Origin of the sequence: Citricoccus sp. CH26A (assembly GCF_000224415.1) — a bacterium.
In the GTDB taxonomy this organism is placed as follows: Bacteria; Actinomycetota; Actinomycetes; order Actinomycetales; family Micrococcaceae; genus Citricoccus.
In genome coordinates this window covers 172,588-228,446 of record NZ_AFXQ01000002.1, presented here as the reverse complement: position 1 = coordinate 228,446, position 55,859 = coordinate 172,588, and the positions used below count along the sequence as shown (strand labels likewise).

At 73.4% G+C, this 55,859-nt stretch carries 51 protein-coding genes and 1 tRNA gene (2 of these 52 only partly in view); 30 read left to right on the top strand and 22 right to left on the bottom strand.

Features of this window, described 5'->3' with window-relative positions:
• From CITRI_RS0102290 to CITRI_RS15965, 3 genes are all read right to left on the bottom strand, one after another.
• Window positions 1–34, bottom strand: the start of a protein-coding gene (locus CITRI_RS0102290) for a GPP34 family phosphoprotein (protein ID WP_010142952.1). 620 nt of this gene lie to the left of the window's left edge; the window shows 34 of its 654 coding nt (coding positions 1–34); it begins with the start codon at window positions 32–34; its stop codon lies beyond the left edge, outside the window.
• A gap of 119 nt (window positions 35–153) precedes the next feature.
• A complete protein-coding gene (greA, locus tag CITRI_RS0102285) occupies window positions 154–645 on the bottom strand; it encodes a transcription elongation factor GreA (RefSeq protein ID WP_010142951.1) in 492 nt (163 codons plus the stop codon).
• Between the two features lie 285 nt (window positions 646–930).
• Window positions 931–1,395: a DUF4307 domain-containing protein gene (locus CITRI_RS15965; protein WP_010142950.1), complete on the bottom strand. Its 465-nt coding sequence runs from the start codon at window positions 1,393–1,395 to the stop codon at window positions 931–933.
• 126 nt (window positions 1,396–1,521) lie between these two features.
• On the opposite strand from CITRI_RS15965, the gene mca reads away from it, so the two are divergent.
• From mca to CITRI_RS0102265, 3 genes are all read left to right on the top strand, one after another.
• On the top strand, window positions 1,522–2,598 hold the full coding sequence (gene mca, locus CITRI_RS0102275) for a mycothiol conjugate amidase Mca (protein ID WP_010142949.1): 1,077 nt from the start codon (window positions 1,522–1,524) through the stop codon (window positions 2,596–2,598).
• Window positions 2,599–2,652: 54 nt separating this feature from the next.
• Window positions 2,653–3,087 carry a hypothetical protein gene (locus CITRI_RS0102270; RefSeq protein WP_010142948.1) on the top strand — a complete coding sequence of 145 codons (435 nt, stop codon included), beginning with the start codon at window positions 2,653–2,655 and terminating at the stop codon, window positions 3,085–3,087.
• 61 nt (window positions 3,088–3,148) lie between these two features.
• The gene (locus CITRI_RS0102265; RefSeq protein WP_010142947.1) at window positions 3,149–5,437 is read left to right on the top strand and encodes a thioredoxin domain-containing protein; all 2,289 of its coding nucleotides are present in this window, start codon (window positions 3,149–3,151) and stop codon (window positions 5,435–5,437) included.
• A gap of 45 nt (window positions 5,438–5,482) precedes the next feature.
• Here the strand turns inward: CITRI_RS0102265 and CITRI_RS0102260 are convergent, their stop codons facing one another.
• Window positions 5,483–6,223, bottom strand: coding sequence for a hemolysin III family protein (locus CITRI_RS0102260; RefSeq protein ID WP_010142946.1), 741 nt, complete (start codon window positions 6,221–6,223; stop codon window positions 5,483–5,485).
• Window positions 6,224–6,340: 117 nt separating this feature from the next.
• Here CITRI_RS0102260 and CITRI_RS0102255 point away from each other — a divergent pair, with 117 nt between their 5' ends.
• Window positions 6,341–7,114 (top strand): isoprenyl transferase, encoded by a 774-nt coding sequence (locus CITRI_RS0102255; RefSeq protein ID WP_010142945.1) that lies wholly within the window; start codon window positions 6,341–6,343, stop codon window positions 7,112–7,114.
• Between the two features lie 357 nt (window positions 7,115–7,471).
• On the top strand, window positions 7,472–8,770 hold the full coding sequence (locus tag CITRI_RS0102250; RefSeq protein ID WP_083843231.1) for a PhoH family protein: 1,299 nt from the start codon (window positions 7,472–7,474) through the stop codon (window positions 8,768–8,770).
• A gap of 311 nt (window positions 8,771–9,081) precedes the next feature.
• On the opposite strand, the gene CITRI_RS0102245 is transcribed toward CITRI_RS0102250, so the two are convergent.
• On the bottom strand, window positions 9,082–9,726 hold the full coding sequence (locus CITRI_RS0102245) for a rhomboid family intramembrane serine protease (RefSeq protein ID WP_010142942.1): 645 nt from the start codon (window positions 9,724–9,726) through the stop codon (window positions 9,082–9,084).
• Between the two features lie 100 nt (window positions 9,727–9,826).
• On the opposite strand from CITRI_RS0102245, the gene CITRI_RS0102240 reads away from it, so the two are divergent.
• Both CITRI_RS0102240 and CITRI_RS0102235 read left to right on the top strand, forming a co-directional pair.
• Window positions 9,827–10,333 carry an A24 family peptidase gene (locus tag CITRI_RS0102240; protein WP_040385340.1) on the top strand — a complete coding sequence of 169 codons (507 nt, stop codon included), beginning with the start codon at window positions 9,827–9,829 and terminating at the stop codon, window positions 10,331–10,333.
• Between the two features lie 38 nt (window positions 10,334–10,371).
• Window positions 10,372–10,884: an NUDIX domain-containing protein gene (locus tag CITRI_RS0102235; RefSeq protein WP_010142940.1), complete on the top strand. Its 513-nt coding sequence runs from the start codon at window positions 10,372–10,374 to the stop codon at window positions 10,882–10,884.
• 37 nt (window positions 10,885–10,921) lie between these two features.
• Here CITRI_RS0102235 and CITRI_RS0102230 read toward each other — a convergent pair whose 3' ends face one another.
• Window positions 10,922–12,355, bottom strand: coding sequence for a class II fumarate hydratase (locus CITRI_RS0102230; protein ID WP_010142939.1), 1,434 nt, complete (start codon window positions 12,353–12,355; stop codon window positions 10,922–10,924).
• Between the two features lie 11 nt (window positions 12,356–12,366).
• On the bottom strand, window positions 12,367–12,504 hold the full coding sequence (locus CITRI_RS19550; protein ID WP_010142938.1) for a hypothetical protein: 138 nt from the start codon (window positions 12,502–12,504) through the stop codon (window positions 12,367–12,369).
• Window positions 12,505–12,521: 17 nt separating this feature from the next.
• Here CITRI_RS19550 and CITRI_RS18770 point away from each other — a divergent pair, with 17 nt between their 5' ends.
• Complete coding sequence (locus CITRI_RS18770; RefSeq protein WP_010142937.1) at window positions 12,522–12,680, top strand: LuxR C-terminal-related transcriptional regulator; 159 nt, start codon at window positions 12,522–12,524, stop codon at window positions 12,678–12,680.
• A 28-nt stretch (window positions 12,681–12,708) separates the two neighbouring features.
• Here the strand turns inward: CITRI_RS18770 and CITRI_RS0102215 are convergent, their stop codons facing one another.
• Both CITRI_RS0102215 and CITRI_RS15960 read right to left on the bottom strand, forming a co-directional pair.
• Entirely contained in the window at window positions 12,709–13,341 is a 633-nt protein-coding gene (locus CITRI_RS0102215; protein ID WP_010142936.1) for a carbonic anhydrase, read from the bottom strand.
• Complete coding sequence (locus tag CITRI_RS15960; protein WP_010142935.1) at window positions 13,338–13,931, bottom strand: DUF4245 domain-containing protein; 594 nt, start codon at window positions 13,929–13,931, stop codon at window positions 13,338–13,340. The genes CITRI_RS0102215 and CITRI_RS15960 overlap by 4 nt, the downstream gene beginning before the upstream one ends.
• 158 nt (window positions 13,932–14,089) lie before the next feature.
• Here CITRI_RS15960 and glpX point away from each other — a divergent pair, with 158 nt between their 5' ends.
• Complete coding sequence (gene glpX / locus CITRI_RS0102205; protein WP_029138971.1) at window positions 14,090–15,112, top strand: class II fructose-bisphosphatase; 1,023 nt, start codon at window positions 14,090–14,092, stop codon at window positions 15,110–15,112.
• A 132-nt stretch (window positions 15,113–15,244) separates the two neighbouring features.
• Here glpX and manA read toward each other — a convergent pair whose 3' ends face one another.
• The gene (gene manA / locus CITRI_RS0102200) at window positions 15,245–16,528 is read right to left on the bottom strand and encodes a mannose-6-phosphate isomerase, class I (protein ID WP_010142932.1); all 1,284 of its coding nucleotides are present in this window, start codon (window positions 16,526–16,528) and stop codon (window positions 15,245–15,247) included.
• A gap of 74 nt (window positions 16,529–16,602) precedes the next feature.
• Here manA and lhgO point away from each other — a divergent pair, with 74 nt between their 5' ends.
• A complete protein-coding gene (gene lhgO, locus CITRI_RS0102195; protein ID WP_010142931.1) occupies window positions 16,603–17,817 on the top strand; it encodes an L-2-hydroxyglutarate oxidase in 1,215 nt (404 codons plus the stop codon).
• A 24-nt stretch (window positions 17,818–17,841) separates the two neighbouring features.
• Here the strand turns inward: lhgO and CITRI_RS0102190 are convergent, their stop codons facing one another.
• From CITRI_RS0102190 to CITRI_RS15955, 3 genes are read right to left on the bottom strand one after another with little or no spacing between them, the layout of a single operon-like run.
• A complete protein-coding gene (locus CITRI_RS0102190; RefSeq protein WP_010142930.1) occupies window positions 17,842–19,476 on the bottom strand; it encodes an LCP family protein in 1,635 nt (544 codons plus the stop codon).
• A 52-nt stretch (window positions 19,477–19,528) separates the two neighbouring features.
• Window positions 19,529–20,104, bottom strand: a complete 576-nt coding sequence (gene purE / locus CITRI_RS0102185; RefSeq protein WP_010142929.1) for a 5-(carboxyamino)imidazole ribonucleotide mutase — start codon at window positions 20,102–20,104, stop codon at window positions 19,529–19,531.
• Entirely contained in the window at window positions 20,101–21,309 is a 1,209-nt protein-coding gene (locus CITRI_RS15955; RefSeq protein ID WP_050813551.1) for a 5-(carboxyamino)imidazole ribonucleotide synthase, read from the bottom strand. Before CITRI_RS15955 ends, purE begins: the two co-directional genes overlap by 4 nt.
• A gap of 201 nt (window positions 21,310–21,510) precedes the next feature.
• Between CITRI_RS15955 and CITRI_RS15950 the strand changes: the two genes are divergently transcribed.
• On the top strand, window positions 21,511–22,158 hold the full coding sequence (locus CITRI_RS15950) for a GtrA family protein (RefSeq protein ID WP_010142927.1): 648 nt from the start codon (window positions 21,511–21,513) through the stop codon (window positions 22,156–22,158).
• Window positions 22,159–22,205: 47 nt separating this feature from the next.
• Here the strand turns inward: CITRI_RS15950 and CITRI_RS18260 are convergent, their stop codons facing one another.
• Window positions 22,206–22,994: a TIGR03089 family protein gene (locus tag CITRI_RS18260; protein ID WP_010142926.1), complete on the bottom strand. Its 789-nt coding sequence runs from the start codon at window positions 22,992–22,994 to the stop codon at window positions 22,206–22,208.
• A 408-nt stretch (window positions 22,995–23,402) separates the two neighbouring features.
• Between CITRI_RS18260 and CITRI_RS20050 the strand changes: the two genes are divergently transcribed.
• Genes CITRI_RS20050 through CITRI_RS15935 form a run of 3 tightly spaced genes read left to right on the top strand, consistent with a single transcriptional unit; the run spans window position 23,403 to window position 29,172 of the window.
• Entirely contained in the window at window positions 23,403–23,978 is a 576-nt protein-coding gene (locus tag CITRI_RS20050; RefSeq protein WP_010142925.1) for a WhiB family transcriptional regulator, read from the top strand.
• Window positions 23,882–27,433 (top strand): glycosyltransferase, encoded by a 3,552-nt coding sequence (locus CITRI_RS15940; RefSeq protein WP_255347876.1) that lies wholly within the window; start codon window positions 23,882–23,884, stop codon window positions 27,431–27,433. The genes CITRI_RS20050 and CITRI_RS15940 overlap by 97 nt, the downstream gene beginning before the upstream one ends.
• Complete coding sequence (locus CITRI_RS15935; RefSeq protein ID WP_010142922.1) at window positions 27,430–29,172, top strand: DUF5719 family protein; 1,743 nt, start codon at window positions 27,430–27,432, stop codon at window positions 29,170–29,172. Before CITRI_RS15940 ends, CITRI_RS15935 begins: the two co-directional genes overlap by 4 nt.
• A 22-nt stretch (window positions 29,173–29,194) precedes the next feature.
• Here CITRI_RS15935 and CITRI_RS15930 read toward each other — a convergent pair whose 3' ends face one another.
• Window positions 29,195–29,692 (bottom strand): metallopeptidase family protein, encoded by a 498-nt coding sequence (locus CITRI_RS15930; RefSeq protein ID WP_141565900.1) that lies wholly within the window; start codon window positions 29,690–29,692, stop codon window positions 29,195–29,197.
• 133 nt (window positions 29,693–29,825) lie between these two features.
• On the opposite strand from CITRI_RS15930, the gene CITRI_RS15925 reads away from it, so the two are divergent.
• Both CITRI_RS15925 and ahcY read left to right on the top strand, forming a co-directional pair.
• Window positions 29,826–30,197: a DUF3499 family protein gene (locus CITRI_RS15925; protein WP_010142920.1), complete on the top strand. Its 372-nt coding sequence runs from the start codon at window positions 29,826–29,828 to the stop codon at window positions 30,195–30,197.
• Window positions 30,198–30,235: 38 nt separating this feature from the next.
• Window positions 30,236–31,789 carry an adenosylhomocysteinase gene (ahcY, locus tag CITRI_RS0102140; protein WP_010142919.1) on the top strand — a complete coding sequence of 518 codons (1,554 nt, stop codon included), beginning with the start codon at window positions 30,236–30,238 and terminating at the stop codon, window positions 31,787–31,789.
• Between the two features lie 155 nt (window positions 31,790–31,944).
• On the opposite strand, the gene CITRI_RS0102135 is transcribed toward ahcY, so the two are convergent.
• Window positions 31,945–32,748: an RDD family protein gene (locus CITRI_RS0102135; RefSeq protein ID WP_010142918.1), complete on the bottom strand. Its 804-nt coding sequence runs from the start codon at window positions 32,746–32,748 to the stop codon at window positions 31,945–31,947.
• Between the two features lie 68 nt (window positions 32,749–32,816).
• On the opposite strand from CITRI_RS0102135, the gene CITRI_RS0102130 reads away from it, so the two are divergent.
• Entirely contained in the window at window positions 32,817–33,809 is a 993-nt protein-coding gene (locus tag CITRI_RS0102130; RefSeq protein WP_010142917.1) for a stage II sporulation protein M, read from the top strand.
• Window positions 33,810–33,939: 130 nt separating this feature from the next.
• Window positions 33,940–35,451 (top strand): TIGR01906 family membrane protein, encoded by a 1,512-nt coding sequence (locus CITRI_RS20045; protein WP_010142916.1) that lies wholly within the window; start codon window positions 33,940–33,942, stop codon window positions 35,449–35,451.
• A 79-nt stretch (window positions 35,452–35,530) separates the two neighbouring features.
• Here the strand turns inward: CITRI_RS20045 and CITRI_RS0102120 are convergent, their stop codons facing one another.
• A complete protein-coding gene (locus CITRI_RS0102120; RefSeq protein WP_010142915.1) occupies window positions 35,531–37,348 on the bottom strand; it encodes a long-chain fatty acid--CoA ligase in 1,818 nt (605 codons plus the stop codon).
• Window positions 37,349–37,365: 17 nt separating this feature from the next.
• Window positions 37,366–39,045: a dolichyl-phosphate-mannose--protein mannosyltransferase gene (locus tag CITRI_RS0102115; RefSeq protein ID WP_010142914.1), complete on the bottom strand. Its 1,680-nt coding sequence runs from the start codon at window positions 39,043–39,045 to the stop codon at window positions 37,366–37,368.
• A gap of 54 nt (window positions 39,046–39,099) precedes the next feature.
• Between CITRI_RS0102115 and rsmI the strand changes: the two genes are divergently transcribed.
• Both rsmI and CITRI_RS0102105 read left to right on the top strand, forming a co-directional pair.
• Window positions 39,100–39,954, top strand: coding sequence for a 16S rRNA (cytidine(1402)-2'-O)-methyltransferase (gene rsmI / locus CITRI_RS0102110; protein ID WP_010142913.1), 855 nt, complete (start codon window positions 39,100–39,102; stop codon window positions 39,952–39,954).
• A 162-nt stretch (window positions 39,955–40,116) separates the two neighbouring features.
• Complete coding sequence (locus tag CITRI_RS0102105) at window positions 40,117–41,601, top strand: NAD-dependent succinate-semialdehyde dehydrogenase (RefSeq protein ID WP_010142912.1); 1,485 nt, start codon at window positions 40,117–40,119, stop codon at window positions 41,599–41,601.
• Window positions 41,602–41,691: 90 nt separating this feature from the next.
• Here CITRI_RS0102105 and CITRI_RS0102100 read toward each other — a convergent pair whose 3' ends face one another.
• From CITRI_RS0102100 to CITRI_RS15915, 3 genes are read right to left on the bottom strand one after another with little or no spacing between them, the layout of a single operon-like run.
• On the bottom strand, window positions 41,692–44,226 hold the full coding sequence (locus tag CITRI_RS0102100; protein ID WP_010142911.1) for a transglutaminase domain-containing protein: 2,535 nt from the start codon (window positions 44,224–44,226) through the stop codon (window positions 41,692–41,694).
• On the bottom strand, window positions 44,223–45,338 hold the full coding sequence (locus CITRI_RS0102095; RefSeq protein WP_010142910.1) for a DUF58 domain-containing protein: 1,116 nt from the start codon (window positions 45,336–45,338) through the stop codon (window positions 44,223–44,225). The genes CITRI_RS0102100 and CITRI_RS0102095 overlap by 4 nt, the downstream gene beginning before the upstream one ends.
• A gap of 14 nt (window positions 45,339–45,352) precedes the next feature.
• Entirely contained in the window at window positions 45,353–46,339 is a 987-nt protein-coding gene (locus CITRI_RS15915; protein WP_010142909.1) for a MoxR family ATPase, read from the bottom strand.
• Between the two features lie 264 nt (window positions 46,340–46,603).
• Here CITRI_RS15915 and CITRI_RS0102085 point away from each other — a divergent pair, with 264 nt between their 5' ends.
• Window positions 46,604–47,215 carry a 50S ribosomal protein L25/general stress protein Ctc gene (locus tag CITRI_RS0102085; RefSeq protein WP_010142907.1) on the top strand — a complete coding sequence of 204 codons (612 nt, stop codon included), beginning with the start codon at window positions 46,604–46,606 and terminating at the stop codon, window positions 47,213–47,215.
• Between the two features lie 8 nt (window positions 47,216–47,223).
• Entirely contained in the window at window positions 47,224–47,847 is a 624-nt protein-coding gene (gene pth / locus CITRI_RS0102080; protein WP_010142906.1) for an aminoacyl-tRNA hydrolase, read from the top strand.
• 49 nt (window positions 47,848–47,896) lie between these two features.
• Here the strand turns inward: pth and CITRI_RS0102075 are convergent, their stop codons facing one another.
• Window positions 47,897–48,511, bottom strand: a complete 615-nt coding sequence (locus CITRI_RS0102075; protein WP_010142905.1) for a hypothetical protein — start codon at window positions 48,509–48,511, stop codon at window positions 47,897–47,899.
• Window positions 48,512–48,599: 88 nt separating this feature from the next.
• Here CITRI_RS0102075 and CITRI_RS20545 point away from each other — a divergent pair, with 88 nt between their 5' ends.
• From CITRI_RS20545 to CITRI_RS0102040, 8 genes are all read left to right on the top strand, one after another.
• Window positions 48,600–48,863, top strand: a complete 264-nt coding sequence (locus CITRI_RS20545) for a hypothetical protein (protein ID WP_369732031.1) — start codon at window positions 48,600–48,602, stop codon at window positions 48,861–48,863.
• Complete coding sequence (locus tag CITRI_RS0102070) at window positions 48,832–49,617, top strand: TatD family hydrolase (protein ID WP_369732029.1); 786 nt, start codon at window positions 48,832–48,834, stop codon at window positions 49,615–49,617. Before CITRI_RS20545 ends, CITRI_RS0102070 begins: the two co-directional genes overlap by 32 nt.
• Before the next feature lie 173 nt (window positions 49,618–49,790).
• Window positions 49,791–50,825 (top strand): resuscitation-promoting factor, encoded by a 1,035-nt coding sequence (locus CITRI_RS20460; RefSeq protein WP_157998892.1) that lies wholly within the window; start codon window positions 49,791–49,793, stop codon window positions 50,823–50,825.
• Between the two features lie 88 nt (window positions 50,826–50,913).
• Entirely contained in the window at window positions 50,914–51,822 is a 909-nt protein-coding gene (rsmA, locus tag CITRI_RS0102060; protein ID WP_040385339.1) for a 16S rRNA (adenine(1518)-N(6)/adenine(1519)-N(6))-dimethyltransferase RsmA, read from the top strand.
• Window positions 51,819–52,793 carry a 4-(cytidine 5'-diphospho)-2-C-methyl-D-erythritol kinase gene (locus CITRI_RS0102055; RefSeq protein ID WP_010142901.1) on the top strand — a complete coding sequence of 325 codons (975 nt, stop codon included), beginning with the start codon at window positions 51,819–51,821 and terminating at the stop codon, window positions 52,791–52,793. The genes rsmA and CITRI_RS0102055 overlap by 4 nt, the downstream gene beginning before the upstream one ends.
• Before the next feature lie 72 nt (window positions 52,794–52,865).
• Window positions 52,866–54,749 carry an ABC-F family ATP-binding cassette domain-containing protein gene (locus CITRI_RS0102050; protein WP_010142900.1) on the top strand — a complete coding sequence of 628 codons (1,884 nt, stop codon included), beginning with the start codon at window positions 52,866–52,868 and terminating at the stop codon, window positions 54,747–54,749.
• 104 nt (window positions 54,750–54,853) lie between these two features.
• Window positions 54,854–54,928: transfer RNA gene (locus tag CITRI_RS0102045), tRNA-Gln, on the top strand.
• 393 nt (window positions 54,929–55,321) lie between these two features.
• On the top strand, window positions 55,322–55,859 hold the start of the coding sequence (locus tag CITRI_RS0102040) for a LuxR C-terminal-related transcriptional regulator (protein WP_141565899.1). 2,069 nt of this gene lie beyond the right edge of the window; 538 of the gene's 2,607 nt are visible here — the first part of the coding sequence; it begins with the start codon at window positions 55,322–55,324; its stop codon lies beyond the right edge, outside the window.

Genomic DNA, 55,859 nt, shown 5'->3' with positions numbered 1-55,859 from the left:
TCAGCAGCAAGAAGGTCTCTTCGACGATGAGCATGACCCCAACCTAGCAACAACGACGGCGGCGCACCGGTGCGAAACCGGTGCGCCGCCGTCGTGGTCCGTCCGTGCCCCGGGCGCCGGGCAGCGCCCGGCCGGGGCCGTCTCGGGGGTGGCTCAGCCCTGGTAGGGCTTCGCGGAGACGATCTCCACGGTGATGTCCTTGCCGTTCGGGGCCGAGTAGGAGAGCGTGTCGCCCACCTTGGCGCCCTGGATGGCCTCGCCGAGCGGGGAACGCTCGGAGTAGACGGTGATCGAGTCCTTGTCATCGGCGATCTCGCGGTTGCCGAACAGGAAGGTCTCCGCATCGCCGGCGATCTTCGCCTCGACGACCATGCCGGGCTCCACCACGCCGTTGTCGGCCGGGGCGGCGCCGATCACCGCGGTCTCGAGGAGGTATTTGAGCTCCTGGATGCGGCCCTCGTTCTTGGACTGCTCCTCGCGGGCGGCGTGGTAGCCCCCGTTCTCCTTGAGGTCACCCTCCTCGCGGGCCTGCTCGATGCGGTCGATGATCTCCTGGCGGCCGGGACCGGAGATATGGTCCAGCTCCTGCTTCAGGCGGTCGTAGGCCTCCTGGGTCAGCCAGGGAGCGCTGTCGGTGTTGCTCATGGACGCGTCTTCTCCTTCGGGTCGGTCGACTGGGCGGAGGAACCGGGACGACCGGGACCGCACAGTGCTTCCGGTGCATGGCGCTGTGCTGCGAGTGCAGCCCGGGTGGCATCCATGCAAGAACCCCGCCGGAGGAGCCTTCACGGACCGGAATCCGTACGGGCCCCGTCGGGCGGGGTCGAGAACCAATGGGGTCCACTCTAACGGATCTGCTTCACATCCGTCACGTCCGTCGTGATCAGCGTCTCAGTTCGTCACGGACGCCGGTCGCTCCGGACGGCCGGCTCAGGGCTCGCGGATCCAGCATGAGTTGACCCCGCCGTTGACGCCGAGCTCGTCGGTGCGCAGTGTGACGTCGTAGTACCGGGTCCGGTCCGAGGGCAGGCCGCTGCCGGTCTCGTCCTCGGGCCCGATCACCACGGTGCGCCATCCCACCACCGCGTACTGCTCCGACAGGACCTGGACGGCGCACTCCACGGTGTCCTCGGGATCCTTGGTGAGCTGGAAGGTCACCGAGGCCCGGGTGGGGGAGGAGATCTCGAACCCCACGTCCTTCCAGTCCAGGGTCCGGTCGGTGGCCGAGGCGGTGAGCCAGGCCACCACACCGACCGCGAGGACCAGGGCCGCCGCCGCGACCCAACGGCCCCAGCGGGTCCAGAAGGTCGGGCCGGTGCGCTGGGAGCGCCCATACCGGTTCGCTAGGCTGTCCCTCGGCGCTTGGTCCGCCGAGGCCTGGGGTGAGGAATCCATATCGCTCCATGGTATCCCGGCGACCCGAGGCTCCATCGACGTCCACCGGACCGTGCAGGTCCCCGATCATGCCGCCTCAGCACGCCCGCCGGGCGTGGGACGGGGCGGGAAAGCAGCCGAGGCCACGTGAGCAGTTCTTCCCTGATCGACCCGGACGGTACCGGCGCGCCGGAGTTCGGCGTCCCGGTGGGCCAGGCCGACTACGGAACGGTCGAGGCCGAGGCCTCGCACGCCGGTCCCGAGGCCCGCGGCGTCCCGGCCTCCCACGGCCTGCGCCTGATGGCGGTCCACGCCCACCCGGACGACGAGTCCTCGAAGGGGGCCGCGATGATGGCCGCCTACGAGGAGGCCGGGGCGGAGGTCATGGTGGTGACCTGCACCGGCGGCGAGCGCGGCGACCTGCTGAACCCCGCCTACGGGGACACCGTGCGACTGGACCGCGACATCACCGGGGTGCGCCGTGCCGAGATGGACGAGGCCGGTGCGGCCCTGGGGATCGAGCACCGGTGGCTCGGGTTCATGGACTCCGGGCTGCCCGAGGGGGACCCGCTGCCGCCGTTGCCCTTCGGCTGTTTCGCCACCGTCCCCCTGGACCGGGCCACGGCGCCGCTGGTGCGCGTGATCCGGGAGTTCCGGCCGCACGTGCTGATCAGCTACGACGAGATCGGCGGCTACCCGCACCCGGACCACATCAAGTCCCACGAGATCACGGTGGAGGCCTACAGGGCCGCGGGCGACCCGGAGCGGTTCCCCGGGCTGGGCGAGCCGTGGACCCCGTCCAAGCTCTACTACGACCGCGCGTTCAACCCGGACAAGTACCGCGCCCTGCACGAGGCCTACCTGGCCGCGGGCGAGGAGTCCCCGTTCACGGAGCGGATGGCGTGGTACGAGAAGCTGCTGGCGGAGGAGCGGGACGAGCGTGAGGCGGCCGCCGAAGCCGAGGAGCAGGAGGCACAGTCAGGTCCGGCCCGGTTCCGCATCACCGACCACCGGGTCACCACCCAGATCGACGTGGCCGACTACCTCGAGCGGCGCGATGCCGCCCTGCGGGCGCACCGGACCCAGGTGGACCCGACCGGGCACTTCTTCGCCGCCCCCAATTCGCTGCTGCGCCGGACCTGGCCCTGGGAGGACTACGTCCTGATCGACTCCCGGGTGGAGACCACCCTGCCGGAGACCGACCTGTTCACGGGCCTGCGCTGAGGCCGGCCCCCGCCGTCGGCCGGGGGCGGGCGGCCACCGGTAGAATGGTCGATCGTGATCGCCTTCCCGCCCCTTCTCCTGTCCGCCTCCGCCGTCCCGGGTGACGGTGATACGGCCGTCGGACAGCCGATGCCGGGCGTGCCCGAACCGACCCTGAAGCCGGGGCTGGACCAGACCGAGGTCACCCCGGGCATCGAGGGTTTCCTGTTCACCGCGTTGATGGTGGCCATGGCCATCGTGGTCATCCGGCTCATGGTCCGCTCCATCCGCCGGGTGCAGTACCGTTCCGGCCAGGCCGAGGACATGCTCGTGAACCGCTACCAGGGTTACCTCCCGGAGGACGTGCGCCACCCGGAGGAGGACCTCGACGTCGACCGGCGCTCCGGTTCCGACATCGACATCCAGCGGGCCCGGCTGCAGAAGAAGTACCCCGGATACCTCGACGGCCCGGCGCCGGAGCCGAAGGCACCGGACTCCGGCCGCGACTGAGCGGCCACGGAGCGTCGGGACAGGCTGGAGGGACCGGGAGCGCCGGCCCTACCGTGGGGCCATGGCCAACCAGCTCGCCGACGCGACCAGCCCCTACCTGCTCCAGCACGCCGGCAACCCGGTCGACTGGTGGCCCTGGGGGCCCGCGGCCTTCGCCGAGGCCGCCCGCCGGGACGTCCCGGTCTTCGTCTCCGTCGGTTACGCCGCCTGCCACTGGTGCCACGTCATGGCGCACGAGTCCTTCGAGGACGAGGACACCGCCCGTGAGCTGAACGCCCGCTTCGTGGCGGTCAAGGTGGACCGGGAGGAACACCCGGACGTGGACGAGGCGTACATGACCGCGACCCAGCTGCTGACCGGTCAGGGCGGCTGGCCGATGAGCGTGTTCACCACCCCGGACGGACGCCCCTTCCACGCGGGCACCTACTATCCGCCCACGCCCGGCCACCACGGCGGGGGAGGGCGCACGCCGTCCTTCCGCCAGGTCCTGGACGCGGTGCACGCCGCCTGGACGGACCGCCGGGGCGAGGTCGAGCAGGCGGCGGTCGCCCTGGCCGCCGGGGTGGGCCGGCAGTCCACGGCGCTGGCCGCCGTCGTGCTCGGGGCGGAGCAGGCCCAACCGGAGACCGCCGCCGGCCCGGATCCGTTCTCCGGTGCCGTCAGCGAGGCGATCGCGCAGCTGGCACGCCTGGAGGACGCCGGGCACGGCGGTTTCGGCGCCGGGGCGCCCAAGTTCCCGCCCAGCCCCGCCCTGGGCTTCCTGCTGCAGGCGGCGGCCACGGGACCCCGACCCGCCCGGGCGCAGGCGTGGGCCCTGGCCGCACGCACCCTGGCCGTGATGGGGACCTCGTCCCTGGCGGACCCGGTCTCCGGGGGATTCGCCCGTTACGCCACGGACCGGGCCTGGGCGCTGCCCCACTTCGAGAAGATGCTCTACGACAACGCCCAGCTGCTGCGCTGGTACGCCCGCTGGGCGGTGCTCGGAGACCACCTGGACCACCTGGCGCCGCTGGACCCACGCCATCCGGCCCTCGCCCGGCGCCTCGCCCTGGGAACGGCGGCCTGGCTCGCGGAGCAGATGACCACCGCCTCCGGGGCGTTCGCCGCCAGCCTGGACGCGGACACCGTGGTGGACGGCCGCCCCGTGGAGGGGGCGACCTACACGTGGACGCCCGCAGAGTTGCGTGAGGCCCTGGCCGCGGAGGCACCCGAGGCCGGTCCCGTCGAGGCGGGGCACCTGGCGGAGGCCCTGGCTGGGGTGCCCGTGGAACCCGGCACCGCACCGCTGACCCTGCACGCCGGCCGGATGCTCACGGAGACCGAACAGGACCTGTGGGACCGGGCCCTGCCCGGGCTGCGGCGGCGGGTGGCCTCCCGGCCGCAACCGGCACGGGACGGCAAGGAGGTGGCGGCCTGGAACGGGATGACCGTCACCGCCCTGGCCGAGGCGTGGGCGCTGCTCGGCGAGGACCGATTGCTGGACCAGGCGCTCGCCGCCGGGGAGGCGCTCTGGCGGGTGCACTGCCGGCCGCTGGCCGTCGCGGCGGCGGGGGCGGGCGGCGAGTCACCGCGGGGAGCCGGCGGCTCCCCGCCCGGTCCCGCCCGTGTGCTCCGCTCGGCACTCGACGGCCGGCCCGGTCCGGCCGCCGGGACGCTCGCCGACCACGCCCAGGCGGCGGGGGCCTTCATCGCGCTCTACCGCTCCACCGGCCGCCAGCACTGGAGGGCGCGGGCAGGGGCGGTGGTGGACGCCGTCGTCGGGACCCTGGTGGTCCGGACCGACCACGGTCCGGCCCTGCTGGCGGCCCCGGCCGGGGACGCCGTCCTGGCCGCGGCGCAGGGCGGCCCCTCCTTCGCCTCCCCGCTGGACGGCGCCGAGCCGTCCGCCCTCGGGGCCTGGGCCGAGGTGCTGCTGCAGTGGCACGTGCTGGCCCCGGTCCATGCCGGGACCCTGCCGGCCGGGGGAGCCCGGGCGTGGGCGGAGCGGCTGCTCGGACACCTGGCCCGGCTGGGGGCGCAGGCCCCGCTGGAGACCGCCACGGTCCTGCGGCTGGCGGCCCGGCACGGTGCGGTCGAGGACCTCCTGGTGGCCACCGGGGGCACCGCGGAGGACCGGCGGCGGGCCCTGGCCTGGGCGATCGTCCGCGGCGTGGTCGGTATCCAGGCGTCCGCCGAGCCGGCCGCCGGTCCCGATGCGGCGTCGGACCCGGACGACGTCACCGCCGGGCGGAGCCCTCGCGACGGCGGGACGACCCTCTACCTGTGCCACGGGACGTTGTGCCATGCTCCCGTGGGCGGTACCGACGCCCTGGACCGGTTGGCCGGCCGTGGGCCGGCCCCGGACGCGTGAGGCCCGGACCCGAGCGGTCCGGTGGCGGGCGGACCGGCGGGGAGATCAGGCCTGCAGCACCGCGAACATGATGGCGACGTAGTGACAGGCGAAGCCGCCGATGGTGAAGGCGTGGAACAGCTCGTGGAAGCCGAACCACTCGCGGTGGAGGTTCGGCCGCTTGAGGGCGTAGAACACGGCGCCGATGATGTAGCAGGCCCCGCCGGCGCAGACCAGGACGGCGGCCACCGCGTCGGCGGCGAAGAAGTCCGCGATGAACAGCAGGGCCGCCAGTCCGAGCAGGACGTAGACCGGGGTGTAGAGCCAGCGCGGCGCCGCGGTCCAGAACACCCGGAACGCCACGCCCGCCACGGCCCCGACCCAGACACAGGACAGCAGCAGCGTGGCCTTGCCCGGGGGCAGCAGGGCGATGGACAGGGGCGTGTAGGTGCCGGCGATGACCAGCATGATGTTCGTGTGGTCCAGCCGTTTGAGCACCAGGGCCACCCTCGGTGTCCACTGCACCAGGTGGTAGGTCGCCGAGACCGCGAACAGCATCAGCCCGGTGAGGGCGTACACCGCGCTGGCCCAGGTCAGGCCGGGCGTGGGCGCCAGGACGACCAGGACGATGCCGGCCGCCAGGGCCGGGGGAACCATCGCGGCGTGCAGGTGGCCCCGCATCCGCGGCTTGAAGTCGGGGTGGTCGGGATCCGTCACGCGGTCCATGCGCCAGTGACTGCGTGGTGAGGACTGCTCGGCCAGGTCCGGCGTACCGGCCGAGGGGTCGGTGACGGGGTGCTGCATCATTACCCCAGAGTAGTCCGGCCGTCTGGAAAGGAGCTGGGTCGCACCCGGGATTCGCTACCGTAGACCCCAGCAGGAGCGCCGGCACGGGGCGCACCGCGGCCGGAAGGTGGGGGGACCATGGTGGGACCGAACGTGGTCTACAGCATCTATGAGCGGGTCATCGCCTCGAGCCTGGACCCGGAGCGGCTGCCGCGGCACATCGGCGTGGTCCTGGACGGCAACCGCCGCTGGGCCAAGGCCTCGGGGGCCACCACGGCGGACGGCCATCAGGCCGGCGCGGAGAAGATCCACGAGTTCCTCGGCTGGTGCGACGAGCTGGGCATCAAGGTCGTCACGCTGTACATGCTCTCCACGGACAACATGAACCGCCCCCCGGACGAGCTGGAACAGCTGGTCGGCATCATCGGCAACACCCTGGCCCGGCTGGCCGACGGCCTGGAGAACGGCCACCGGGTCCGCGTGCAGGCCGTCGGCGCGCCCGACCTGCTCCCCGAGGGCCTGGCGGAGACGCTGGAGGACCTGCAGGCCCGCACGGCGGACGCCGAGGGGGTGCACGTGAACGTCGCGGTGGGCTACGGCGGCCGCCGGGAGATCGTGGACGCGGTCAAGGAGCTGCTGCTGGAGGCCGACGCCGCCGGCCGCAGTGCCGCGGACGTGGCCGCGGAACTCACGGACGAGCAGATCTCCGACCGCCTCTACACCCGCGGCCAGCCGGACCCGGACCTGGTGATCCGCACCTCGGGGGAGCAGCGCCTCTCCGGGTTCCTGATGTGGCAGTCCGCCTACTCGGAGTTCTACTTCTGCGAGGCCCTGTGGCCGGACTTCCGCCGGGTGGACTTCATCCGCGCCCTGCGGGACTTCGCCTCCCGGCAGCGCCGCTTCGGGTCCTGACCACGCCGGCCCCGACACGGGGCCGTGACCCGTTGGCGATACCTTCACCGAAAGTTAATCACGTCACCTGGCGCTTTCTCCTCCCGCACCCCGGTGCGCGGTCCTACGGTGGGGGTATCAGTCGCCGACGGGCACGGATCGAGGTCGATCCGCACCCGGCGGATTGATCGGAAAGGCCAGGCCGTATGCCGTCACTCCCGACAGCACGCAGCGGGGGGCCGTTCCGGCCCCCGGCCGGTCCGCCCCACCCCGCCCCTCGATCATCGGGGCGCGTGCCCCGGTCTGGAGTCCGACGTGGATAACCTGTCTACCGCCCTGGCCGCCACCACCCCGGAGGCCACCCAGCCCGCACCACGGATGAGCGTGGGGGAGCGGTCCTACCTGCTCGACACCTCCGTGCTCCTGTCCGATCCGCGGGCGATCCTGCGCTTCGCCGAGCACGAGGTGATCCTGCCGATCGTGGTGATCTCCGAACTGGAGAAGAAGCGGGACGACCCGGACCTGGGATACTTCGCGCGCAAGGCGCTGCGGCTGCTGGATGAGCTGCGGATCGAGCACGGATCGCTGAACCGCCCGGTGCCCCTGGGCACGGAGGGCGGATCGCTGCGGGTGGAGCTGAACCACATCTCCGTGGACGTGCTGCCCCACGGGTTCCGGTCCACCGAGAACGACGCCCGCATCCTGGCGGTGGCCAAGAACTTCGCCGACGAGGGGCGTGACGTCACGGTGGTCTCCAAGGACCTGCCGATGCGCGTCAAGGCCTCGGCCATGGGACTCCAGGCCGACGAGTACCGCAACGAGCTCGTCCGCGACTCCGGCTGGACCGGCACGGCCGAGGTCAGGGCAACCGAGGAGGAGGTCAACGCCCTCTACGCGGGTGATCCGGTGGCGGTGGCCGAGGCGGCCGAGCTGCCGGTGAACACCGGACTGGTGATCACCTCGCCACGCGGCTCCGCCCTGGGCCGGGTGGACCAGCACCGCAACACGCAGGTGGTCCGTGGGGACCGGGACGTGTTCGGCCTGCACGGCCGCTCCGCGGAGCAGCGCCTGGCCATCGACCTGCTGCTCGACCCCACCGTCGGCATCGTGTCCCTGGGCGGCCGGGCCGGTACCGGCAAGTCGGCGCTGGCACTCTGCGCCGGACTCGAGGCGGTGATGGAACGCCGCGAGCACCGCAAGGTGGTGGTCTTCCGCCCGCTCTACGCCGTCGGGGGCCAGGAACTGGGATACCTGCCCGGTTCGGAGTCCGAGAAGATGAACCCCTGGGCCCAGGCCGTGTTCGACACCCTGGGAGCCCTGGTCTCCACCGAGGTCCTGGACGAGGTGGTCGACCGGGGGATGCTGGAGGTCCTGCCGCTCACCCACATCCGCGGCCGGTCCCTGCACGATTCCTGGGTGATCGTGGACGAGGCGCAGTCCCTGGAGAAGAACGTGCTGCTGACCGTGATGAGCCGCATGGGACAGAACTCCAAGATCGTGCTCACCCACGACGTCGCACAACGGGACAACCTGCGGGTGGGCCGGCATGACGGCATCGCGGCCGTCGTCGAGACCCTCAAGGGGCACCCGCTGTTCGGCCACGTCACGCTGAACCGATCAGAGCGCTCGCCGATTGCCGCCCTCGTGACCGAACTGCTGGAGGACGCCTCCATCTGAGGGAGGGCACACCGGACGGGCGAAAGAAAGAGGGGCCGCTGCACGAGGTGCAGCGGCCCCCTGGCGGATCGGGCCGGTCCCCGCGGAGGGGGGATGGGGGAACCGGGGCGAATCCACCGCTGACCATGGCCCCGTGAAACGGGATGAGAGGCCATGGAGCCGGAGGCTTCCGTCGGTGCACTTATTACTGAGTCGGTATCACACGGATGGAAGCGGTTTCAGCATACCTGCCACCGGCGCTTATGACTACCACTTGGGAGAAGTTGGCACCAGCGACCTTCGGGCAGGATTTGCCGGGCGTGATCCGGTCGTCACAGCTCCTGCAGGGCGCGCCGCTGCCGCAGGTCCCGGCGGGCCTGACGGGTGTCCGCGAAGGCCACCACCACGCCCGCCGCCGCACCGGCCAGGTGGCCCTCCCAGGAGACGCGCGGATTGAGGGGCAGGAAGCCCCACACGAAGCCGCCGTAGAGCAGGACCGTGACCACGGCGCCCAGGACCGCCGAGAGCCGTCGGGACAGGACGCCGTAGGTGACCAGGAAGGCCGCGTAGCCGTAGACCACGAGTGAGGCGCCGATGTGGTTGGTGCCGATCCCGCCGATCACCCAGGTGAACAGTCCGCCGAGCAGCCAAATGCCCGCCGTGATCAGCCACCACCGGTGCGTGATCCACGCGATCATGACGCCCAGGACCAGCAGCGGGACGGTGTTCGAGATCAGGTGCCCGAACCCGGAGTGCAACAGGGGGGCGAAGAGGATGCCGCTCATGCCACCGGGTTCCAGCGGCTGGATGCCGAACTGGTTGAGCCGGCCGCCGGCGAACAGGTCGATGAACTCCAGGACCCACATCAGCGCCACCAGGACGGCCACGGGGACCGTCCGCTGGACCCACTCCGGCCAGGACCGATAGGTCGTCACGGGGGAGGGGCTGGTGCTGGGGCGGTCCAGGGGGCCGGGCATGGGCCCAGTCTAGGCGGTGGCGGCCACGGCCTGACGGTGCTGTCCACAGCGCCGGTGCGTCCGGCCCGGGGTCGTTGCCGGGGGTCCTAGGCTGGGGTCCATGCCGAATGTACTGGCCGAGGCGGCCCGGGACGGGAATTGGTTGCTGGTGGCCTGTGCGGTGGCGGCGCTGGCACTGTTCGCGGTGTGCGCGGTCGTGCTCACCGCGACGGACCTGCGCGAGCACCGGTTGCCCAACCAGTGGACCGGGTTGCTGGCCGCTGGCGGCGGGGTCATCCTGGGCCTGGGGTGCCTGGCCAGCGACACCGGGTGGACCCGGTTCTGGGGCATGCTCGGGGGTGGTGCCGTCTACCTCGCGCTCATGCTGGTCCTGCACCTGCTCAGCCGGACTGGCATGGGCATGGGCGACGTCAAGCTCGGCGGCGCACTCGGCCTGTACGCCGGGTGGCTGGGTTGGGACCACCTGCTCGGGGCGATCGTGGTCGCCTTCGTCGTGGGGGGCCTGGTGGCCCTGGTCCTCGTCCTGGCCCGGCGGGCCACCGGGTCCACCTACCTGCCGTTCGGTCCGGCCATGCTGGCCGGCACCGCCGCCGCCCTGCTGGGGTGACCGGATCCCGTCCCGCGCCCGGGTTGTAGCGTGGGTCCATGCCCACTCCCGAGTTCATCCTGGCCCTGCGCGAGAAGATCGGCCGCGACTCCCTGTGGCTGCCCGGCTGCAAGGCCGTGGTGCTGCGCCCGGCCGCCCGCGGGGGAGCCCGGGGAGCCGGGCCGGCCGAGGACGAGCGCGAGGTGCTCCTGGTCAAGCGCGCGGACAACGGCCGGTGGACGCTGCCGGCCGGGATCATCGAGCCCGGTGAGGAGCCGGCGGCCACCGCCGTGCGGGAGACCCTGGAGGAGACCGGGGTGCGGTGCGCGCCGCGGCGCCTGGCCGGCGTCGGGACCACCACCGAGGTGACGTACCCGAACGGGGACCGCGCCCAGTACCTGGACGTGGTGATGCTGATGGACTACGTCTCGGGCGAGGCGCGGGTGGGCGACGAGGAGAACACCGACGTCGGCTGGTTCCGGCTCGGCGCGCTCCCGGACCTGCCCCCGTTGCACGCCCGCGCCCTGGGCTGGGCGCTGGAGGAGACGCCGGAGGCCCGGTTCCTGCCCTGACGGGCGGGGAACCGGGCCTCCGGGCGGGCCAGCAGGATCAGGCCGGGTGGGTCATGGACATGGTGTCCAGGGCCGTGTCCAGCTGCTCCTCGGTGACCTCGCCGCGCTCCACGTAGCCGAGGTCGACGACGGCCTCGCGAACGGTCATCTTCTCCGCCACGGAGTGCTTGGCGATCTTGGCGGCGGCCTCGTAGCCGATGACCTTGTTCAGCGGGGTGACGATGGACGGGGAGGCCCCGGCCAGGAAGCTGCAGCGCTCCTCGTTGGCCTCGATGCCGTCGATCATCTTGTCCGCCATCACGCGGGAGGTGTTGGCCAGCAGGCGGATGGACTCGAGCAGGTTGGCGGCCATCACCGGGATGCCGACGTTGAGCTCGAAGGCGCCGTTGGTGGAGGACAGGGACACGGTGGTGTCGTTGCCGATCACCTGCGCACAGACCATGATGGCGGCTTCGCAGATCACCGGGTTGACCTTGCCCGGCATGATCGAGGAACCCGGCTGCAGGTCAGGGATGGCGATCTCGCCCAGGCCGGTGTTCGGCCCGGAGCCCATCCAGCGCAGGTCGTTGTTGATCTTCATGAACGAGTACGCGATGTTGCGCAGCTGGCCCGAGGCCTCGACCAGGCCGTCGCGGTTGGCCTGGGCCTCGAAGTGGTTGCGGGCCTCGGTGATCGGGAGGCCGGTCTCCTCGGCGAGCAGTTCGATCACGCGGGCGGAGAAGCCCTTCGGGGTGTTGATACCGGTGCCCACGGCGGTGCCGCCCAGGGGGACCTCGGCCACGCGGGGCAGGGAGGCGTCGATGCGCTCGATGCCGTAGCGGACCTGGGCGGCGTAGCCGCCGAACTCCTGGCCCAGGGTGACCGGGGTGGCGTCCATCAGGTGGGTGCGGCCGGCCTTGACGATGCCCTCGAAGGCCTGGGCCTTGCGCTCCAGGGACGCCGCGAGGTGCTCCAGGGCGGGCTTGAGGTCGTTGATCAGGGCGCCGGTGACGGCGACGTGCACCGAGGTCGGGAAGACGTCGTTGGAGGACTGGGAGGCGTTGACGTGGTCGTTCGGGTGGACCTCGGTGTCCGAACCGGCGGACTTCAGCGCCTGCGTGGCCAGGTTCGCGAGCACCTCGTTGGTGTTCATGTTCGAGGAGGTGCCGGAACCGGTCTGGAAGACGTCGATCGGGTAGTGGTGGTCGTGCCGGCCGGAGATCACCTCGTCCGCGGCGGCGACGATGGCGTCCCGGCGCTCCTCGGAGATGACGCCGAGCTCCGCGTTGGCCTTCGCCGCGGCCTTCTTGACCTGGGCCAGGGCGTGGATGTGCGCCGGCTCGAGGGTCTTGCCGGAGATCGGGAAGTTCTCCACGGCCCGCTGGGTCTGGGCACGGTACAGGGCATTGACGGGGACCTTGACCTCGCCCATGGTGTCGTGCTCGATGCGGAACTGCTGTTCGGAAGAGTGCTGAGAAGACTGATCGGTCATGGTTCCCCACTTTAGACCGTCGCGTGATCGGCCAGCCGCCCATCACGCAGGGTGACCGCCCGGTCCGCCACGGGGACGAACTCCAGGTCATGGATCACCACCACGGTGGCCAGGGACCGCTCCCGGGCCAGGTCCCGGAGCAGGTCCATCACCCCGACGGCGGCCAGTGCCTCCCGGGCCGCTGCCCGCAGATCCCGCGGCCGGGCTGTTCATCTCCCAGGTCACCGTGAAGACCCACCTGAACCACGTGTTCCAGAAGCTCGGGGTCGGCAACCGCACCGAGGCGGTGACCGTGGCCCGTTCGCTGCACCTCATCCGCGGCTGAGGCCCCCGGGACGCATGGGGGGACGGGCTCAGCCGGCGGCGCCCTCGGCGGGCTCGAGGTCGCCGATGACCTTGACCTCGTTGGCGGTGCCCTCGGCCAGGGAGTAGGTCAGGCCCACGATCGCGGTGCGGCCCTGCTCCACGGCCCGGGCCACGGACATCGAGGACTCCACCAGCCGCTGGCAGGTCTGCACGGTGTGCTCGGCCACGGTGCCGTTCACGTCCTCGACCCCCTGGCGGCGGGCGGCGAAGACGGAGGGCATGATGCGCTCCACGAGGGAGCGCTGGAACCCGGCGGGCATCTCGCCGCTGGTGTAGGACTCGACGGCACCGGTCACGGCGCCGCAGCTGTCATGGCCCAGGACCACGATCAGGGGGGTGTTGAGCTCGTCGATGCTGAATTCCAGGGACCCCAGCACGGCGTCATCGATCACCTGCCCCGCGGTGCGGATGACGAACAGGTCGCCCAGGCCCAGGTCGAAGATGATCTCCGCGGCCAGCCGGGAGTCGGAGCAGCCGAAGAGCACGGCGATCGGGTCCTGCCCGCTCGCCAGGGAGGTCCGGCGGGCCGCGTCCTGGTTCGGGTGCCGGGACGTGCCGGAGACGAAACGCTCGTTGCCCTCGCGCATCAGTTCATAGGCGCGGGTGGGGGTCAGTGTCATGCTGCGTCCTCCTCGAGGTCCTGCTGGATGGCTCCGGCCAGCGTATCCATGTCGGACAACTCACCCGAACCCGTGACGATGATCGTGGTGCCGTCCAGTTCGGTCACCAGGTACGCGTCCCCGTCCGCGGGCTCGTGCAGGTCCCACGAGGTGCCGTCCACGGTGCGCGAGCCGGTCAGCGGCGCGTTGCGGATCTGCTGGGAGACCCAGGTGGGGTTCGCCTGGGCCGTCTGCTTGAAACCGGCGAACTCCTCCTCCGGCGTGAGGTAACCGGCCTCCCAGAACTCCACCCGGTCGGCGCCGGCACCGTTCCAGCGGGCGAAATTGGCCGTCCAGCCCTCGGGCAGGCCCGGCGCGGCGGCGGTGAAGCCGGCGGTCGCCGTGGCCTGTTCGGCGGCGGCCCGGACATCGACGTCCCGGTCGTACGTCTGCTCCGTGGACCCGGGATTGAGCAGCACCACCAGCAACGCGATCCCCAGCGTGGCCAGCACGCTGACCACCATGGCACGGGCGGACTGGCCGGCCCGCTTCACCTGCTTCTGGGTCAGGCGTGGCTTGGCGGCGGCGGTCTCTGGCTCGGGGGAGGTCACCGGTCCATTCTGCCACCGCGCCGGACACTAGGATGAGTCCGCAAGACGTACCCTGCAGACGGAGACACACGGTGAGCACTGACCAGTCCGCGAACAACGAGGTTCCGGCCCAGAGGGTCACGGCCCAGAAGCCGGCAGAACAGCACGCTGACTACAACATGCTGAACCGCAACCTTGCGGTGTCCGGGACGGAACCGGACCGCAACCTCGCGCTCGAGCTGGTGCGGGTCACCGAGGCGGCAGCCATCGCCGCCGGCCACTGGGTCGGCTACGGGGACAAGAACACCGCCGACGGCGCCGCCGTGGACGCCATGCGCGCCTTCATGGACACGGTCCGGATGAACGGCGTGGTCGTCATCGGCGAGGGCGAGAAGGACGAGGCGCCCATGCTCTTCAACGGCGAGCACGTCGGTGACGGCACGGGCCCCGAGGTCGACGTCGCCGTGGACCCCATCGACGGCACCCGCCTGACCGCCCTGGGCTACCCGAACGCGCTGTCCGTGTTCGCGGTCGCCGAGCGCGGTGCGATGTTCGACCCGTCCGCGGTGTTCTACATGGACAAGATGGTCGTGGGTCCCGAGGCCGCCGACTTCGTCGACCTGCGCCTGCCCATCAAGCAGAACATCCACCTGGTGTCCAAGGCCCTGAACAAGCCCGTCAGCCAGCTCAACGTGTGCGTGCTGGAGCGCCCGCGCCACGAGAAGCTCGTCGAGGAGATCCGCGCCGCCGGGGCCCGCGTGAAGTTCATCATGGACGGGGACGTGGCCGGCGGCATCGCCGCCGCCCGCCACGGCACCGACGTGGACATGCTGCTGGGCATCGGCGGCACCCCCGAGGGCATCATCACCGCGTGCGCCATCAAGGCCGTCGGCGGGGTCATCCAGGGCCGGCTGGCCCCGAAGGACGACGAGGAGCGCCAGAAGGCCCTCGACGCCGGGCACGACCTCGACGCCGTGCTCACCACGGATGACCTGGTGAAGTCGGACAACTGCTACTTCGCCGCGACCGGCATCACCGACGGCGACCTGCTGCGTGGCGTGCGCTACTACAACGACCGCGTGGTGACGCAGTCCATGGTCATGCGCTCGAAGTCCGGCACCGTGCGCATCGTGGAGGCCGAGCACCAGGCCCGCAAGTGGGAGAAGTGGATCGACACGGAGGTCTCCCCGTCCCGGCGCTGACCCTCGCGTTCGACCGGCGGTCGGATTCGCCCCGTCCTGGACGGGCAACCCCGTGTCCGGGGGACGAATCCGGCCGCCGGTCGTCGTCTCGGGGCCGGTCCGGCCGGCGGGCCGAGACAGCGGCCGGGGAGCCTAGGGGAGGGTGACCGCGAACAGGGTTCCCGGCGTGACCGCCGCCCCGTCTCCCGTCCCGGCCCCGTCCCGGGCCGCGTCCCGGTCGCCGGGCCGCACCACGGCGGGGTCCTCGGCCGCGCCGAGGAACACGGACTGCCCGGGGGTGAGCACGGCGCTGTCGCCACCGGAGTCGATGCGCACGGTCCCGGCGGTGCAGACCGCGATGACGGGTCCGTTGGCGGTCAGGGTCCGTCCGGTGGCCGCGGGCAGGTCCAGGCGCTCGAGCTGGAACTCCTCGAAGGGCGGGCGGAAGACCAGGCGGCCGGCGCCGTCGGCGTGCGGGGTGCAGTAGGGCACCGGCAGCGCCTCGAAGCGCACCACCCGGCGCAGCTCGTCCACGTCCACGTGCTTGGGCGTCAGTCCTCCGCGCAGCACGTTGTCCGAGGTCGCCATCACCTCCACGCCGAGCCCGTGCAGGTAGGCGTGCACGTTGCCGGCCGGCAGGTGGATGGCCTGTCCCGGGGCCAGGTCCACCCGGTTCAGCAGCACGGAGACCATCACCCCGGCATCGCCGGGGTAGTGCTCACAGATCCCGACGGCGGTGGACAGGTTCAGGTCCTCCTCCAGCACGCGCGGGGCCCGGCGCAGGGCGGCCACGACGTCCTGGACCCAGGCGCCGGCGGCCCAGCCCCCCTCGGGGTCCAGCAGGGTGGAGAAGGCCGAGGCCAGGTCGCCGGCGTGCAGCGTGGCGGCCAGGGCCGCGGCCGCGGTGCCGGGGCCGGCGTCGGCGCCCTCGAAGTGCTCGGCCAGGGCCCCGGCGAGCCGGTCGAAGGACCGCGCGGCGTCCTCGGGGGAGCGGAAGCCGCACAGGGCGGTGAACGGGGTCAGCGCGACCAGCATCTCCGGCTTGTGGTTGTCATCGCGGTAGTTGCGGTGCGCCGCGGTGATCGGGACCCCGGCGGCCTGTTCGGCGGCGAAACCGGCACGGGCCTGGTCCAGGGTGGGATGGGCCTGGATGGACAGCGGCCGGCCGGCCGCGAGCAGCTTCACCAGGTAGGGCAGCCGGCCGAACCGGGCGGCTGCCCCGAGCAGGGCCTGCGGGTGGCGGGCGATCAGTTCGTCCAGGGGGACCGGGGTGGCCGAGGGGTCCGCGGCGGGCACGGCGCCGGAGGGGGCCCCGGGGTGGGCGCCCATCCACAGCTCGGCCTCCGGGCGGCCCGAGGGGGTACGTCCCTGCAGCTCGGCCAACAGGGTCGCGGACCCCCAGGCATAGTCACGGATGGCATTGCGCAACAGGAACATGGTGCCAGCCTATCCACCGGACACGCTCCGTTCACCGGGACGCCCCCGGTGGGGGCGCTGGGTATCCTGCGTCCATGACCACCTTCGCCGTCATCGGTGCCGGCATCATCGGCGCCGCCGTCGCCAGGGAGCTGACCCGGCGCTTCCCGGACGACTCCGTCACCGTCCTCGACAAGGAGGGCGAGGCGGCCGCGCACCAGACCGGCCACAACTCCGGGGTGGTCCACGCCGGTCTCTACTACCAGCCCGGAAGCCTCAAGGCCCGGTTGTGCCGCCGGGGGACGACCCTGCTCCGTGACTACGCCCGGGACCGGGGGCTGCCGTACGAGGAGTGCGGGAAGCTCGTCGTGGCATTGCGCGAGGACGAGGAGGAGCGGCTGCGCGCCATCCACGGCAGGGCGGTCGCCAACGGCGTGCCCGGCGTCCAGCTGGTCGGGCCGGACGGGATCCGTGAGATCGAGCCCCACGCCGTCGGGCGCCTGGCCCTGCACTCCCCGCAGACGGCCATCACCGACTACGCGGCCGTGACGCGGGCCCTCCTCGACGACGTGCGCGCGGCCGGGGGAGCGGTCCACCTGGGAGCGCAGGTCACCGGGCTGGCCAACCTCGAGGACCGCTGCGTGGTCACCACGCCGGAGGGCAGCGGGTCCTTCGACATCGTCATCGCCTGCGCGGGACTCCAGTCGGACCGGATCGCCGCCCTGGCCGGTGGTTCCGCCTATCCGAGGATCGTCCCGTTCTTCGGCCAGTACTCCCGGCTGGCCGCGGAACACCGCAGCGTGCTGAACGGGTTGGTCTACCCCGTGCCGGATCCCGCCTATCCGTTCCTGGGGGTCCACCTGACCAAGCGCGTCGACGGCGAGATGCTCGTCGGGCCCAATGCCTTCCTGTCCCTCGGGCGCGAGAACTACTCCGGACGCCGCGTGGGCCTGCGGGACACCCTGGACGTGGCCACCACCCCCGGATTCTGGAGGTTCGCCGGCCGCAACGTCCGGGCGACCGTCCACGAGCTGGGGGCGGTGGTGTCCCGGACCAGGTTCCTCGCCGGAGCGGTCCGGTACGTGCCGTCCCTGGCAGGAGCGGTGTCCACCCCCCTGACCCGCGGTATCCGAGCCCAGGCGATGGACCGGGACGGCACCCTGATCGACGACTTCGTCATCGAGGGCATCGGCCAGACCACCCTGGTGCGCAACGCCCCCTCTCCCGGGGCCACCTCGTCCCTGGCGATCGCCGAGCACATCGTCGCTGACGTGACCCGCAGGCACCGGCTCGCCACCGCCGGGGCCTGACCGGCGCCGCAGTGCCCGGGCCGGTTAGCCGCGGCCGGCCACGCAGAGGTGGTTGGTCTTCGCCGCCTCCTCCAGCAGGCCGGTCTGCCCGGTGTCCTCGAGGTACATCAGCCAGTCCTCGGTGATCGGGTCGCCATCGGGCTGCGGCGGCGGGGCGGGCCAGTCCTCGGGGTTGTCGCTGTCCGCACCCGGCGAGTCGATGTTGCCCGTTCCGGCCGTCAGGATCCCGGCGGCGGCGTCCACGAACAGGAACGGGGCGGGCGCTGCGCCGGCGGCCTGCGGCGTCCCGTCCTCGGAGAGCATCTTCCCCACGCGCTGGTGGATCAGGTCGAAGTCGGGGAACGTGGTGAACCGGTCGCCCTGGTCCCCGAAGTCCGGGGCGCCGATGGTCAGCCGGCCCGTGGACTGGGACCGGCCGCTCGAGGCGAGGGACACGAAGGTACCCAGCTGCTGGCCCGGCAGGTCGGTCTCCACGATCTGCTCGCCGGCCTCCAGGATGCCCTGGAAGCGCGGGATCAGGGTCTGCGGATTGAACTGGGCCAGCATGGCCGACTGGATGCACTGCTGGCGGCGGATCCGGGAGTAGTCGGTGGAGAAGTGCCGGGAGCGGGCGAACGCCAGGGCCTGTTCGCCGTTGAAGGTGTAGGTCCCCGGCCCCCACCAGGCGTTGCCCCACTGCCCGTCCGGACGCTGCCCGCGGTAGGTGGTCCAGCCGCCGGAGGTCACCGTGACCCCGCCCATGGCGTCGATCAGCTGGGCGAAGCCGGCCATGTCCACCATGGCGTAGGCCTGGACCTCGAGCCCCAGGATGCCCCCGGCGGCGTCCTTCATGGCCTCGGCGCCCGGGTCCTGTGCGCCCGGGTACAGGTCCTGGTGGCTCTGCATCACGTCCACGTAGAGAGCGTTGAGGATGCACTCGTCCCCACAGGAGAAGCCCTCCGGGTAGGCGGACCAGAGCGGGGAGTCCTCGGTGAACCGGGCGTTCTGGAAGTTGCGCGGGATGGAGAAGATGATCGTCCTGCCGGTCTCGGCGTTCACGGAGGCGACGTGGATGGAGTCGGGGCGCAGGCCGATCCGTCCCTCGCCCGCGTCCCCGCCCATCAGCAGGACGTTGTAGCGCCCGTCCACCGGCTCGATGGCCTGTCCGGGCGGGAAGATCGAGGTGAGGGTGCTGCGCCCGGCGTTCACCGCCCACGCGCCGTAGCCCAGGGCCCCGGAGGTCACCAGCAGCAGCAGGACCGAGGCGAACGCGATGAGCGGCCGCATGCCCGGGGCGACGAGCCGGAGCCGGACCAGCCGGAACGTGTCCACCCAGAGCACCGCCCAGCCGATGGCCAGGACGGCCAGCGCCACGATGCACCCCAATAGGACCCAGGTGTTGGCGCCGATCCGGATCAGCAGGTCCCGGTTGACGAAGAACAGGACCAGCGCGACGACGGCCAGTGCCCACACCGTCAGGGTCACCCGCAGCGCGGCCCGGCCGAGACGCCGGTCGCCGGCCACCACCTGGGCACCACCGGGCACGAACAGCGTCAGGGCCAGCAGGATCCAGGCCCGCTTGGTGCGCTGCGGGACCGTGCCGGTCTCCGGGGCGCGGACGGGATCCCCACCGCCGGCCGCCGCGCGGGTGGTGCCCTGGGGCTGCGCGTGGGAGGTCATGGCCCGGTGGCCTTCACTGCCCGGTCCGGGTGTCCCGTGCCTGCCGGCCGGGTCATGAGCGGTCGGCGGGTGACGCGGGCTGGTGGTAACCCGGCCGGCCGGCCAGCGACTCACGAAGCCGGCCACCCTTGGCGGCGGCGGTCTCCCTGAGCTCGTCCGCGAAACGGACCAACTGCCCGCGCAGCCGGACCGCCTCCTCATCCGTGCCGGCGGCGAGGATGCGGGCCGCCAGCAGCCCGGCGTTCCGGGCACCGCCGATGGACACGGTGGCCACCGGGACCCCGGCGGGCATCTGCACGATGGACAGCAGCGAGTCCATCCCGTCCAGCGTCTTCAACGGCACCGGGACGCCGATGACCGGCAGCGGCGTGGTGGAGGCGATCATCCCGGGAAGGTGGGCGGCGCCGCCCGCGCCGGCGATGACCACCCGGATCCCGCGCTCGTGGGCCTCGGTCCCGAAGGCCACCATCTCGTGCGGCATGCGGTGGGCGGAGACGACGTCGGCCTCGTACGGGATGCCGAATTCCTCCAGGGCCTCGGCGGCGGCCTGCATGACCGGCCAGTCCGAGTCCGATCCCATGACCACGGCCACCCGGGCCGGGGACGGGGCGTGCGGGGTGCCGGTCATGACTGCTCCTGGAGGTCGTCGGCGGCCGCGGTGCGCGGCTCGTTCTGGGCGCGGTGGCCGTCGCGGATGATCGCGGCGGCGCTCTCGGCGGCCTCGCGGGCCGCGACGAGGTCCTCCGCCAGGGGGGCGACGACGTTCACGTGCCCGATCTTGCGGCCCGGGCGGACGGACTTGCCGTAGGCATGGATCTTCGCCTCCGGGTGGGCGGCCATGGCGGCGGGGAAGGCCGAGTACAGGTCCTCGTTGGCGCCGCCGAGGTAGTTCTTCATCACGGTGTAGGCCCCGAGGGTGTCCGTGGCGCCCAGGGGCAGGTCCAGCACCGCCCGGACGTGCTGTTCGAACTGGCCGGTGACGGCCCCGTCCATGGTCCAGTGGCCGGAGTTGTGCGGGCGCATCGCCAGCTCGTTGACCATGAATCCCGGACCGACCCCCGGGGTCTCGAACAGCTCGACCGCCAGCATGCCGGTCACGCCGAGCCCCTCGGCCAGGGTGACGGCCGCCTCCTCGGCGGCCTGGGCGGTACGGGGGTCGATCCCCGGTGCCGGTGCGGTGACGACGTCGCAGATCCCGTCGGTCTGGATGGACTCCACGACGGGATAGGACGCCGTGGTCCCCGAGGGCGTGCGGGCCACCTGTGCCGAGAGCTCCCGGGAGAACTCCACCAGGTCCTCGACGAGCAGGGCCTCGAAGCCGAGCCCGAACCAGTCACGGCAGTCCTCGGCGTCCTCGACGGAGGCCACGACGCGCACGCCCTTGCCGTCGTACCCGCCCCGCGGGGTCTTGAGCACCACCGGGAACTCGACACGGCGCGCGAACCCGATGAGCTCGTCGACGGTGGTCACCGCTGCCCAGGCCGGGTTGGGCAGCCCAAGCCGGTCACAGGCCTGCCGCATCAACAGCTTGTCCTGGGCGTGCTGGAGGGCGTCCGGACCCGGCTGCAGGTTCACCCCGGCGGCCTCCAGCGCCCTGAGGTGCTCGGCCGGCACGTGCTCGTGGTCGAACGTCACCACGTCCACGGAGGCGGCGAAGTCACGCAGCGTCTCCAGGTCGCGGTAGTCGCCCACGACGCACTCTGCGGCGGTCGTGGCCGAGACGTCACCCCCCTCGGCCAGGACCCTCAGGCGCACGCCCAGGGCCGTGGCGGCAGGAGCCATCATCCGGGCCAGCTGTCCGCCGCCCACAACACCGATCACAGGAAAACTCACGGACCAAGGGTACCCACCGCGGCCCGGGCCTCGTCGACGGAACCGCCCGGTTGCCGGACTTGTCAGGAAACCGGCAGGAAAGCGTTCTACACTCGGCAGGTACATTTCCGGCGGGACGCGTCCTGGCCCGTCCGGCGGAGCCGCGACCGTCCTGCTCAGGACCCGTCCGGCCTCACCCACCGAAGGAGTCTGCCCACGCCCATGTTCAGCAACCTGTGGCAACGTCTCGTGGCCCTGGTCGCCATGCTGTGGCGAGAGGTCGCCAAGTTCGGGGCTGTCGGCGCCGCTGCCTTCGTGGTGGACTCCGTGGTCTTCCTCTGGCTGATGGCCGGCCCGATGGAGGGCAGCAACGTCAAGTCCAAGGTCGTGGCCAGCGTGGTGGCCACGGTCTTCTCCTACGCGGCGAACCGCTTCTGGACCTTCCGGCACCGCCGGCAGAGCAACGTGATGCGCGAGTTCGTGCTGTTCGCCATCATGAACGTGATCGGCATGGGGATCGCCGCCGCCTGCGTCTTCGTCGCGCAGTACTGGCTGGGCGTCACCTCCACCACCGGCATCTTCATCGCCGGCAGCGTGGTCGGCCTGATCCTCGGGACCATCTTCCGGTTCTTCGCCTACCGGTTCTGGGTCTTCACCGAGGAGCTGGACGCGGACCCGCAGTTCGCCCACGACCGCGAGCGGCTCACGGGGCAGGTGCCCGTCATCCACACCCGGGACACCCCGGCCAGGCACCGCACCGGGCGGGACTCCGAGGACGCCGCACCGGCGGCCTCGGCACGCACCCCCGCCGAGGCCGGCCCCCCGGCCACCGGGACCGCGGCACCCGGACGCACCGACGCGGTCGACTGACCGTCCCGCCGTGTGCCCGGGCCGGGCCCACGGGGCCCGCCCCGGTCTCAGCCCGGCGCCTGTCCCTCCGGCCCCTCCACCGCGTCGCCCAGCCGCTCGGCCGCGATGATCCCGGCCGAGGCGTCGTCGTCGGCGTGACCGGTGGGCACCAGCACCACCGGCAGGCCCGCGGCCCAGGCCTGCAGGACGGCGCCCGCCAGGCCACGGTGCAGGCGTCCACCGCTCGCCGCCACCACGAGCCCCCGGTCCCGCCGGAGCCAGCGCACGGAGCGCTCCGCGTCCCGGACCGCCCGGCCGGTGCCGTCCGTCCCGTCCGTCCCCGTGAGGTCATGGGCGTCTGCCCAGTCCCGCGCCTGCGCGGCCAGGTCGCCGGACGGAACCGGCAGGGGACAGCGGTCGCCCTGCACGCGCACCTCGGCGGCGAAGTCCAGCGCGTGGTCCGGCAACCCGTCGTCCCCCGGGGCGACCGCCCAGAGTTCGGCGGGGGAGTCTGCCCAGGCCGAGGGCGCGTCGGTGACCACCAGGTCGGCGTCCGTCGCAGAACCGCCGGCCGTGAACACCACGTCCACGCCGGCCCGCGCCGTACCCAGCAGCAGGGCCAGCGGCTGCCAGCCGACCGGCAGGTCCACGGCGACCGTCGATCCGGTCCCCAGCCCCTCGGCGTCGAGCAGGTTCGCGGTCTTGGCCGCCCAGTTCGCCAGCACCCGCCCGGACAGCTCCACCCGGTCCTCACCCGAGGCGTAGTCCACCACGGCGGGCCGGGGCGAGGCGGCCACCGCCTCGAACCAGTCGGCCGGTCCGCGGCCCGTGCGGTCAGGTGTTCCCAGGTTGACCATGATGCGATGTCCTCTCACGTCAGGGGCCTGTCTGCGCGTTCCCGCCCCGCCCACCCTAGAGTGGTCCAGACAACTGGACACGACACGCCGGTCGGGCCGGTGGCAGCGGCGGCGTGTCGGTACAGCCTGCGCCGTCCGCTCCCTGACATTGTCTCGTCCCGGTTTGACGAACGGTGAGTTACACGGATGTAATTCACTCCAGAACGGTCACGGTGACCCCGGCGCTTCCCACCGCTCACCACTGACCTCCGCTGTGTTCGGGCCACATCCCGCGTGGGATGGGTCGGGCGTGTGCCCCGGTTCCCGCGGAGGAGGTGGTCGGTTGGCGCGCCCCGAGCCCGTGCCCACGCCACCAGCGCCGGAGATCCCGGTTCGGAGGCCAGCAGCGTGAGAACGGGGAGGAAACGCATGGAGAACGCCCAGCAGGTCCAGAGGATCCAGCAGAATGGCAGTGTCAGGGCACTGGAGGGCACGCACCCCGGACGAGCAGTCCCCGCCGACTGGTTCCTGGACCCGGCGGACCCGGACGCCGCACGCCGGCTGCAGGAGGATCAGTCCCTCGAGGACCAGGCCACGGCCTTCCTGGCCGAGCACGACGGGACCGAGGACCCGGACGCCGGGCAGGGGCACGCCACCGTCACGGCCCTGCATCCCGGAGGCCCGGCGCCGGAGCGCGCCGACCGGACCCCGGACAGCGCGGGGGCGGACCGTCCGGTGGCCTGGCTGGGCCTGCCCGGCTTCGCCGACCCCCGGGACGTCGACGGCGAGCTGGCCTGGCAGGTGGACGCCCTGTGCGCGCAGACCGACCCCGAGGCGTTCTTCCCCGAGAAGGGCGGCTCCACGCGGGACGCCAAGAAGGTCTGCAGCGCCTGCACCGTGCGCAGCGAGTGCCTGGAGTACGCCCTGGGCAACGACGAGCGCTTCGGCATCTGGGGCGGACTCTCGGAGCGGGAGAGGCGACGCCTGCGGAAGCGGTCGGTCTGATCCCCTCTCCTGCCACCCTCCCGGCCCACGTCGCCGGGGGTGAGCGCACCGAGCCGTACGTCACCGCCGCGGTGGTCGTGGACCGCCGGCCGGAGCTGGCCGCGGATGCCGTCCGCTCCCTGCTGGACCAGGACCGCGCGCCGGACGGAATCGTCGTCGTCCTCGCGCGCGAGGTGGACGACGACCTGAGGGAGGCGCTCTCCCGCATGGTCGACGACGCCGGCCGGGCCGTCCGGTTCATCCAGTCACCCGTCACCCGGCTCGCCGACCGGCTCACGCTCCCGGTCTCCCCGCGGGGCGCCGGACCCGTCGGTGCCGAACACTGGCTGTGGTGGCTGCACGACGACGCCCGCGCCGCTCCCGACGCCCTGCGCCGGCTGCTGGCGGCCGTGGAGACCTCCCCCTCCGTGGCGATCGCCGGGTGCAAGCAGGTCGAGCCAGACCGGCCCCGCCACCTGCTCGACGTCGGCCTGGCGGTCACCGGTGCCGGCGAGCCGGTCAGCCTGATCGAGCCCGGCGAGCTGGACCAGGGCCAGTACGACGGGCGCACCGACGTCTTCGCGGTCTCTGCCCCGGGACTGCTGGTCCGCGCGGACGTGTGGACCGCACTGGGCGGGCTGGACCCCGAGGGGCCGGCCCCTGCGGCCGCCGTCGACCTCTGCTGGCGCGCCCGTCTCGCCGGGCACCGGGTCGTGGTCGTTCCCGAGGCCGTGGTCGGCCACGACGGCGCGGGAGAGGGCCTGTCCGCCGGCACGGCCGCCGTGCGGGAATCCTCGCTCTGGCTGCGCCTCAAGCACGCCCGGCCGCTGGCCCTGCCGTTCCTCTGGGTGGCGGGACTGCTCGCCGGACTCGGTGGATTCCTCGCCGCCCTGCTCGCCAAGGAACCCGGCCGGGGAGCCGCCCACCTGAACGGAACCGTGCGCACCCTCGTCCGCCCGGGCTCGCTGGCCCGGTCCAGGCGGCAGGCCCGGCGTACCCGGCGGGCGCCGCGGTCCGTCGTCGACCCGTTGCGGGCCGACCGGCACGAGGTCCGCTCCTACCGGCGCAGCCTCGTCGACCTGGAGGCGCCCGACGAGGTCATCGGGGACGGCACCGGGTCCACCGGCACCGGGACCGAGGCGACCGGGGACCACGACGACTTCACCGCCCTGGCGACCCCCGAACGCGCCTGGGTGGGAACGGGCCTGGTGTTCGCCCTGCTGCTGCTCGGGGGACTGAGCCTCTTCGGCCTGCGCCACCTCCTGGGCGCCGAGGCCCTGTCCGGGGGCTCCCTGCTGCCCGTCTCCGCGGCGCCGGCCGACGTGTGGCACCACGCCACCGCCGACTGGTCCGCGGCCGGGGCCGGGGCCTCCGTGCAACCCGGCCCCTTCGGCCTGCTCCTGGCCGTGCTCGGGGTGACCGGGCACGGTTCGGCGGCCCTGGTCTGGGTGACGGTCCTGGCCATGCCGCTGGCGGCCCTCGGCGCCTGGACGGCGGCCGGCGCCGTGGACCGTGGCCGGGCTGCCCGCCTGCTGGCCGCCCTGCTGTGGGGACTCTCGCCGGCACTGCTGACGGCCTCGGGCCAGGGCAGGCCGGGGGCCCTGCTGGTGCACCTGGCGCTGCCGTGGCTGGCCCTGGCCGTACTCCGGGCCACCGGCTCCGCCGCCACCGACCGTCCGGACACGGACGGCGTCCTGATCCGGCCGGGCCACCGCGGAGTGGTCTCCTGGACCGCCTCCGGCTGGACCGCGCTGCTGCTGGCCGTCATCGGTGCGGCGTCCCCCGCGCTGCTGCCGGTCCTCTCCGGGGCCGTGCTGGCGCTGGCCGCCGTGCTGCGCCGGCGGGGCCGGACGCTGTGGTGGACGCCGGCTCCGGCGCTGGCCCTGTTCCTGCCCGCCCTGGTGACCCACTGGACGGACCTGCGGGCCGTCCTGGGTGATCCCGGCGTCCCCCAGGCGTCAGACCCGGCCCCGGCCTGGCAGCAGCTCCTCGGCTTCCCGGAGGCCTTCGCCCCGGACTCCGGGCTGCGGGCCCTGCCCTGGCTCGACGCCTGGATCCCCGGCTTCCCCTGGGCGCTGACCGCCGCGCTCGTGATCGGCCTCCCGGTCCTCGTGCTGGCCGTGGTCGGCGCAGCCCGTCGCGGCCGGGCCGGACAGGTCGCCCGCGCCGCGATGCTCCTCACCGTGCTCGCGGTCGTGGCCGGTTCGGTGGCCCCCCTGGTCGCCACCTCCCTGGGAGGCGACGGCCGGCTGGTCACCGTGTTCACCGGCCCCTTCACCTCGACCGCCGTGCTCGGGGTCCTGCTCGCGGCGGTCGCGGGATCCACCGTCCTCGGGGCCCCGGGCGCGGCCCGCCGCACCGGCGCCGCCGTGCTCGCCACCGCAGCGGCCGGTTCCGTCATGCTCACGGCCGGGCTCTGGGTCATCCCGCGCGCCGTCCCGGCCGAGGCCCTCCAGGTGGCCGGCACCGAGTCACTGGAGCTGCGCTCGGGTGACGGCGAGCCGGATCCGGAGCTGTCCACCCTGGGGACCGGGTCCGCCGTGGTGGCCAGTCCCGTCCGGCTGGTCCCGGCGACCGCCGCGGACCAGGGGACCAGTGCGCTGGCCACCCGCACCGTGGTGCTGGAACGCCGCGCGGAGGAACTGCAGGTCAGCCTCGCCGGGGGCACCGGGCCCGCCCTGGACCGGCTCAGCGCCGGGTGGGCGGCCCGGTCGCTGGCCGGCCCGCTCCCGGCCCCCCGGGCCGCTTCGCCGGACGCCGCGGACGAGGCCCTGCGCAGCCTGGCGGCCGGTCTGGTCTCCGGCACGACGGCGGACCCGCGTCCGGTGCTGGAGTCCTTCGGCGCGGCCTTCGTCGTGCTGAGGGACACCGACGGCGGGGAGCTCGGCACCGCGGCCTCCATCGATGCGGTCCCCGGCCTCGCCCCGGTGGGCCTGACCGACTCCGGCTGGCTGTGGCGGGTGATCCCGTCCCGGGACGGCGGCATCCCGGTGGCCGGTGACCACGGACTGCAGGACCGGATGGGGTTCACCACGGCGCGCGTCCGCCTGGAGGACGCCGCGGGTAACACCACCCACCTGGTGGCCCGCGACGGGGACCGGGTGGACACCCGGATCGCCACGGCGACCGCCGCGCGCGAGGGCGAGGAGGCCGAGGGCGGCCGGCGCCTCGTGCTGGCCGAGCGGGCCGATCCGGGCTGGCGGGCGACCCTCGACGGGACACCCCTGGAACCGGTGGCCGTGACCGGCGGCGACTGGGCCCAGGCCTTCGAGCTGCCCGACGGCGGCGGACGGCTCCAGGTGTGGCACGAACCGTCCGGCGGGAGCTGGACCTGGTGGATCGGCGGTGCACTGCTCGTGCTCGCCGTCCTGCTCGCCATCCCGTCCCCGGTACGCCGCACCGATGCGCGCGCCGGGACGGGCGAGCGGCCCGGCGGAGGACACCGCGGGCCACGCGAGGGGACGGTCCGGCGATGAACACCTTCCAGCACTCGCCCCGGTCGGACGACGAGCCGGTGAGCAGGGGACAGCGCAAGACACGGCAGGCCGCTGCCGCGCGCGACCAGCGGCGCCAGGCCGCCCTGCACGCCCACGAGCGCGGCCTGGGCCGGCGGGGGCGGGTGTCCGCCGGTGTGGCCGGGGCCTGCGTCGTGCTCCTGGTGGCCGGTGCGGTGGCGCTGGGCAGCCTGGCGGCCCCGGTGGCGCCCGCGGTCGATGGGACGGCAGCGCCCGCCCGGCTCTCCGCGGCCCCCGCGCAGGGCGTGTGTCCGCCACCGCCGCGGCTGGCCCGTGGCGCCGGGGGCGGCACGGACACCCAGTTCAGTCCCGTCTCCACCACGGCCGACTCGAGCCTGACCTCCGTCCTGCTCTCCGACCTGGCCGGCCGGTTCCCGGGCAGCACCCTGCGTCCCCTGGTGCCGGGTGCGAGTGCCGGGGCTGGCCAGGAGGCTCGGCGGCTCACCCCACGCCAGCCCGAGCGGGTCCAGCAGGGTGAGCCGGCCACGGCCGGGCCGGACGGCGTCCCGGTCCGCGAGGCCAGCGTGGCCACCGTCGAGGCGCCCGGGGGAGCGGACGGCGAGGCGGCCGCCGTCGCGGTCGAACCGCTGGGCGGGCAGCCCACCGGGGCGGACACCGTCTCGGCGTACTCCGCCGCGGACGGGGACCTGGCCGGCACGGACGCCACCCACTGCATCCCCCCGGGCCACGAGCACTGGCTGACGGGGGCGGCGACGACCGTGGGGACCACCGCCGTCCTCGTCCTGTCCAACCCCTCCGCGAGCGCCAGCACGGTCGACCTGAGCCTGTACGGCGCCGAGGGGCCCGTGGAGGCGGCCGGCACGGCGGGCATCGTCCTGGCTCCGGGGCAGAACAGGTCCCTGGTGCTGGGCGGCCTGGCCCCCGGCGAGCAGCACCTGGCCGTGCGGGTCAGTGCCCAGGGCGGGGCCGTGGGCGCCTTCATCCAGCAGAACCGCTTGTTCGGCCTCGACCCGGGCGGGGTGGAGGTGATCCAGCCGACGGCGGCACCCGCGCCCCGGACGGTCGTGCCCGGCGTCGCGGTGCCGGGTCCCCGGACGGTGCGCGGCGTCGCCGGCCAGGACGGTTACGAGGGCGTGGCGCCCGCCGTGACGATCGCCGCCCCCAGCCTCGCGGCGACCGCGGAGGTGTCCGTGAGCGGTCCCGACGGGCCGGTGGAACTGCCCGGCGGCGGGGTGGTGCGGGTCGGGTCCGGGTCCACGGTGCGGATGCCGCTGACCGGCCTGGACGCGGGCACGTACACCGTGGCGGTCAGTGCGGACGCGCCCGTGACGGCCAGCGCCCAGGGGCAGAGCGGCACGGCCGGGGGACCGATCGACGTGTCCTCCGTGTCCGCCGTCCGTCCCCTGGGGGTGGAGCGGGTCGTCGCCCTGCCGTCGGCAGCCACCTCGACCCTGGCGCTCTACGCGGAGCGGGGCGGCACCGTGGAACTGACGCCCGTGCTCGCCGACGGGAGCCTCGGCGAGCCGACCGTGCGGAAGATCGGTCCGGCGGCCACGCGGACCGTGTCGGCCGCGGGACTGGCGGACACGGGCGACACCGTGTCCGGTGTCCTGCTGGCCACGGTGCAGGGAGAGGTCCACGCCGGGGTCTCGGTCCGGACCGCCCAGGGGATCTCGGCCTATCCGGTGACGCCGCGCGCCGAGCGGTCCGACGGGCTGCCGGTGCGGGTCGGGTACTGACCGCCGGCCGGGCCGGTACGGCCTACCAGTGGAAGTCGGGGTCCACGGACTCCGGGGCCACGCCGGTCAGTGCCGCCCACTGCTCCACGACCGCCCCGTAGACGAGGTCGGCCAGCAACGATGGGGCCGGGCACCGGGCCTCGATCGGTCGCCGGTGGATGGTGATCACCACGGTGCCGTCGGGGTCGCGCCGGGTGGTGCCGGTGGGGTCCTCGACCAGCTCCGCACCCCAGACCCGGACGAGTTCCAGGCGCTCCTCGAGGCCCTCGGGCACCATGGTGGCGCGGAAGCGCGCCTGCTCCACGGCCGGTCCGCACAGTTCCGCCAGGCGTTCGACGGCCGCGGCCAGGTGGTCGTCGAACCTCTCGTTGCGCGTGCGGGACCCGGGCAGCACTCCCGGCAGCAATGGCCCGCGCAGTCCCCGGCCCCGGCGGTCCCGCCGGGCGTGGCGCGCGGGCGGAACACCGGGGACCCCGGTTCCAGCGCCCCCAGTGACCGCAATCGGTTCGAAGGACATCATGACTCGATGCTAGTCCCGCCCCGCCCGGGTGTGTACCGGGCACGCCTCCCCACGAGAGCCCGCCGGGGCGGTAGGGTGGTCTGCCGTGGGATCGATACGCCAGTGCTCCAAGACCAGCTGCCGGACGGCGGCCGTGGCGACCCTGACGTACAACTACGCCGACTCCACGGTGGTCCTGGGGCCGATGTCCCGGTTGGCCGAGCCGCACACCTACGACCTGTGCGAGCGTCACGCGCGGACGATGACCGCGCCCAAGGGCTGGGAACTGCTGCGCATCGAGGCGCCGGAGGGCTCCGTCCCGGACCCGCCGCCCGAACCCGACGACCTGCTGGCCCTCGCGTACGCCGTGCGTGAGCCCGCGCCCCGGGAGGACCCCCCGCGGCCCACGGTGCGCCGCGGAACCGGTCCCGACGCCGGCCCCCGGCCGGAACCGCTCAACGGCGAGGCCCCGGCCCGGCCGGGGCGGCCCGTGCTGCGCCTGCTGCGTGACTCCGGCGAACGCTAGGCCGGGGCGGGCCCGCTGACTGTTCTAGGCTGGGGAGCATGACTGAGATCCCTGCCGACAGCGCCCCTAGCCCCGCGACCGATCCGGGCTACGCCAACCGCGTCACCGTGCCCGGGGCCACCTTCGACTTCGCCGTCCGCGACCTGTCCCTGGCCGAGGCCGGCCGGCACCAGATCCGCCTGGCCGAGCACGAGATGCCCGGACTGATGGCCCTGCGCGAGGAGTTCGGCGAGGCCCAGCCCCTCAAGGGGGCCCGCATCGCTGGGTCGCTGCACATGACCGTGCAGACCGCCGTGCTGATCGAGACCCTCACGGCCCTCGGCGCCGAGGTCCGCTGGGCGTCCTGCAACATCTTCTCCACCCAGGACGAGGCGGCCGCGGCGGTCGTCGTCGGCAACGGCACCCCCGAGGCCCCGGCCGGGGTGCCCGTCTTCGCCTGGAAGAACGAGACCCTGTCCGACTACTGGTGGACCGCCTCCCAGATCCTCGTCTGGCCCGGTGCGGACCAGGACCCGGAACTGGGCCCCAACATGATCCTGGACGACGGCGGAGACGCCACCCTGCTGGTGCACAAGGGCGTGGAGTTCGAGGCCGCCGGCGCCGTGCCGAGCCCCACCACGGATGACGCCGAGGAGTACCAGATCATCCTGGAGACACTGCGCGCCTCCATCCACGAGGACCCGCAGCGTTTCACCCGGATCGCAGCGGGCATCCGCGGCGTCACCGAGGAGACCACCACGGGCGTGCACCGGCTCTACCAGCTGGCCGAGGCCGGCCAGCTGCTGTTCCCGGCCATCAACGTCAACGACGCCGTGACCAAGTCCAAGTTCGACAACAAGTACGGCATCCGCCACTCGCTGCCGGACGGCATCATGCGGGGCACGGACGTGCTGATCGGCGGCAAGACCGCCGTGGTCTGCGGCTACGGGGACGTCGGCAAGGGGGCCGCCGAGGCCTTCCGCGGCCAGGGCGCGCGCGTGGTCGTCACCGAGGTGGACCCGATCAACGCCCTGCAGGCCGCGATGGACGGGTACCAGGTGGTCCGCCTGGACGAGGTCCTGGCCTCCGGGGACATCTTCATCACCACCACCGGTGGCAAGGACATCATCATGGCCCAGGACATGCTGCAGATGAAGGACAAGGCGATCGTCGGCAACGTCGGCCACTTCGACAACGAACTGGACATGGCCGGACTGTCCCGCGTGGACGGCGTGGTCAAGACCGAGATCAAGCCGCAGGTCCACGAGTGGACCTTCGACACCGGGACGGACACCGAGCGCTCGATCATCGTGCTCTCCGAGGGCCGGTTGCTGAACCTGGGCAATGCCACGGGCCACCCGTCCTTCGTCATGAGCGCCTCCTTCACCAACCAGGTGATGGCGCAGATGGAGCTCTTCGCCCGTCACGGCTCCATCACCGGCGAGGAGTACGGCAAGCAGGTCTACGTCCTGCCCAAGGTCCTGGACGAGAAGGTCGCCCGCCTGCACCTGGAGGCCCTCGGCGCGCACCTGACGGAGTTGAGCAAGGACCAGGCCGAGTACCTGGGCGTGGACGTGGCCGGCCCCTACAAGCCGGACCACTACCGCTACTGAGTTCTGTCCTCTCGTTCTGACCCATCACAGGATGGACAATTCCCCCCGGCATGACCGGGGGAATTGTCCATCCTGACGGGTTTATCCAGGATATGGTCGGCGGTTGGCCGCCGGCGGCCGGGGACAGTCGTCCGGGTGCTCCCGCCAGGCGGCCGTCAGGCGTAGGGCAGGGAGCGCATGCGACCGGCGGCTGCCTCGGTGGCCCGCTGCTGCCGGGTGAGCTGGGCATAGTCCCGGTTGCGCCGCTCGGCCATCACGGCCAGCAGGAACTCCTCCACGCTGGCGCCGGCGGGCGGTCCAGGTGCCACGAAGGGCGCCACCCGGGCCGCCAGCCGGGTGGCCGTGGCGTTCCGGGTGACCGGGGGGACCCGGTCCGCGGCGCGCAGGAACTGGGCCACGGAGGCGGCCAGGGCATCCGGGATGCGCCCGACGTCGGCCACGGCCGCCCAGCCCGTCATCGTCCCGGGCACCCCGGGCAGTGGCGCCGGGACACGCGGCCGTCGTTCGGTGACCACCCGGGTGCCGGCCACCATGTCCGCCAGTCGCTTGCCCCGTTCGTTGAACAGGGAGGCCAGCACCGCCACCGAACCGAGGGTCATCCACAGTTCGAACACGCCTAGCAGGACGCGGACCAGGACGTGCCGCAGCCGGATGGCGCCGCCGTCGTCCCGGACCACCCGCAGGCCGAAGGCGAGCTTGCCGGGGGAGCGGCCCCGGCTGAGGGTCTCCCACACCAGGGGCAGGCCGACCAGGCAGGCCACCACCAGGGTGAGGACAGCGGCCTGGGCGGCCGCGGGGTCGAGCTCCTCGACGACGGTGGCGGCCAGGGCCCACGCCGACAGCGCGAAGGCCCCTGCGATCACCAGGCCGTCCAGCAGTGCGCCGCCGGCCCGCACCACGAACGAGGCCGGCCGGATCTGCAGGACGACGGCCTCACCGGTCACCACCGTGGTCGTCATGCGTCCTCCCTCGTCGGGCCCTGCGGAGCGGGCCTCGGGCCAGCGTAGCCGCCGGTACCCTGAGGACCGTGGACCTGGACGCCTACACCGCCGTGCACCGCTCCCTGTGGGAGCGTCTCGACGCGTTGGCGAGGACCCGACGGCTCGACGCCGGACAGGCCGATGAGCTGCTCGAGCTCTACGGCCGGGCGTCGGCCCACCTGGCCGTGGTGCAGGCCCACGACCCGGACGGCCCCCAGGCGGCCGGGCTGTCCATGGTCCTGGCCCGGGCCCGCAACCGCATCACGGGTGCCCCGTCCAACGCGGCGGCCGGGTTCTCGCGCTTCTTCGTGGAGCAGCTGCCCGCGGCGTTCTACCGGATCCGCTGGCTGACCGTGGTCCTCGGGGCCCTGTTCTGCCTGGTGGCGGCCTGGTTCGGTCTCTGGGTGGCGCAGGAGCCGCAGGTGCTGGCCGCGCTGGGTAGCGAGGACCAGGTGCGCGAGTACGCCGAGGAGCGGTTTACCGGTTACTACTCCGAGAACCCGGCCGCGTCCTTCGCCGGCCAGGTCTGGACGAACAACGCCTGGATCGCCGCCCAGGAGGTGGCCTTCGGCATCACCGGTTACTTCGTGCCCTACGTCCTGTTCCTCAACGCCCAGGGCGTGGGGATCTCCGGTGGGGTGATGGCCGCCCACGGCGAACTGGACACCTTCTTCCTGTACATCCTCCCGCACGGGTTCATGGAGCTGACGGCCATCTTCATCGCCGGGGCGGCAGGCCTGCGGATCTTCTGGGCCTGGGTCGCCCCGGGCCAGCGGACCAGGCTGGACTCCCTGGCCGCGGAGGGCCGGTCCCTGATGACCGTGGCCGCCGGCCTGGTGCTCGTGCTGGCCGTGTCCGGAGTGGTCGAGGGGTTCGTGACGCCCTCGACGCTGCCCCACTGGCTGCGCCTGGGGCTGGGGGCGGCGGTGCTCGCCGCGTACTGGACCTACACGCTCGTGCTCGGCCGCCGCGCGGTGCGTGCCGGGGCCACCGGGGACCTCGAGGCCCACGACGCCGGTGCCCGCCGGCTCACCGCCTGAGTCCGGTCCCGCGGACACCGGGGGAGGGGGATCGTGCCCGGTCGCGGTGCGCCCCCGACGGCTCGGGTCCGGACGACACTAGGCTCGGTGCCGAGGACAGGCGACAGCGCAACGAGCGGGAGGCAACACCATGGCACGCACGAGTCCGGGCGGGGACAGCCGGGAGGACCGGGACACCGTCGACGACTGGGGTGGCACCCGTGGGGAGGACCTGGAGGCGCCGCAGTTTGAGAGCGGCCTGGACTACGCGGCATACGTCGAGGACGATGCCGCCGACGGGACCGACGGGACCGACGGGACCGCGTCCGGGACCGCGGACGGAACCGCTCAGGCCACGCCCGGCCGCGGGACCACCGGCGGCACCGACGCGGGCCGGGACGGGGTGCGTCCTCGCGAGGCCGAGGACTCCACGGACGAGATCCCGGCGTCCGCCGCCCGGGATGCGGGGCGGGATGCCGGGTGGAGCGCCGAGCGGGGCTCCGACACCGAGGTCCTGTCCGGTGCCGACCGGGGCTCCGACACCGAGGTCCTGTCCGGTGCCGACCGGCGCGAGACCGCGCAGGCCGAGGCGGGCACCCAGCCCACCCAGTCGATCGACCGCAGTGAGCTGGAGCGCCTGACCGCCGGCGACGGCGCCGGGAGCGGCGCGGCAGGAGCGGCACGGGGCACGGTCCGGGACCTGCCGGGTGCGCGTGCCCGGGGCGCGGACACCGACGTGGTGACCGCCACCGCCCGGCCGGAACCGCAACCCCAGCCGGCGAGTGCCTGGTCCGGTGGCCCGGGTGGCCTGCCGGCACCGGTCGCGGGGCACCCCCGCGGTCCTGCCGCCGGGCCGGCCACGCGGGAGCCCGAGGAGAACCGCCGCGAGCTGCGCGACGCGGAGGCCCGCGCCGCCGCCCGCGACGAGGCGCTGAAGGGGTCCCCGACGGGGCCGCGGGTGATGCAGGTGCTGCTGGCCGTCTTCTTCCCGGTGGTGGTGCTCATCGCTGCCGTGCGACTCGTCGCCTCGCCGGTGTTCCTGTGGATCGAGTACCACCGCCCGGGCTTCCCGGACGACCCGTACGGCTTCACCACCGACGACCGGCTCACCTACGGGTCGGCCGGCATGGACTACCTGTTCAATGCCGCGCCGGAGCGCTATCTCGGGGACCTCCAGCACGACGGGTCGGCCCTGTTCACGGGCACCGAGGTCTCCCACATGACGGACGTCAAGCTCGTCATGCTCATCACGATGGGCGTGGGCCTGCTGCTGGGCCTGCTGTGCCTGCTGTTCATGGTCGCGCTGTCCCGCGCCGCCAAGGGTGGGATCCGCCGCGCCCTGTTCGCGGGGTCCCTGTGGATGCTCGTGGTGCTGATCGCGCTCGGCATGCTGGCGGTGCTGGGCTGGCAGCAGTTCTTCGCCGCGTTCCACGGCCTGTTCTTCGCCGAGGGCACGTGGACGTTCCTGGCCAGCGACTCGCTGATCCGGCTCTACCCGAACCAGTTCTGGATCGATGCCGGGCTGGCCGTGGGCGTGCTCGTCCTGGTGACCCTGGTCCTCACGCTCGTGTTCACCTGGCCCACCCGGCGGCGCCGGTACGACTCGCGGCTGGCCCAGGAGGACCTGATCCGGCGTCGGAACGACTGGGCGGACGCGGCCTGACCACGCGTCCGCGACGGCGGCCGGGAGCACCGTGCTCCCGGCCGCCGTCGCGTTCCACGGACGGGCCGGGCCCGGCGGATCAGTAGGCCCGGTAGAGGTCCTCGATGGCGGCGGCGTAGTCGTCCATGACGACCTTGCGCTGCAGCTTCAGGGAGGGGGTCAGGTGGCCGGACTCCTCGGTGAGCTCGGTGTCGAGGATGAGGAACCGGCGCACGGACTCGGCGCGGGAGACCTGTTCGTTGGCCGCGTCCACCACCTTCTGGACCTCCTCCCGCACCCGCGGGTCCGTGCAGGCCTCCTGCAGGGTCGGCGCCGGCAGGCCCTGGGCGGTCGCCCACTGGGCCAGCCCGTCGGGATCCAGGGTGACCAGCGCGCCCACGTACGGCCGCCCGTCGCCGACCACGACCACCTGGGAGACCACCCCGGAGGACCGGATAGCCTCCTCGAGCGGGGTGGGGTAGACGTTCTTGCCGCCGGCGGTGACGATGATCTCCTTCTTCCGCCCGGTGACGTAGAGGAAGCCGTCCTCGTCCAGCCGACCGATGTCGCCGGACCGGAAGAACCCGTCGGCGTCGAAGGCGGCGGCGGTCTCCTCCGGCAGCCGGTGGTACCCGTCGAACACGATGGGGCCCTTGATGAGGATCTCCCGGTCGTCGGCGATCCGGATGGTGGTGCCGGGCACCGGCAGCCCCACCGAGCCCACCCGCGTGTGGCCGGGGATGTTGAGGGTGGCCGGGGCCGTGGTCTCGGTCAGGCCGTAGCCCTCCTGCATGCCCAGGCCCGCGCCGCGGAAGAAGTGGGCGAGCTCGGGGTTCAGCGCGCTCGCCCCGGAGACGGTGTACCTCGCCGCCCCGCCCAGGATGGCCCGGATCCTGGGGTACACGAGCCGGTCGAACAGGGCGTGCCGGGCCCTCAGCAGCGCGCCCGGGCCGTTGCCCTCGCCGCGGGCCTGGGAGTCCAGCGCCTCGGAGTACTCGATCGCCGTGCGCCGGGCGGCCGCGAAGACCTTCTCGGTGCCGCCCTCGCGGGCCTTGGCGGCGGCGCCGGCGTCGAGCTTCTCGAACACCCGCGGCACGGCCAGCAGCCAGGTGGGGTGGAAGGAGGCCAGGTCGGCGGTGAGGGTCTTCAGGTCCGAGGCGTGGGCGATCTGGATGCCGCCGACGAGGCAGACGTACTGCACGGCGTGGGCGAGCACGTGGGCCAGCGGCAGGAACATCAGGGTGCGCTGCTCGCCCCCGCCCACGATCTGCTCGGCGAAGGGCAGCAGGTTCACCGCACCCACGGCGAAGTTGCCGTGCGTGATCCGGGTGCCCTTCGGCCGGCCGGTGGTCCCGGAGGTGTACACGAGCGAGGCGAGGTCGGCCAGTGTGGCACTCGAGCGCGCGGCCTCCAGCGCCGCGTCGGTCACGCCCCGCCCGGCCTCGGCCAGGGCGGCGAGCCCCGCGGCGTCCAGGGACCCGATGCCCACCTCGACGCCGGCCAGTGCGGCCGCCCGCCGCACGGCGTCGGCCTGGCGGTCGGCCGCCGTGAACACCAACCGGGTGCCCGAGTCCGTCAGGATGTGCTGGACCTGGTGCGGGGAAGACGTCTCGTACACCGGCACGGAGGCGGCCCCGGCGAACCAGATGGCCTGGTCGATCACGGCCCACTCGTAGCTCGTGGGGGCCATGATCCCGACCATGGACCCCGGCTCCACGCCCCGGGCGATCAGACCCTTCGCCGCCGAGCGCACCTGCTCCAGGAAGGCCGCGTAGGACACGTCCACCCAGCCGCCGGCACCGTTGCGCACCGCGTACGCGGGGGAGTGGGGGCGGGCGGCCGCCACGGCCAGGAAATGGTCGGTGGCATTGGTCTCGGCCGGAAGGTCGGCGACCCGGTCCGTGCTGGCTTCTCGCATGCCCCGATGCTATCGGCTCAGATCCAGCTGCTCATCCACATCCGCGCCCGCCACTGCTCGTAGGGGATCATCTCGCCGGTCCAGACGGGCATGAAGAACGCACTGGTCAGCACGGCGACCAGGACGAACGACAACACCAGGACGGTGTTCCGGCGACGGTTCACCGGCCCGCCCAGGCGCAGCAGCGCACCCAGGCACAGGGTGACGGCCAGCACGAGGAAGGGCGCGTAGGCCACCGTGTAGAAGAAGAACATGGTGCGGTCCGGCCAGAGGAACCAGACCAGCTGGCCGGCGGCATAGGCGCCCAGGATCGCGCCGGCGCGCCAGTCGCGGCGGCCCAGCCAGATGAGCACCAGGGCCAGGACGGCCAGCAGGCCGGCCCACCAGATCACCGGGTTCGCCAGGTCGGTGATCGCCGCGGAACAGGTCTCGACCGGGCAGCCGGCGGCACCGTCGTCGTACCCCTGGTAGTAGAAGGAGGTGGGCCGGCCCATGAACGGCCAGGTCCACGGGCTCGAGGCGTAGTCGTGACCGGACTCCAGGCCGCCGTGGAACTGGGTGGACTGCCGGTGGTAGTCGGCCAGCGAGCGCAGCGCGCCGGGGACCAGGTGCTCCCACCACGCCACCGGCGGATGGCTCAGGTGCCACTGCCGGTTGTACCCGCCGGCCGTGACGAGCCACCCGGTCCAGGTGGCCAGGTAGGTGAGCGCGCCGACGCCGACCACGGCGACGAAGGCGTACAGGCCGTCCCGGACGATCCCGGCACGCAGCCAGTGCCGGATCCCGGCCACCCGGCGGGCATTGGCGTCCCACAGCACGCTCATCAGCCCGAACACCGCCACGAAGGCCAGCCCGGAGAGCTTCACCCCGCAGGCGGCGCCGAGCAGCACGCCGGCCACCAGCCGCCACGGGCGCCAGCCCAGCCAGGGTCCGTGGCGCACCGCCCACGGCGGCGGCACCCCGCCGTGGCGGTCGGCGACGCCGGCCAGCCGGCGGGCGAGCAGGGCCCGGCCGTGCGCCCGGTCCAGCAGCAGCGCGCCGAAGGCGGCCAGCACGAAGAAGGACAGGAAGATGTCCAGCAGGCCGGTGCGCGAGAGCACCAGGTGGTGGCCCTCGACGGCCAGCAGCAGCCCGGCCACTCCGCCCAGGAACACCGAGCGGAAGAGCCGCTGGGCGATCAGCGCGGTCAGCAGCACGGACAGCGTCCCGGCGATCGCCGCCGAGAACCGCCAGCCGACACCGTGGTCCGTGCCGAACCACAGCATGCCCAGGGCTATCAGCCACTTGCCCAGGGGTGGGTGCACCACGTACTCCGGGGAGTCCTCGGGCCGGGGATCCCCGGCGGCGAACTGCTCGTTGTGCTCCTCCGGCCAGTTCAGCTCGTAACCGGCCTGCAGCAGGGTGAAGGCGTCCTTGACGTAGTAGGTCTCGTCGAAGACCAACTGGTCGGGGTGGTCCAACCGGGCCAGGCGCAGCACCGCGGCCACCAGCGTCACGGCCAGCGGGACGATCCAGCCCCAGGGGCCGGGGTGGAAGCGCTCCCCGAGCAACCGCAGCCGCAGGGCGGCCTCGGTGTACGCCTCGAGGGGGGTCTCCAGCCAGCGGGCGCGTACGGGGGCCGGTTCCCGGCCCTCCGGCCGGGACGACGCCGCGGCGTCGGGCGCGGCCGACGGGGCGGAGTGCGGGGGCGGGAACACCCTGCCATGGTACGTGCAGGTCGGTGGGGGATCGCGGGCGCCTACGATGAGGGCATGGCTGATGCAGAGAACCCCGGTGGACGGATCGTGCTGGCGGCTACGCCCATCGGCAACCTCTCGGACGCCTCCGAGCACCTCAGGCACCTGCTGGCCACCGCGGACGTGGTGGCCGCCGAGGACACCCGCCGCGCCCACCACCTGGCCCAGGGCCTGGGCGTCAGGATCACCGGGAAGGTCGTCAGCCACCACGAGCACAACGAACGCGAGTCCACGCAGGAGCTGCTGGACGCCGCCCGGAACGGCGCCGTGGTGGCGGTCGTCACCGACGCCGGCATGCCGCTGGTCTCCGACCCCGGCTACCGGCTGGTCTCGACCGCGGCCCGGGAGGACGTGCCGGTGACCTGCGCCCCCGGCCCGAGCGCGGTGACCACCGCGCTGGCGTTGTCCGGACTGCCCACCGACCGCTTCGCCTTCGAGGGGTTCCTGCCGCGCAAGGAGGGGGAGCGCTCGCGACTGCTCACCGAGCTGTCCCGGGACGCCCGGACCCTGGTCTTCTTCGAGTCACCGCACCGTCTGGCCGCGACCCTGTCCTCCCTGCGGGAGGCCTTCGGGGCCGACCGCCCCGCCTGCGTGGCCCGTGAACTGACCAAGCTCCACGAGGAGGTCGTCCGGGACAGCCTCGAGGGCCTGCTCGAGTGGGCGGGCTCGAAGGACGTCAGGGGTGAGATCGTCATCGTCACCGCCGGGGCCACCAGCGAACCGGACACGGACACGGCCGGCCAGGTGGCCGACGTCGAGGTCCTCGTGGCCTCCGGCACCCGGCTCAAGGAGGCCGTGGCCACCGTGGCCGCGGCCCGCGGGGTGCCCAAGCGGGAGCTGTACGAGGCGGTCCTGGCCTCCCGGCAGTAGGGCGGAACAACGCCCCGACGGGCCCGCACAGTGCACCGGTGTCGCATTGTGACCTGTGCAGGATGGCCCCACGGGCGGCAGTAGTCTGAGGTGAACGGTCCCCGACGACGGCGACACCCGCCGCCGGCCGACCGAGCCGACCGACCGGAAATGAGGTTCCCCATGACTGTCACCGCCGAACGCGAGCAGGAACTGCTGCAGTCCGTCCCCACCGGCCTGCTGATCAACGGAGAGTGGCGGGACGCCACCTCCGGCAAGACCCTGGACGTGCACGACCCGGCCACCGGCAAGGTCCTGCTCTCCATCCAGGACGGCAACTCGGACGATGCCCTGGCCGCCCTGGACGCCGCCGCCGCCGTGCAGGCCGAATGGGCGCTGACCGCCCCGCGCGAGCGCGCCGAGATCCTGCGCCGCGCCTTCGACCTGGTCACCGCCCGCGCCGAGGACTTCGCCCTGTTGATGACCCTGGAGATGGGCAAGCCGCTGGCCGAGGCCCGCGGTGAGGTCGCCTATGGCGCCGAGTTCCTGCGCTGGTTCTCCGAGGAGACGGTGCGCCACTACGGCCGCTACTTCACCTCGCCCGAGGGCAAGAACAAGATGATCGTGACGCACAAGCCCGTGGGCCCGTCGCTGCTGATCACCCCGTGGAACTTCCCGCTGGCCATGGCCACCCGCAAGGTCGCCCCGGCGGTGGCCGCCGGCTGCACCATGGTGCTCAAGCCCGCCAAGCTCACCCCGCTGACCTCCATGCTCTTCGCCCAGGTCATGCAGGAGGCGGGCCTGCCGGCCGGCGTGCTCAACGTCGTCGCCGGGTCCTCTGCCTCCGCGATCTCCGGGCCGCTGATGAAGGACTCCCGCCTGCGCAAGGTGTCCTTCACCGGATCCACCCCGGTCGGCGTGCGACTGATGCAGGATGCCGCCCAGAACGTGCTGCGCACCTCGATGGAGCTCGGCGGCAACGCCCCGTTCCTGGTCTTCGAGGACGCCGACCTGGACGCCGCCGTCGAGGGGGCCATGGCCGCCAAGATGCGCAATATGGGTGAGGCCTGCACCGCCGCGAACCGCTTCATCGTGCACGAGGACGTGGCCGAGGAGTTCACGGCCAAGTTCGCCGCCGCACTGGCCGCGCTGAACCCGGCCCGCGGCACCGAGCCGGACTCCACCGTGGGCCCGATCATCGACGGCGGCGCGCGGGACGACATCCACGCCCTGGTCCAGGAGTCCGTCGCGGCCGGTGGCGAGGTCGTCACCGGTGGCACGCCCAAGGAGGGCGAGGGCTTCTTCTACATCCCGACCCTGCTGTCCGTGGGCAAGGACAACCCGATCCTGTCCCAGGAGATCTTCGGCCCGGTGGCCCCGGTGACGACCTTCGCCACCGAGCAGGAGGCCATCGAGCTGGCCAACGCCTCCCAGTACGGCCTGGCGTCCTACATCTACACTAAGGACGTCAACACGATGTTCCGGGTCTCCGAGCAGATCGAGTTCGGCCTGGTCGGCTTCAACGCGGGCGTCATCTCCAACGCCTCCGCCCCGTTCGGCGGCGTGAAGCAGTCGGGCCTGGGACGCGAGGGCGGCGCCGAGGGCATCGAGGAGTACACCACGGTGCAGTACATCGGCATCGCCGACCCCTACGCCGCGAAGAAGTAGTCCGGCCCCTCCACAGTCCAGCACACCGCACGGGCCCGGCTTCGGCCGGGCCCGTGCCGTGTGCGGGCACCGACGGTGGGGTGCACCCGGTCACCCGCGCCGGTGGCGGTCCCTGGTCCAGTCGAGCCAGCCGGGCCAGCCGGGCCGGTCGGGCCGGGCGGACGATCCGGGTCGGCCCGAGGCGGGCAGCAGTGACGCGGGCAGCCACCGGGCCCGGCGCCGGACGGCCGGGTCCGCGGCCTGCTCCAGGGCGGTGACGAGCGCCCGGACCCGCCCCACCGTCCCGGGCACCGTCGCGGGGGCGGGTGAGGTGTCCGGGGCGTAGCGGGCCCAGGAGATGGCGTCGACGATCGCCTCGACCTCCCGGTCCACGGCCGCCACGGTGGCGGTGGCCCCACTCCTGCCGTCCGGCCGGGCCCCGTCCCGGGTGCTCCGGGCCACCAGCCGGTGCGCGAACGCCGGTTCGGGCTCGTACGCCCGGCGCCCCAGGCCCAGGTCCGTCGCGGTGTCCTCCAGTTCCTGCCACGCGTCCCGGACCTGCCGGCGCATCCACCGCGCCTCGGCCGCGGGGTCCGGTCCGTCGATCGCCCTCGGGGCCGGGTCTTGCGCCTGATGGGGGCGAGCCCCCAGCCGCCGGCGCCGCCGTCGGGCACGGAGCCAGCGGGGCAGCACGGCCAGTCCGGCCAGGACCGCCACCAGTGTCAGGCCGAGCACCATCGAGCCGACCGTCCGGTCGACGCGGGCCGTGCCGTCCCGCCCCGCGGGTCCCGATCCCTCCCCGCCGGGTCCGGACGCGGGGAGGGGCGCGTTCGGCGACGCGGCCGTTCCGGGCAGCCTGGGGTCGGCCTCGGGTGCCGGGTCACCGGAGCCCCGGGCCTGCGTGTAACCGGGGGTCCGTCCCACCCCCGGGGTGGGCTCGAAGGGGACCCAGCCGACGCCGTTCAGGTACAGCTCCGGCCAGGAGTGGGCCCGGTCCGAGGTCACCCGGTGGTGCGTCCCGGTGCCCGGGGTCGCGGCGACGGGTGCGTAGCCCACCACCACCCGGGCGGGGATGCCCACGGACTGGGCCATCATGGTCATCGCTGAGGCGTAGTGGATGCAGTATCCGGCCCCGGCCTCGAGGAATTGCTCGGTCATCCGGAGTCCCGAGCCGTCGTAGCCCCGCTCCACGGGGGCGGTCTCGGAGTAGGTGAAGCGCCCGGAGGTCAGGTGCGCCTGGATGGCGGCGGCCTGCTCCACGGGGTTGGCCATCCCGGCGGTGACCCCCCGGGCCAGGGCCTCGACCCGGGAGCCCTCCAGCTCCGGTCCGGCGCCCCAGCGGTTGTAGATGCCCTGCGGAGCGCCCGGGCGGGTCAGCGAGGCCAGCTCCTCCAGGCCCATCCGCACGGGGACGACGGCGGCCCGGTAGTCGAGATCCACCGGAGTCGACTCCCGGCGGTAGGCGACGGAGGTGGACGGTTCCACCTGCCAGCCCCACTCGCCCACGACCTGGTCCACGCGCCAGACCTGGTCCGGCAGCGGGGCCCAATTCCCGGACCAGTCGTCCAGGGACAGGCTCACCACCGACCAGGGACCGTCCCCGCCGGCGGCGGCCTGCGCCAGGAGCCGGTCCGAACCGCCGGCCAACCGCGCACCGGCGGGGTCGAAACCCGTGATGGTGGGCGGCCCCGAGTACTGGGGTGGCACGGCCTCCCAGGGTGAGTCGTGGACATCGTCCACCACCGCGGTGCGCAGGTAGACGCCCCGGCCGTCCTCGGTCTCGTAGCTGATCCCGGCGTACCCGGTGGAGCTGCGCAGCTCGCGGCCGAGGTCGGCGGCCGGGTTGACCGGGCCCGCACCCTGGCCGAGCACGAAGCGCTGCCCCTCGGGGGCCAGACCGGTGGCCAGGAACGGCACCTGGGTGGCTCCCGCCACGAGGGCGGCCACGGCCGCCGCGCCGGCCGCCACCGTGCCCGCCGGCCAGGAGGCGCCGCCGGCCGGGCGGTCGGACTCCGGGCGGGCCCCCGGGGCGGGCGCCTCGTGGATCAGGGACAGCAGGGAGTCACTGCCCACCGCCAGCAGGGCCAGCCAGGCCCCGGCGGCGACGGCCAGTGCCGGCCACGGGGTCACCCCGGCCGTGATCACGGCCGCAGCCCCGATCAGGGCCAGCGGCGGGATCCCGGCGATCGCGGGGGAGCGCAGCCCGACGGCGATCGCGTCGGTCACCAGGGCGGTCAGTGCCAGGACCGCCCCGACGGCGGCCAGCACCGGATCCGTGGGCGTCACCGGGACGGTGTCCGTCCAGATGGTCTCGCGCAGCTCCGCGGCCGAGGTGGCGATTGCCCCCGCCGTCTCCCCCTGCGGCAGCAGTCCCGCCAGGAGCGTCTCGGGCCACCACTGCAGGCACCAGGTCCCGGCGGCGACCGCGAGCCCCGCCAGCAGGGGGCGGAGCATCCGGCCTCCGAGGGAGCGGACGGTGGCTGCTCCGGCCAGTCCCAGGACGGCCGGCGCGGACGATGGCGGCAACCAGGCCGCGGGCGCGGCATCGAACACGGCGCCCAGGGACAGCGCGGCGGCGACCACCAGGGCACCGGAGAGGGCGGCCAGCAGCCAGGCGGCCCCGGCCCGGGACAACACGCCGGTCATGTCCGGACCTCTGCCACCAGCCAGCCGTCCTGCTCGAGCGCGGCGGCGGGCCTCACCGGCCCGACCGGCCCGGCCTCACCGGCCCCGAACAGCAGGGCCACGCGGTGCAGGGTGCGGGGCAGGGTGACCATGACCGGCACGTCCTGCCCGATCGCGGTGCCCAGCAGGGCGATGACGGTGGTGGCCTGGGAGGGCAGGGCGGAGGGCCAGGCCGCCTCCCGGAGCGCCGGTTCGAGCACGGCGCCGGCCAGCTCGGGCTCCAACCGGTTGCCGTCCTGGTCCATCAGCAGCACGTGGTGGCCGGAGGAGTGCAACCGCTCGATGACCGCCGCGGCCACGCTGACCGCCCGCTCGAACGCCGCGGACGTCGTCCAGCCCCGCCCCGCCCCACCGTCCACCTGGTGCCGGCCGGTGGCGAAGGAGACCGCCCGGCAGTCCAGGACCACCACGGTCCAGGGGTCGTGGGCCCACTCCTCCTGGCGCACCATGAGCCGTCCGGTGCGGGCCGTGGCACCCCAGTGCACCCGCGTCAGGGCGTCCCCGTCCCGGTGGTCCCGCACGAGCAGGTCATCCGGGGCCGCCTCGCTGCCGAGCAGGTCCGCCGCGTCGTGCTCCCCGGTCCCCGCCCGCAGGACCCCGTCCAGTGCCTCGTCGTCCAGCGGCTGCGGCAGCACCCGCACCCGGCTCGTGGCCGCCACCGGTGCGCTCCCGGTCCACAGGCCGAACGGGCCGCGCAGGTGCGTCAATGCCGGGCCGACGTCGTACACCCCCCGCCGGGGCGCCGGCCACCGGTAACCACCGGGCGGCACCGGCACCGGGGCACGGCCGGGCAGCGCGTCCCTGAGGCCGGGCACCACGCCCGAGAACGTCACCCGCACGTCACCCCCGGCCACGAGGACCCGGGGGGACACCGTGCGCACCAACCGGGTCCGGCGGGCCAGGTGCGCGTGCACGGCCAGCGCGGCCAGGGAGGCGGCGAGGAGCGCGGCCAGGAACACCCCGATCGCGATGGCCTCCCGCCGGCCCAGCACCAGTCCGCCGAGCACCAGCACCGCGGCGGCCACCGCGATGGCCAGCCCCCGCGTCGTCGGTTTCAGTGGACCGGTGCCCATCGTCCCACCCGGTCTCAGGCACCGGCCGGGACGGCCACGGAGTGCAGGATGCGGTCGGTGACCGCCTCGGCCTCCGCGGCGTCGTGCGCGGACCGGCGCCGCAGCATCAGCCGGTGCGGGAACACCACGCCCACGACGTCCGTCACGTCCTGCGGCGTCACGTAGGACCGGCCGTTCAGCGCGGCCTCGGCCTTCGCCGCCCGGGTGAGCTGCAGCAGGGACCGGGGGCTGGCTCCCACCAGCACGTCCGCGTGCTGTCGGCTGGCCCGGCCCAGGGCCACCACGTACCGGGCCACGGGCTCGGAGACGTGCACCCGGGAGACGGCCTCGATCATCTGCAGCACCTCGTCGGTGGTCGTCACCGGGGCGAGCCGGTTGACGGGAGCGGCCGAGGGCAGCGGACCGTGGTGGGTGCGCAGCATCTGCAGTTCGGCGTCCTCGTCCGGATAGCCCATGGTGATCCGGGCCATGAACCGGTCCCGCTGTGCCTCCGGGAGGGGATAGGTGCCCTCGGACTCGACCGGGTTCTGGGTGGCCACCACCATGAACGGCTCGTCCAGCCGGTGGGTGGTGCCGTCCACGGTGACCTGGTGTTCCTCCATGCACTCCAGCAGCGCGGACTGGGTCTTGGCGGAGGCCCGGTTGATCTCGTCCCCGATCACGACGTTGGCGAACACCGCCCCGGCCCGGAACTCGAAGGTGTGCCGGTCCTGGTTGAACACGGAGACCCCCGTGACGTCCGAGGGCAGCAGGTCCGGGGTGAACTGGATGCGGTTGACGGTGCCGCCCACGGTCCGCGCCAGGGCCTTGGTCAGCAGGGTCTTGCCCACGCCGGGGACGTCCTCCACCAGCAGGTGGCCGCCGGCCAGCAGGACCAGGACGGCCGTGCGGACCGCCCGGTGCTTGCCGTCCACCACGGAGTCCATGGCCGAGAGCATGGCGGCGGTGGTGGCCGTCAGCCGCTCACCACCGGCCTCCCAGTCCTGCTGCGGGTTCTCCACGGGTCCTCCTGGGGATAGGGGTGCGGACACCACGGCCGGGTCGTTCCGCCAGCCTACTGGCACCACTGGTAGGATGGTCGGCGTTGCCCAGGCGAGGGAGCGTCCCGCTCCGTGATCGACGAGGCCGCCGCACCTCCTGGACCGTCGTCCCGGTGGGTCCAGTCCGGACTCCCGGCGGGTCCGCACGAGGGGATGTGGCGAAGTCCTGCCTGGAAGGCCCGTTCCACCGACGGTGGAGCGGAGAGCGAGTACAGGAGGAGAACCATGAGCGACATGATCAAGATCCAGGTCACCCTGCGTGACGACTTCGGCAAGGGCGCCGCGCGCCAGGCCCGCCGCGCCGGCCAGATCCCGGCCGTCGTCTACGGCCACGGCACCGACCCGGTCCACATCCTGATGCCGGCCCAGCAGACCACGCTGGCCGTCCGCAACCCGAACGCCCTGCTGACGCTGGTGCACGACGGCGAGGAGCACCTCGTGCTGCCGAAGGACATCCAGCGCAACTTCATCAAGCAGACCGTCGACCACCTCGACCTGCTCGTGGTGCGCAAGGGCGAGAAGGTCGTCGTGGACGTGCCCGTGCACGTCGAGGGCGAGGCCGCACCGAGCACCGTGTTCAACCTCGAGGAGGCCACCGTGCCGGTGCTGGCCGAGGCCACCCACCTGCCGGACAACGTCACCATCGTCATCGAGGGCCGCGCCGCGGGCGAGCACGTCTACGGCCGCGACATCCAGCTGCCGGCCGGCACCACCCTGGAGCTGGAGGACGACTACGTCATCGCCACCATCTCCGAGCCCACCGTCCAGGACCTGGGCGAGACCGGTGAGGGCGAGGGGTCGGCCGAGGGCGCCTCCGAGGCCCCGGCCGAGGGCTGATCGACCCGATGACCGTGCAGGGCACCTCGTCGCCGGCGGCCACGTCGTCGGCGACGTGGCTCGTGGTCGGGCTCGGCAACCCCGGGCCCGACTACGCCCGCACCCGGCACAACGTCGGCCAGATGGTCGTGGACGAGCTGGCCGGGCGCTACGGCACCGGCCTGACCGCGCACAAGGCCGGCGCCGCCGTCGGGACCGCACACGTGCGTCCGGGCGGCCCCAAGCTCATCCTGGCCAAGCCGGCCAGCTACATGAACGTGTCAGGGCGCCCGGTGGGCGCCCTGGCGCGGTTCTACTCGATCCGGCCCGAGCACCTGGTCGTGGTGCACGACGAGCTGGACATCCCCTTCGACACCCTGCGCCTGAAGACCGGTGGCGGCGAGGGCGGGCACAACGGCCTGAAGTCCATCTCCCAGGTGCTCGGCACCCGGGACTACCCCCGGGTGCGGGTCGGGATCGGCCGGCCTCCCGGGCGCCAGCCGGCCGCGGACTACGTGCTGCGTCCGTTCTCCGCGGCCGAGCGCGAGTTGCTGCCGCTGCACGTGGACCGGGCGGCCGACGCCGTGGTGGAACTGGTGGAGTCCGGCCTGGAGAAGGCCCAGCAGCGATTCCACCCCGCGCCCGGGCGCTGAGCCGCCCGACACCGGCCCGCCCCTCGCTCCCGCCGGACCGCCCGGACCCTCAGCCGCGGCGGGCCAGGCCGACCAGCAGGTCGGCGATGTGCTCGACGGCCGGTTCCAGCGCAGACGCCATCTCCGTGTAGGCGGTGTCCGCCTGGCCGTAGGGGTCGGGCAGGTCGATCGTCGCCAGGGATCCCCGGACCCTGGGGCGATGGCGCGAGACGTGCCGGGCCAGCGAGCGGACGTCCTCGGCCAGGGTGGTCGATCCCACCGCCGGGGCGGGCCACGCCGGGATCGTCCCCGTGGCCATCGCCCGGGCCGCGGCCCCGAACTCGAGCATGGTGAAGGACCGGTTCAGCGCCGCCGGCGTCTCCCGCAGGATGACGGCCGAGTGGTCTGAGGTGGCGGCCAGGAGCAGGTCGGCCCCCGCCACGGTCCGCCCGGTCAGTTGCGTGGGGGCGTGGTCGGTGAGGGTCTGCAGGGAGCCGGCCCGCGGCAGGGCGTGGACCTGCGGCGGCACCGTGAGCCGTGGGTTGACCTGGGTGCCCGCCGAGACGACCCGGTACCGGCCCGGGGCGTCATCCTCCAGCCGGCGGGCCAGCAGGTGGTGGCCGTAGGCGGAACGGCAGATGTTGCCCGTGCACACGAACAGGACGGTGGCCTGCGGTTCAGTCATCCGGCCATCGTATCGAGGGCGGCCTCGCCCGTCCGACGGTGCCGACTCCCGCGGTCATGCGGCCCGGCCGGCGACCTAGCATGAAGGCATGTCCACTCCTGACGACGTCCGCACGATCCCGTCCACCGATCCCGCCGGCACCGATGACCGCGTCGACCGCCCGGACACCGCGGTCCCGGCGGCCTACCGTCCGGCTCCGGACGAGGAGCCCGGGGCGCCCGCCGTGCCCGGGGGACGCCGGCGCCAGCCCACCGAGGAGAAGTCGCGGCGCAAGCGGCGCCTGGAGTACCCCCCGCCCCGAACCGCTCACGGTGCCCGTGGTGGACAACCACACCCACCTGGACTTCCGTGACGGTCTCGTGACCGTGGACGTGCATCAGGCCATGGACGCGGCCGCGGCCGTCGGGGTGAGCGGTGCCATCCAGGTCGGCTGTGACGTGGAGTCGGCCCGGTTCACCCTGGCGGCCATCGAGGCGGAGCCCCGACTGCTCGGGGCCGTGGCGATCCACCCGAACGACGCCGCCCGGCTGGCCGAGCGCGGGCACCTCGAGGCCGCCCTGGAGCAGATCGAGCAGATGGCCGCCCACCCGCGGGTGCGGGCGGTGGGGGAGACGGGGCTGGACTACTACCGCACCGGGCCCGAGGGGGTCGGCCCCCAGCAGGAGGCGTTCCGGTGGCACCTGGACCTGGCCCACCGCCTCGGCAAGGCCGTGCAGATCCATGACCGCGACGCCCACGACGACGTGGTGCGGATCCTGCTGGACACCCCGGACCTGCCGGAGAAGGTGGTGTTCCACTGCTTCTCCGGCGACGCCGCCCTGGCCCGGACCTGCAACGAGCACGGCTGGTACATGTCCTTCGCCGGCCCGGTGACCTTCGCCGCGAACGACGACCTCCGGGCCGCCCTGGCCGAGGCCCGGGAGGACCTGGTCCTCGTGGAGACGGACGCGCCCTTCCTGACCCCGCACCCCCATCGCGGCCGGCCCAACGCGCCCTACTTGGTGCCCCTGACGGTCCGAAGGATGGCCGAGGTGCGGGGCATGGAGGTCGACGCCCTCAGCGCGGCGATCGCCGAGAACACCCGGAGGGTCTACGGCGAGTTCTGAGGCCTGCACCGAGAGGCGGGAAAGCCGGGCTGACCACGCCGGTTCGTGACCAATTTGATATATTTGTTATCCAGCCGTTATCGTAGATCACCAATTGGCCGGATCGGGCCGTCGGACGCCTGCCATGGGCCCGATCTGAGCCCGTGCCCGGATGCGACGACGACTGGATATCCATGGCACGAGTGATGAAGGGCCGTCTGGCCAAGCTGATCGCCCAGGTGGCAACCCTCGCCCTGGTGATCGTGGGCCTGGTGGCCCTGGTGTCCACCCAGCGCGGCGCCGAGGCCAGCGCCTCCGCCGACGACGCGGCCCCGGCCTCCGCCAGTGGTGCCGACGACGCCGGTTCCGGGTCCCTGGGATCCACCGTCCTGAACCTGGAGCGCGCCTCGCAGGTCGACGTGGTCCTGCCCAAGGCCGTCACCGTGAAGTCCGGCACGTTCGAGCGGGCCTTCGCCACGGACGCGGTGACCGTCGAGCAGGCCCTGCGCCAGGGCAAGGTCGCCTTCGACGGCAACGACCGCCTCTCTCCCGCCGGGGACACCCCCGTGACCTCCGGGATGACCGTCACCGTGCAGCGCGTGGACACCGCCACGACGACCACCACGAAGGCCCTGCCGTTCGAGACCGTCAGGGTCCAGGACGAGGACCTGGCCCGCGGCAAGACCGAGGTCGTGGCCGAGGGCCGGACCGGCAAGCAGGTCACCACCTGGACCGTCACCACCGTGGACGGCAAGGTCACCGGCCGCAAGGCCACCGCGACCGAGACCGTGCGCGAGCCGGCGGACCGTCGCATCGCCGTCGGCACCAAGGCCCCGGCTCCGAAGCCGGCCCCGAAGGCGGCGGCGCAGCCGGCCCGCCCCGAGGCGGCCGAACCCGCCCCGGCCAGCTCCTCCGCCGCCCGCCCGTCCGCTCCGCGCGCCACCACCCCCGCCCCCCGGCCCGCGCAGGCCTCCGCCCCCGCCTCGGGTGCCTGGCAGGCCCTGGCCGAGTGCGAGTCCGGTGGCAACTGGTCCATCAACACCGGCAACGGCTACTACGGCGGCCTGCAGTTCTCGGCCTCCTCCTGGGCCGGGGCCGGCGGCACCCGCTACGCACCGCTGCCGCACCAGGCCACGCCCGCCGAGCAGATCGCCACCGCCGAGGTGCTGCGCGCCAACGGGGGCTGGGGACACTGGCCCGCCTGCTCCTCCAAGCTCGGCCTGCGCTGATCCACGGCTCCCCGGCGCGAGCCACCGAACACCCGTTGTCCCCATGGGCCCGCTCCGGCGGGCCCTTGGGCATTGCCGCCCCCGTAGGATGGAACGCGTGACCGCCCCTGACGCCCCCCTGCTCTCCGCCACCGACATCCGCCGGCTGGCCACGGAGCTGGACCTGCGTCCCACGAAGACGCTCGGGCAGAACTTCGTCATCGACCCGAACACCATCCGGCGGATCACGGCCGCCTCCGGGACCACGGCCGAGGAGCACGTCCTCGAGGTCGGCCCCGGACTGGGCTCCCTCACGCTGGGCCTGCTCGACGCCGCCGCCGCGGTCACCGCAGTGGAGATCGACCCGGTCCCGGCCGGGCGCCTGGCCCAGACCGCGTCCGAATTCCGGCCCGACGCCGGCGACCGCCTGGGAGTGCTGCTCGCCGACGCGATGCACGTCTCCGCCGCGGCCATCGACTCCGTGCGTCCCGCGCGGGCGCCCGGTCCACCCACCGCGCTCGTGGCCAACCTGCCCTACAACGTGGCCGTCCCGGTACTGCTGCACCTGCTGGCGGAGGTTCCCTCCCTGCGGCACGGACTGGTCATGGTCCAGGAGGAGGTGGCCGACCGCCTCGCCGCGGATCCCGGTTCCAAGGTCTACGGGGTGCCCTCGGCCAAGGCGGCCTGGTACGCCGAGGTGCGCAAGGCCGGGACCATCGGCAAGAACGTCTTCTGGCCCGCGCCCAAGATCCAGTCCGGGCTCGTGGCCTTCACCCGGCGCAACCCGCCGGAGACCACGGCCACGCGGCAGCAGGTCTTCGCCGTGGTGGACGCCGCCTTCGCCCAGCGACGCAAGACGCTGCGCGCCGCGCTGGCCGGCTGGGCGGGCTCGCCCGTCGCCGCCGAGACGGCACTGCGCGCCGCCGGAGTGGACCCCCGGGCCCGCGGCGAGGTGCTGGGCATCGAGGCCTTCGCCCGGATCGCCGCCGCCCGGCCGGAGCGGGGTGCCGGCGCATGAGCCCGACGGCCTCCCACCCCGAGTCCGGTCGGTTGTTCAGCCACGTCACCGCGCAGGCACCCGGAAAGGTGAACCTGTCCCTGGCCGTCGGCAGCCCGCGACCGGACGGCTACCACCCCGTCGCCAGTGTCTACCTGGCCGTGTCCATGGCCGAGGAGGTCACGGCCACGCCCCGCGCGGACGGGGACGTCACCGTCTCGCTCGCCGACAACTCCAGCGTCTTCGTGGACCCGGACCTCATCCCGCAGGACTCCTCCAACCTGGCCGCCCGGGCCGCCCTGCTGCTGCGCGAGCACCTCGGACTGGACCCGGCCACCCACGGGGTGCACCTGGAGATCACCAAGCAGGTGCCCGTGGCCGGCGGCATGGGCGGCGGCTCGGCGGACGCCGCGGCGGCGTTGATGGCCTGCGCCGCGCTGTGGGACGCGGGACTGTCCCGGCAGGACCTGGCCTCGATCGGCGCGGCGCTGGGTGCGGACGTGCCGTTCGCCGTGATGGGCGGGGCCGCCGTCGGGCTCGGCGTCGGTGACGAGCTCACCCCGCTGCTGGCCCGGCACCCCGTCCACCTCGTGCTGGTGCCCGCGGCCACCGGCCTGTCCACCCCGCAGGTCTACGCCCTGCTGGACCGGCTGCGCGCGGAGGGCACCCTGCCCACCCCGGACACCGACCCGGAGGTGGACCGGAACCTCGTCCAGGCCCTCACCGCGGGCAACGCCGAGGAACTGGCCCTGCTGCTGCGCAACGACCTGCAGGTCCCGGCGGCCACCATGGTGCCGGAGCTGTCCGAGATGCTGGACGTCGGACTGGAGGAGGGCGCGCTGTCCGGCCAGGTCTCCGGTTCCGGCCCCACCGTGATGTTCCTGACGCGCAGCGCGGAGGAGTCCTTCCAGCTGGCCGCGCGCCTGGAGGACCGCACCGGCGTGGCGGCGATCGCCGTGCACGGCCCGGTGCACGGAGCCCGCGTGCTCTAGCGCCCGGCACCCACCGCGGGACCTGCGCCCCCGCCCCACCCACACCCCCGAACCCAAGGACCACACCGCTTCATGGCACACCTGCTCGGCGCCGAGAACATCGGCATCTCCTTCGGCACCCGCACCGTCCTGGACGCCGTCTCCCTGGGCGTGGACGAGGGCGACCGCATCGGCCTGGTCGGCCGCAACGGCGACGGCAAGTCCACGCTGATGCGCATCCTGGCCGGCCAGCAGGAGCCCGACGCCGGCCGGGTCACCCGCCGGGGTGGCGTCACCCTGGGCGTGCTGGACCAGCGTGACGACCTCGACGATGCCGACACGGTCAAACACGCCGTGGTCGGGGACGTCCCGGACCACGTGTGGGCCTCGGACCCGAAGATCCGCGACGTCATGCAAGGCCTGCTCGGCGGTCTGGACTGGGAGCGCACCGTCGGGACCCTGTCCGGCGGACAGCGGCGCCGCACCGCACTGGCGCGGTTGCTGGCCGGGGACGACGACCTGATCTTCCTCGACGAGCCCACGAACCACCTCGACGTCGAGGGCGTCGCCTGGCTCGCCGGGCACCTCAAGACCCGCTGGCGGGCCACCGACGGCGGTCTGCTCGTGGTCACGCACGACCGCTGGTTCCTCGACGAGGTGTGCACCCGCACGTGGGAGGTGCACGACGCCACGGTGGAGCCCTTCGACGGCGGTTACGCGGCCTGGATGCTGGCCCGGGCCGAGCGGGACCGTGCCGCGGCCGTGATGGAGTCCAAGCGGCAGCAACTGGTGAAGAAGGAACTGGCGTGGCTGCGTCGCGGCGCCCCGGCCCGGACCTCCAAGCCCAAGTTCCGCATCGAGGCGGCGAACGCGGTGATCGCCGACGTGCCGGAACCGCGGGACGCCGTCTCGCTGGCCAAGATGGCCACCGCCCGGCTGGGCAAGGACGTCCTGGACCTGGAGTCGGTCACCTACACGATCCCCGGCCCCGACGGCGGCGCGCCCGTCACCCTGTTCGACGACGTCACGCTGCGGCTGGCCCCCGGCGAGCGGGTGGGGATCGTGGGCGTCAACGGTGCCGGCAAGTCGACCCTGATGCGCCTGCTCGACGGACAGGTGCAGCCGGACTCCGGGAGGGTCAGGCGCGGCAAGACCGTGCAGACCGCCATCCTCACCCAGGACGTCCGGGAGCTCGACGAGGTCTCCCACCTCCGGGTGGCCGAGGTCATGGCCCGGGAGGGCAACTCGTTCCAGGTCGGTGGCAGGGATCTGTCCACCGGGCAGCTGCTGGAGCAGCTGGGCTTCGGCACCTCGCGGCAGTGGACGCCCGTGGCCGAGCTCTCCGGTGGCGAGCGGCGCCGTCTGCAGTTGCTGCGCCTCATGGTGGGGGAGCCGAACGTGCTGATGCTGGACGAGCCGACCAACGACCTCGACACGGACACCCTGGCGGCGGTGGAGGACATGCTCGACGGCTGGCCGGGCACCCTCGTGGTGGTCAGTCACGACCGGTATCTGCTCGAGCGCGTCACCGACCACCAGCTCGCCCTGCTCGGGGACGGCAAGGTGCGCGACCTGCCCGGGGGAGTGGACCAGTACCTGGCCCTGCGCCGGGAGCAGGAGTCCCCGGGTGCGGGGCGGGCCGGGGGGTTCACGGGCGCCGGCGGTGGGGCCGGGGCCCCGGCTGCCGGCGGCGGGGCGGGTTCGAGTGCCCCTGCCGGGCCCGGGGCGGCGGCCGCGCCGTCCGGTCCGAGCGAGGCCGAGAAGCGGGCGGCCCGCAAGGAGGCCGGCCGGCTGGAGCGGCAGCTGGCGCGACTGGCCGAGGAGGAGTCCGAACTGCACGCCCGGATGGCGCGGTTGTCCGAGGCCGGGGACTTCGCGGCGCTCGCCGGGGCCAACGCCGACCTGCAGGAGCTGACCGAGCGCAAGGAACAGGCCGAGCTGGCCTGGCTCGAGGCCGGCGAGGTCGCCGAGGGGTAGGCGAGGACCCGGCCCTGGCCTGCGGCGACCGGCCTGGCCGCTGCGTCCCCTCCTTGCCCCGCGTGGTGACTGTGGCAGAATGGACTGCCGGCCCCGCTGGCCGATCCGCCCTGGTGTAACGGCAGCACGCCGGCCTTTGGAGCCGTGCAGTATAGGTTCGAATCCTATGGGCGGAACCATGATCGATGCCGTGTCGCCCTGTCAGGGGCGTATGCACACAATGATCACTCCGTCAAGGGTTAATTTTGGGGGTTGATTTCGCTTCCTAAGCGTCCGCCCATGTCGTCAGGGCTTCCCCCGCCCCGAGCTGCTCCCTAGGATCTGTGACGAAAGCCACCTGTCAAGGTCGTGACGCATCCCCGCGATCATGTCCGGAATCCCCCTTCCGGAGGCAGTCCAGAACAGAGGGCGCTCCAGTATGTACACGTCTCATCGGTCCCATTCACCCCAACGCTCGCTCCAGACTCCCCGGCCCCGTCTCCCCATGACGGGCCGGACCCTGTCCGTCGAGCCCGTCCCCCGTTGCCGCGTGCCGTCGCACCGGCCCCGCCGGCCGCACCGCCGGCCCCTCCGTGAACGCGTCATCGCCGGCCCAGCCGCCGGTGTCCCAGCGGTCGCGCCTGGCGCAGCAGCCCGGGGTCGCCTGGCTGGGCTCCGGCACCGACGGCCGGTGGATGGAGTCTCCCCAGGAGGCCAGCACGGCGCTGGGCCGGATCCTTGCCGGCGACGCCCGGCGCGGTGCCGTGCTGATCGGTGAGGCCGGTGACCGGCGCGAGACCATCGAGACGGCCCTCGCCGCCCTCCCGCCCGAGCGGTCCGTCTACCGCCTGCATGGCAGCGCGTTCGCGGCCGCCACCCCGTACGGGGCCCTGGCCATCCTCCTCTCCGGGCTGGACCGGACGCCCCCCTCGTCGCTTCACGGCATGCTGCGCACCCTCTCGGGCTTCCTGCGCCCGGACGGGGCGGCCCCGGCCGTCGTCATCGTGTCCCAGCCGGACCAGATCGATGCCGGCACCATCACGGTGCTGTCCCAGCTGGCCCAGGTCGACAGCATCTGCCTGGTGGTCCACTGCGAGCGGCTGACCGACGTCCCCGTGGACCTGGTGTCGC

Excerpts from the sequence above, each read along its gene's own strand:
- CITRI_RS0102075 (WP_010142905.1), bottom strand. The coding sequence starts at position 48,511 with ATGACTGAACCGCAGGCCACCGTCCTGTTCGTGTGCACGGGCAACATC.
- CITRI_RS20045 (WP_010142916.1), top strand. The coding sequence starts at position 33,940 with ATGGCACGCACGAGTCCGGGCGGGGACAGCCGGGAGGACCGGGACACC.
- CITRI_RS0102255 (WP_010142945.1), top strand. The coding sequence starts at position 6,341 with ATGGTGGGACCGAACGTGGTCTACAGCATCTATGAGCGGGTCATCGCC.
- CITRI_RS18260 (WP_010142926.1), bottom strand. The coding sequence starts at position 22,994 with ATGGTCAACCTGGGAACACCTGACCGCACGGGCCGCGGACCGGCCGAC.
- glpX (WP_029138971.1), top strand. The coding sequence starts at position 14,090 with ATGCTGAACCGCAACCTTGCGGTGTCCGGGACGGAACCGGACCGCAAC.
- CITRI_RS0102055 (WP_010142901.1), top strand. The coding sequence starts at position 51,819 with ATGAGCCCGACGGCCTCCCACCCCGAGTCCGGTCGGTTGTTCAGCCAC.
- CITRI_RS20545 (WP_369732031.1), top strand. The coding sequence starts at position 48,600 with ATGTCCACTCCTGACGACGTCCGCACGATCCCGTCCACCGATCCCGCC.
- CITRI_RS0102190 (WP_010142930.1), bottom strand. The coding sequence starts at position 19,476 with ATGACCTCCCACGCGCAGCCCCAGGGCACCACCCGCGCGGCGGCCGGC.
- CITRI_RS15935 (WP_010142922.1), top strand. The coding sequence starts at position 27,430 with ATGAACACCTTCCAGCACTCGCCCCGGTCGGACGACGAGCCGGTGAGC.
- rsmI (WP_010142913.1), top strand. The coding sequence starts at position 39,100 with ATGGCTGATGCAGAGAACCCCGGTGGACGGATCGTGCTGGCGGCTACG.
- CITRI_RS0102260 (WP_010142946.1), bottom strand. The coding sequence starts at position 6,223 with ATGATGCAGCACCCCGTCACCGACCCCTCGGCCGGTACGCCGGACCTG.
- greA (WP_010142951.1), bottom strand. The coding sequence starts at position 645 with ATGAGCAACACCGACAGCGCTCCCTGGCTGACCCAGGAGGCCTACGAC.
- CITRI_RS0102100 (WP_010142911.1), bottom strand. The coding sequence starts at position 44,226 with ATGACCGGCGTGTTGTCCCGGGCCGGGGCCGCCTGGCTGCTGGCCGCC.
- CITRI_RS20050 (WP_010142925.1), top strand. The coding sequence starts at position 23,403 with ATGGAGAACGCCCAGCAGGTCCAGAGGATCCAGCAGAATGGCAGTGTC.
- CITRI_RS0102265 (WP_010142947.1), top strand. The coding sequence starts at position 3,149 with ATGGCCAACCAGCTCGCCGACGCGACCAGCCCCTACCTGCTCCAGCAC.
- manA (WP_010142932.1), bottom strand. The coding sequence starts at position 16,528 with ATGTTCCTGTTGCGCAATGCCATCCGTGACTATGCCTGGGGGTCCGCG.
- CITRI_RS0102050 (WP_010142900.1), top strand. The coding sequence starts at position 52,866 with ATGGCACACCTGCTCGGCGCCGAGAACATCGGCATCTCCTTCGGCACC.
- ahcY (WP_010142919.1), top strand. The coding sequence starts at position 30,236 with ATGACTGAGATCCCTGCCGACAGCGCCCCTAGCCCCGCGACCGATCCG.
- CITRI_RS0102230 (WP_010142939.1), bottom strand. The coding sequence starts at position 12,355 with ATGACCGATCAGTCTTCTCAGCACTCTTCCGAACAGCAGTTCCGCATC.
- CITRI_RS0102120 (WP_010142915.1), bottom strand. The coding sequence starts at position 37,348 with ATGCGAGAAGCCAGCACGGACCGGGTCGCCGACCTTCCGGCCGAGACC.
- CITRI_RS0102085 (WP_010142907.1), top strand. The coding sequence starts at position 46,604 with ATGAGCGACATGATCAAGATCCAGGTCACCCTGCGTGACGACTTCGGC.
- CITRI_RS19550 (WP_010142938.1), bottom strand. The coding sequence starts at position 12,504 with ATGGACCTGCTCCGGGACCTGGCCCGGGAGCGGTCCCTGGCCACCGTG.
- CITRI_RS0102250 (WP_083843231.1), top strand. The coding sequence starts at position 7,472 with ATGAGCGTGGGGGAGCGGTCCTACCTGCTCGACACCTCCGTGCTCCTG.
- CITRI_RS0102095 (WP_010142910.1), bottom strand. The coding sequence starts at position 45,338 with ATGGGCACCGGTCCACTGAAACCGACGACGCGGGGGCTGGCCATCGCG.
- CITRI_RS0102235 (WP_010142940.1), top strand. The coding sequence starts at position 10,372 with ATGCCCACTCCCGAGTTCATCCTGGCCCTGCGCGAGAAGATCGGCCGC.
- CITRI_RS0102135 (WP_010142918.1), bottom strand. The coding sequence starts at position 32,748 with ATGACGACCACGGTGGTGACCGGTGAGGCCGTCGTCCTGCAGATCCGG.
- CITRI_RS15965 (WP_010142950.1), bottom strand. The coding sequence starts at position 1,395 with ATGGATTCCTCACCCCAGGCCTCGGCGGACCAAGCGCCGAGGGACAGC.
- CITRI_RS15930 (WP_141565900.1), bottom strand. The coding sequence starts at position 29,692 with ATGATGTCCTTCGAACCGATTGCGGTCACTGGGGGCGCTGGAACCGGG.
- CITRI_RS0102240 (WP_040385340.1), top strand. The coding sequence starts at position 9,827 with ATGCCGAATGTACTGGCCGAGGCGGCCCGGGACGGGAATTGGTTGCTG.
- CITRI_RS0102245 (WP_010142942.1), bottom strand. The coding sequence starts at position 9,726 with ATGCCCGGCCCCCTGGACCGCCCCAGCACCAGCCCCTCCCCCGTGACG.
- CITRI_RS15950 (WP_010142927.1), top strand. The coding sequence starts at position 21,511 with ATGTTCAGCAACCTGTGGCAACGTCTCGTGGCCCTGGTCGCCATGCTG.
- purE (WP_010142929.1), bottom strand. The coding sequence starts at position 20,104 with ATGACCGGCACCCCGCACGCCCCGTCCCCGGCCCGGGTGGCCGTGGTC.
- CITRI_RS20460 (WP_157998892.1), top strand. The coding sequence starts at position 49,791 with ATGGCACGAGTGATGAAGGGCCGTCTGGCCAAGCTGATCGCCCAGGTG.
- lhgO (WP_010142931.1), top strand. The coding sequence starts at position 16,603 with ATGACCACCTTCGCCGTCATCGGTGCCGGCATCATCGGCGCCGCCGTC.
- CITRI_RS0102215 (WP_010142936.1), bottom strand. The coding sequence starts at position 13,341 with ATGACACTGACCCCCACCCGCGCCTATGAACTGATGCGCGAGGGCAAC.
- rsmA (WP_040385339.1), top strand. The coding sequence starts at position 50,914 with ATGGAACGCGTGACCGCCCCTGACGCCCCCCTGCTCTCCGCCACCGAC.
- CITRI_RS0102105 (WP_010142912.1), top strand. The coding sequence starts at position 40,117 with ATGACTGTCACCGCCGAACGCGAGCAGGAACTGCTGCAGTCCGTCCCC.
- pth (WP_010142906.1), top strand. The coding sequence starts at position 47,224 with ATGACCGTGCAGGGCACCTCGTCGCCGGCGGCCACGTCGTCGGCGACG.